The organism is Microscilla marina ATCC 23134 (assembly GCF_000169175.1).
Classification (GTDB): Bacteria; Bacteroidota; Bacteroidia; order Cytophagales; family Microscillaceae; genus Microscilla; species Microscilla marina.
This window is the reverse complement of the sequence record NZ_AAWS01000053.1, coordinates 1-57671: the sequence shown is the minus strand read 5'-3', so window position 1 is coordinate 57671 and position 57671 is coordinate 1. Positions and strand designations below refer to the sequence as shown.

Genomic DNA, 57671 nt, shown 5'->3' with positions numbered 1-57671 from the left:
ATCAATTGATCCCTTACTGGAGCCGCTTCGTCTTTCTTTTTGCAACTCACGCCTACCACAATCAAACTTATCAATACAAATATTTTAAAAATATGCTTCATTCCTTTAGTTTTTAAGTGTACCACTGCAAAATGCTGTCGGTAAGGCTGGTATACAACGCATTTGCCGACGGGTTATTCTTAAGGTATTGCAAATGGTCTTGAATGACCTTGGTGTCATTACGTACTGCGGGACCAGTTTGTGTCTCACGAGGATCATTGTTTAAGGCTTTTTGAATGGTTTCCTGAATCAAAGGCTTCAGCAGATCAAATGAAATGTCTTCGCGCTGTAAGATATGCGCCGACTGAGCAAATAAGTGGTTGGTAAAGTTGCAGGCAATCACGGCAGCTACATGCAACACCTTGCGCTCAAAACTATTGATAGAATGTATGTTGGGGCTAAGCTGGCTTGCCAGGTCAAACAAAATAGTTTCAGTATTGGCATTGATGCCTTCTATGCAAAACGGAATGGCAGTAAAGTCTACTGGAGAGTTTTTGCTAAATGTTTGTAAGGGGTAAAAAACTCCAAAATCGTTGTTACCATTGAGGTGTTCAAACACTTGTAAGGGAGTATTGCCTGACGTATGCGCAATAATTGTTTGAGGGGGCAACTGCATTTGGGCTACCAGTGGAGCTATAGCATCATCTTTGACCGCGACAATGGCCAGGTCAGCCCCTACCTCGCTAAAATTGGTATGGTTGGTAGCAAGTGCATTGTTGAGCTGCTGGGCCAGCAATTGGGCATTGTCAAGGTGACGGCTATAGACTACACTGATGTGATTTCCTTTTTGCTCAAGCGCAGTGGCCAGGTGCCAGGCAACATTTCCTGCGCCAATCATCAAAATATTCATACAATAAACTTATTATAAATGTCAAGTCAAGATAGTATTTGTTAATAGCACCCGCAGGGGCAAGCTTCAAGCGACAAGCCACAAGTCCTTAGATACCGATGAATATCGGTGCTAGACCCTGTTTAACTCCGTTGAGCTCATCACAGCAAGCTGTAGATTCGGTTCACAAGTAACTACACTTTTATATCACGTTGATTTTCAGTGATTTATGAAAAGCGTAGTTAAAAGTCGATAGCTATATGTAAATAATAGAGTACCAGCAAAATATTGAGAACTAATAGTTTACATAGCATTTCACTGTCATCTTCGTTGTTCATATTACTTACCTTATTAAAGCTTCAACATATTTTTATAGAGTAAATAATAGGCAGTTTGACTTTATGGGCATCAAAAACATTGGACAATTAGTTTGTGGCTGCAAATGTATAAAAATAAAAAAAGGGTTGCCGATAATTTACCGACAACCCAGGTAGTTTTTAAAAAAAGTTATTTTTCACCATTCCTTACTTAGATAAAATCAAAGTGCTGTACAGGGTATTGTTCAACTCCGGAATAGTAGAACCATACTTAGCATTGATCACCTTGATCATTTCATTGGTAGCTACCGCATTTCCGGCAGGAGTCAAATGAATACCATCTAAACTAAAAATACCTCCTTGAATAAAGGTTGTACGGTAAGTAATCCCATTGAGTGTGACTCCATCAGCAGTGGCAGCTTGCCCCAGTGTTACATTAATATCCAAATAGGCCAAGCCTCTGGTGTCTGCCTCTGTTTTGATAATAGCATTGTATGCGTCAACAGCAGTGTTACAAGCAGCAGCTTCTGTTTTATCCAATACCAGGTCAGTACCCAAAGGATTGCTAGGGTGTAACCCATAAGGAAAACCATTGTTTGCTCCAGCATCTGTCTTACCCAAAGAAGCATAATTGGTTTGTTTACCCAACAAGAAGAAATCTTCTATAGTAGCTTTACGCACTGTAGCCCCGGTGCCTTCAGTAATGTAAATATCAGCATTGTCTGGTCCCCCACCCGCTTTTACTGCAGCTTGTAGGCTCACTAATGTTACCGTAGTAAAATGAGCAGCAAAAGTAAGCTTAGGAATAGTAATCAATATGCCTTTGGCACTCCCAAACTTGTCTAATAAACTCTTGTAGTTTGTTTCAAACATAGCAGTAGGGGTTATAAACTCCGGAGCAGCGCCTCCATCTACTGCATACCTAAGTACATCGTTGCCTCCCATCCAGCAACTAAAAAACGTCACCCCTGAAGACTTAGCTGTCACAAAGTCTACATAATTACTGGTAGCATCGCTGGTGCCCAGCAAACGCTCAAAGTAGTTGTTGAAACCAGCTGCGTTGTTAAAGCCATAACCTGCTGTGGTAATTTCAGCGACTTTGATACCCGGTATGCCCAGGTTATTCAAGTCTCCGGTGTATTTTTCCAATAAATTGGTTTTACCATCGGCACCCACCCCTATGATTGCCAGGTTACTGGTTTCGTTCACAATGGTAGGCTTTAGATCAGTAAGTTTCAAAAAGCCTGAGCCATTTTCTTTGCCTGCACCAAAAGTAGGCTGTACAAAAGCACCGCCACTTACCTGGGCAAACTGCCCTGCCAACAAGTTTGGAAAAGCATATTGCATACCATCGTTGTATAACCCACCATTGGTCAACCCAGCGGTAAGCGAATTACCCACCGCTATGTATTTGCTAAAATCAGCGGTTCCGGCCGATGCTGCAGTAGGCAATGTAGGAGTAGGCGAAGGGGTTACCTCTTTGCACGAGGTAAAGCCTATAAACAATAGTCCGATAAGAACTAAAATGATAGGGTTTTTTCTCATAACTATCATTGTTTTAATCTTAATATATTTTGAATGTTTTTGAATCTGAATAATTGAAAAGCAGGTTGCCAATACTAAGCACAAACAACCTTTGGCAAGCTTAATGTTAGTTAAGCGCCTGATCAAACGTGATAGACAAATAATACATTTGACCAATGAAAGGGGCACCAAAACTGGTGCGATAATCATTGTTGCCAATGTTAGACGCACCTAACTTCACGATAGACTTCAAAGATTTGATTTTGTAGTTTACCTGAGCATCTAACACTCCATAAGCAGGTATATACCCGTGACCAAAGGCAGATCTCCACAAGAAACGGTCTTGCCAACGGTAGTTGATAGAAAAACCTAAGTTTTTAATCAGTCCACCACGGTTGATGAGACCCAGTTTGTAACGATCGCCTGGCGTGTTAAACGCAATCTGAAATTCGTCGTCCGGATCAATATCAGCACTGAAAAGCGCTGCGCTATAGTTACCCGTTACAATAAAGTTTTTGGGCAATTTGTAGCTTACGCCAATTCCCAGACCCTGTGAGTTTACTGGTACTTTAGAGTTGATATAAGGACGGAAAGCAGTTCCGGCTGCCCAGCTTCCGGTAGGGGCAGTACCTGCATTTTTGGCAAACACTGTCTGCTGGTCCATAAAATTGTTGTATTGGTTAAAGTATCCATTGATATCAATCAATACCTTATTGGCAATCAATCCTTTGTACCCTACTTCAAAAGCGGTCAGTTGCTCTGGTTGGATAAACTCAAGGTTTACAGTATTGCCTTTACTATCTGTGGCGCCTCCCTGAAACAAACCATACTGTTCGGCGTTGGCTTTGGTACTACCCAATAAAATACCTGAAGTACTTGGGAAGTAAATAAATTGTGCCTGAGTGTCAGGGTTACGGAAACCAGTCTGGAATGAAGCTCTGAAGTTATGCTCACGTTCTTTACCCGCCGAATATACCAAAGAAGCACGTGGCGTGATTTGCCCGTCAAAGTTTTCGTTTTTATCAAAACGAATAGAAGCAGTTATTTTTAAGCGATCTTTCAACAGTTTTTTAGAAACCTGAGTATATACACCAAATTCACCAATTTTAATCCGTTCAAAAGTGCCATTCCCTCGGTTTTCGTTAAATACAGTCCCATCAGAAAACAAGTCGTACTGACGGTAGTTACCCCCTACCTGAATCTCGGCAAAATCAATCATATCGCTAAAGTTATAATTGAACTCTGCATGGTAAAGGCGGGAATTATCTATAAACCCAGCGCCCCCTCTCTGAAAAACACCCTCTCTTACTGTTTTCAAAGTAGACTCTGCCAAACCGTTGCTTGTACCCGGTTGTACGGCAGCATAAGCAGCAGTTTGTGCTGCAGCAACCTGTTCAGCGGTAGGCGTATTGCCTGCCAATAAAGTAGGCAATAAAGCACTGGCATAAGTACCAATATAAGTAGGTGCAAGCGTAGAAGTAGTCAAAAGACCCATAGCCGTCATATTGTAAGAATCTCCGTCATCGGTTTCAGACATATACGCTCTGGCAAAAAAGTTAGCCCCTTTTACCTCTGCCTTGTAATAAGTTTGAGTAAAGTCTCTCAAAGCATAACGCTCACCTCCCTGGTATACCGAAGAACCAGAACCACGACGGAAACTGAAACTGGCTTCTATCTTAGGTGTGATACGATAATGCAAAGCTGCGCTAATTTTCATACTGCGGGCATCAAAAGACTCTAACATTTCTTCTTCTTTGTAGCCTAACCTTCGCAATGGTACCGTTCCTAAAGACTGCAGACCATTGGCTACCACCCCTTGTGCCAGTGCGGTATTGCCTCCAAACTGACTTGCCAAAGTAGCGGCAAAAGCAGGGTTGTTAATAACACCCAATGCCACTGTATTGGCAAACGAAGCTGTTCCAAAAGGAGCTACAATAGGCACTTCGTCTCCGTAGCTGTTCAAACCATCAAAGGAAGGATCACCAATGGTAGGCTGGGTTTCATTTCTTAGCGTAGTTACATCGGTACGGTGCGTTACATAATCGTTAGACCGCCAATCTTGTGCCTGAGACAAAGAGAAGTTTACCTTAAAAGCAAGCTTGTCTTTAAGGAAAGATTTGGCATAACGGATAGAAGTGTTATATAATGGCTGATTGCCATAAGCAGTAGCACCGTCTTTGGCAGTGTTTGAAGTGGCCACCCCTCCTTTTACCAATACACTAAGGCCTTGGTATTCAAAAGGGCTTTTACTATTCATCATCAAAATTCCATTAAAGGCATTGGGACCATACAATGCCGAAGCAGCACCTGGTACCAGTTCCATGCTTTCCATGTCTAGCTCCGAGATACCTACCACATTACCCGTAGGGAAGTTTAACAAAGGCGCAGCATTGTCCATTCCATCCATCAACTGTACCATACGCACATTGGATATAGTAGCAAAACCACGGGTATTAATTGAAGCGAAGTTCATACTACCCTTATTTATGTGTACTCCTTTGAGGTTGGCAAGTCCATCATAAAAATCAGGTGCCGCCGTATTTTTAATGGCAATGATGTCCATCTTTTCAATCGTTACCGGAGACTCCAGAATTTTTTCCTCCACCCTTGAGGCAGATACAACTACTTCTCCAATAAGACTGTTACTTTCTTTGAGACTTACCTGAATGTTACTATTACTTCCGGTAATATCAACAGTTTGACTAGCATAACCTATGTAAGAAATTTTGAGTTTAAAAGGTGTTGGTTGGCTTACAGACATACTAAAAGAACCATCTGCCCTGGTGGTGGTTCCTTGTACTGTTCCATCTACAACAATGTTTACCCCAACCAGACCTTCTCCGGTCTTGTTATCTTTTACTACCCCCGACAAAGTTACTTGTGCCTGGGCATAAGCAATAGATAACAGGCAAACAAAAATAGAAAACAGAAGTTTACGTAAATGTTTCATCATAAACTAAAAATTTAATTTGTTTTTGTGTATAAATTGTAAAATTTTGTACTATTCCTAATTTCAAATATAGTATAATAACATATATGGTCAAAAGATTACATAATTTATGTGAATATTTAAAATTGTGTTTTTTTCAATCTGTTTATCACTTCCATAACAATGTAATGATTTTAGCAGTTATGTAAAAGTTCATAAAGTAACAAATTGAATGTAGCATAAAAAACTGACTAACAGTTAGTTACAACTCATAGCAATGTACACTATATTTACTTGGTTGATTGGGTGAGTCACCCAAAAGGAATGAAGGGCTGCTGGTTCCGAAAAAACCCTGAAAATCAAACCAAAACCCATATAAACTTACGTCTGAGGTCGCATCGTAACCATCCACACTACAGACAAACTTATAAGTACAGGTACTTTGTGGAAACTTATATAGTTTGAGCAAAATCAATGAAAAAACTGCTGCTCCACCCCAAAGCCCTCCCTCTTGAACAAGGAAAAACAGGATGTAAGGTTTTATATCAATTAAAACCATTTACTCCAAAAGAGAAAATAAGCCCATTTTTTCAAACCATTGATCAAAAATATCGTTTAAATTGCCCTGCTACTTAGTTTACCCTACAGTTGGGCAACCATTTTTTCACTTGCCTGGCAAGTGTTTTATCCGACACATTTACATAAATGAGATTGGTAAGACGTGTCAATTCTTCGGGCAACGCAGTCAACGGATTATTGCCCAGATTCAATACACGCAACTGAGTGAGTTGCCCTATTTCGGGTGGTAGGGTGGTGAGCTGATTATCTCTTAGAATAAGTGATTCAAGCGAAGTCATTTGTCCAATAAAGCCAGGCACTTCAGTCAACTTATTATCCATCAAATCCAGCTTCTCTAACCGACCCAGTTGAGTAATACTTGGCGCAATCTGGTTGATTTGCCCATGTGACAATATCAACACACGCAACTTTGTAAACTTACTGATATGCGCTGGTATGGCTGTCAATTGGTGAAAGTTCATACTTAACTCTTCCAGTTGCCTGAACTGGGTCAATCGTTGAGGTATTTGCGGGCTGTACCAATAAGTAAAATACAGGTGGGTAAGATTAGGCAGGCGCTCTATGCCCGTTGGAATAAGCAACGAACGCGCTGCCTGATTGTTGAATGTTTCAAACTTAAGTCGCTGGATATGGGCAATGTCTTTGATTTGGTCAGCCACTTTAGCCACTTCAAAATTAACCGTAAGCCAAGGAATCGCCTGATTGTTTTTGTATTCTTTCGTTGTCAGGCACTCTATCACCCTGGCAAAAAAACGTCCTCCTTGTTCAAATATCTTCTCTTTGCCATATTCTTTACAAGCAAAAGCGTGGTCTATAAAGCGCTCAACAGAAAATGACGCATACACTTGTCCAATTTGTTGGATGCGAGCCTGATCAAAAGCAGAAGCACTGCTGGCATACCCCAACACCAACGCCTGTAGCAAAGCAGGCAAGTATTGGGCAAACAGTTTTTTGACCAACTTATGCAACGCCTTGTCGTGTTCTGTGTACAAGTAGAGGGCTGCCAGGTTGCTATACAGCGCTGGGGGTATTACAAAATTTTGCATCAACGAAAGACCCAACATTATATTTCTGGTATCGCTACTGAGCAATAAATGCGTGATTTTTTCAAGGTTCTTGTCAGACATCAGGGGCAAGCTCACCATTTGCTGCTGATACCATTGCTTCAGCAAGCCTTCGGTAAAACACTGTGTCTGTGGATACCTATTTAGATGCTGCTGCAACAAGGCTTCTTTGTCTTTAAATCCTGGTGCCAATACCACATGGGTAACTTGGGCATGCAACGTGGCACTTATTTTTACTTGTTGTGTTTTGAGCACCCTTTTCACTTCCTTGACCTCGTACTGGGTAGCTTTACCCGCCAAAAAAAGCACACTTTCGGCAGTAATTGGCACTTGGCGCTGTGTCACAATGTATTGCTCTATCAAAGTCAGGGTATATTTTACCACATGTGTAGTTTTAAGCTCCAGTAAAGGTATAAGATCATACACATTGTGGCACATTTCCTGGGCTTGCTGCCAATGGTTTTGGTAAAGGTAAAAAGCTATTTTTATTGTATCAGGCGATAATTGCTGCTTTAGGGCTTGCAACTCTTGAAGAAAGAAGGCTTGCTTTTTAGTATAAGGAGAAGTATTCTTTGTGAAAACTAACGTATCTAACTGATGAAAAATATCGGCAAGTCCAGGGGGCATGTCTTTCATCAGGTTACCGTCTAAATCGAGGCAACGCAAACGATGCAGACGGGCAATACCGGGTGTCAAATAGGTAAACCTGTTTTCGTGCAAACTCAAGTACTCCAGTTTATCCAATGCCAACATCCATTCAGGCAACGTGTCAGGGGCGTTGTCAAACCAGCCCCAACGCGCCATATCAAGTACGGTCAACTGGGTAAACTCAGGCAAAATATCGGCAATATTGGCACTTGGAAACAAATGTAGCACTTTAAGGTGTTTGAGCCGGGTAAAACGTGTGGGTAGTTTTTCGTCAGCTTCCATAGGATGACAAAAATACAAACACTCAAGATTTTTCAACTTAGTGAGCTGTTTGATCGTATGCCCCAAATCCAGGTCAAAGTTAGCTGAAATATCAAGCGAGGTTACATTTTGTAATTTGGTAAAATTAGCTGGGAGCTTTCTTAGGTTACAGTCGTTCAGACTTAAGTGCAAACCTTGGGGCAGTTGGCACAATACCTCTATTGCTTGCTCCAAATCTAAACCAAAGTTTTTTTGCAAAACCACTTCTTTGAGGCAAGGCAAAGTCCCCAATGCTTCGGGCAGTTTCTTAAGTAAGTTATCTCGTAAATCGAGCTTTTCGAGCGCCTGCCATTCGGCTATTCTGGGCGACACTACTTTGATGCGGTTATGCTTGGCAATGAGTACCTTAAGACTTTTGTTTTCAAACAATACATCGGGCAGGTCAACAAAATAGTTTTTGTTAATGTCAAGATATTCAAGTTTATCGAGCCGGGCAAAAGAGGCAGGCAAGGTTTTGAGGCGATTGTGGTTAATGCCCAGTTTAAGCAAACCAGGAAAGTCTCCCACCCTATCATCCAATGTCTTGAGCTTTTTATGCCCATAAAACAAGTCTTGCACTATGGCAGCCTCTTTCAGAGCTGCTTCAAAATCCAGGTATCTTTTCATTCTCACAAATGGTTGATTTAATAAAGGTGTTGGCTGGCAAGCAACTAAGAATGAATACATTGTCGTGATGAACGACACCTGCAATCATATTTCTTGATTAAATATAGCAAACCCACTTTGTATTTGCAACCTAATAAAAAAGCCTTGGTTCAGGTACCAAGGCTTGCTTTTAATTTTCAAAAACCAGGCGCAAAACAACTACAGTTCCTGAAATGATTTGGCTACCTGACCAAAAGTACCTTGATATTTTTTCCGCTGGCTTGCCATCGTCCAGCCCATCAACATATACAAGCTTTTTTTACCTTCTATAAAAGTGAAAAAATAAGCTACATCTGTCTCTATTTCTTTAGTACTGGCATCTATGTTTACTGTTTCTGCCTCTAAGCCATTTATTTTTATCAGCTTACCGTCATGCTTTTTGCTTATTTTCAGGTCTTGCCCCAACTGTTCCATTTTTTGTTTGCGGTAATAGCTCAATACCGATCCTCCGCTCAACTCCATTGCTTTTGACAATATCTTTTTTGCTGTAGTATCTTCGTCTATCACAATCACATACATCCCTTTGGTAGTATTTTGGTATTGCAACGATGCATATTGATTGAGTCCAATGGATCGTTTCATATACTTGGGTATTTGTATACTATATTTACCTGGTATTTTTACCAGAGTAAAATCTTCTTTGTCCAGTTTTTCGGGAGCATTGCTATTACACGACATCAGGGCACACCCTGCCCATAGGCATATCATTAAGTATGTAATCTGTTTCATATCTTTTTAGGCCATTAATTTATCTCTTTATAAACGAGGGCAAGCAGTCCAACGGTTAGGTCACCCTTAGCTAAGGTAAGGAATCCACCTCATGAAAGCATGCGTTTATTACAATAAGTTGCCTTCTCCAAATCGCTTACATCTACCGAGACAGACGCTACATTGGGGAACATTTCTACCAGGCAGGCAGTTATTTTTTTAGCCAATATACTTTTCATTTCAGTGGTTCGCCCCTCCATAATACGGGCAAATACATGGATAAAGTCTGCCTGAGTGTTGGCAGTTAGATAATACTGATAAGGGTTGAGCCTTACTTTAATATTCTGTACATCGAACAAGCCGCTGGCATTAGCAACATCAAAAACGGCTTGGACTACCTCTTCGGGCTTTTTTCTTTCTATAATGCTTTGATTGCATTCAATCACAAAATGTGGCATATTTTTTTAATTAGTTGAATACAAATGTAGGCTTTTAGTTGGTAGTTTTTAGCTTGGTTTTGTATCCAAAATTCATTTTCAATATAAACCAAAGCTTACACTCCTGGCAAGTTTCAATTCTCTTGCTTTACGCAAAAGAGTAACAAATCAGAAAATAAGGCGCATAAACTCTGGAATAAATTTTCTGTACAAGAGGAAGATTTGTTTTTGAAAAGCTTAAGGTTGCTTGATCAAACGGGCAAAAAACACGAACGCTTTAACCGTAAGAAGCTTACCGCCAAACTCTCACTGAAATAATGTAACACAAATGCAAGATTCCTCTCAAAATATAGAAGGCCAGGCACTCAAACTCTGGCAAGGTTTCACCCGTTCTCAGGCTACAGTTTTTTGGCGAAACTATCATCAGCTATTGGCCAGGTCTAAAGCCAAACAACAAGAGAATGCTACTAAACCGCCTATCGATGGTTCGGTACCAACCATACCTGTAAACACCCCTCCCCAAAAAGTAAATATTTGGACAGTATATTTGGCAATATGGGGCACAGTGATATTTTTGGGGTTTATTTTATCACTGCTTGCCGACTAATGCTTTGCCTTAAGTACTTTTTGGTATTCTTGGTACACTGACATTATATCAGGTTCGGTTTTCATCAATTGACTACGTGCTTTGCCATCTTTCATCCAGCGGTACATCCAAGACACTCCCCATTTTTTGTAGTAAACATCAGTTTGTTGGTAAACAGGGTCTTGCATTGCCTTGGTCAAACTAATAAAACTGTACTTACGTTGCCGCAACTTGCTCAATAATAAGCCTATGTAATCGGCGTTGAGGGGATTGTCATGACACAAGTAAATATGACGCACCGGACGTTTGTATTGAGCCATGGCCATTTTTTCAAAAAAAGTAAAATACTCCAGGGTCTTTTGTATATACAAATTGCCTATGCGTTGAGCTTCTTTGGGCTTGCCCTGTTTTTGGTAGTGTTCATACAAATAATTAAACATCCAGTCGGAACTTTCTACAGTAAAAGGAGTCAATATATAGTTATTGGCTTGCAGGTAATGTACAATTTGGTGGTGTTGGCTAGAGTCTTTGCCTAAGTCGTTGTAAGGAAACCGAAAATAACGCAATTTTTTGTGGTATTTTTTGGCAAGTTTCTCAGTAAACTCTTCCCCTTTTACCAAGTCTTGGGTAAACGCCTGGTACCCCACTGCCGAATACCGCAAATGACTATAGGTATGGTTGCCCAAAGTATTGTAAGGTGGATTGCCCCAGTGCATAAGCAAGCCTACATTGGCAAAAAAGCCTTGATTTTTGGAAAACTGAAGCTTACTTTCGTTGATAAAAATAGCTGTGGGTACTTTCTTCTGGTCTAATTGCCGTACCAACGTCAGCGAAGCATTGTAGGCTTTGGTATTGGGCACATCATCTATTGTAATGGCCACCTGGAGTTGAGCCAATATGCCTGGACACGCAATCAAACTAGCCATCATTAGTATCAAAAGTTTTTTCATTTTTTAAAATTTTATCCTCGTGAAGATCGTATAAATCAATCATTAAAAAAATCAAGTAGTATTCATGGAACTCACCAACGACAAACCCCACCAACTAAATTATGATCAGGCGTACCAGTTTTTTGACTACCTGCTCACAGAAAGAGATGATTTAAACCTGCAATTAAATGTCAAAAAAAATGCATTGATGGCCCTAGACAATCACTTTGACCCCATTTTTGAGTTTCGTTTTCCTTTGCCTTATCCAGCGATTAACGAAAACACGCTGGGTGAAGCAGAAACACCCCAAACTTATTTCGAGAAAGTATCTACAACCATTCCCAACTATTTGATGTTGCTCATTCAGGCAGGCAATGCCGCCCTGGGGTACTTTGAAGAAGGCGAAATGACCAATCATAAGGTCATACGTAAATACATGGTCCGCAAAAAACAAGGAAAGTTTCAGGGTAACCACCTCAAAACCAAAGGCAAATCTAAATACGGCTCAAGGGTACGTCTGCAAAATACTGTAGATTTTTTTGAAGATATTAATCAAAAAATAACCGACTGGGAAGTGACAGATGATGCCGAACGAATTATTTACGCTGCCTCCGTTACTCTCTGGAACATGTTGTTTGATTCTAAGGTAAACAGCCCCTTTGACAAAACCGACCCTCGCTTGCGTAAAGTACCCAAAGATGTACACATACCTACTTATGAGGAGTTGCTCCGCATCAATCGATTTGCTCATCAGGGATTTGTGCACATTTTCCAGGAAATTGACCTTGAAGCATTTTTTGAAGGGCTACTGCCCCAAGACAATGACGAAGATTGGTGATCTGCTTAGTAACAGTTCTTTTTAATTAAGTGCTGAGTCACAATTAAATACATCTAATTGCTATATGTAATTAATTTATTATGAGTGGCTTAAGAACACTTAATAGCTTATGGCTAACCATTTATTACTACTCAATCACTAAAATAAGTACTTTATTCAAAAAAATTCAACCAATTTTTCACTCCCCCAAGGGGTCAATTCGTATACGGTGTATTACTTGACTTGTCTTAGGAATAGTACCAAAATAAATTTACATTTTTAACGTCATCTTTCGCTGACAGAATTCGTTAAAAAAACTTGACGTAGCGCTGCTATGCCGCCGTCCCGCAGGGCTGGCTCAATATCCACTGGATGTTGCCCTGCCTCTCCTGCCAACAAAATATTTTGGCGTTACTATAGAACTTTATTTTTACACCATTCCTAAGCTTTTACCAATGAGTAGCAAATAGTTCATTTTACGTCCATCTACGAATTTTATAAAGCATTAAAAATCAACGTACTATATCATGGCTGCTTGTAGCGCAGGGTGTTGCACTGATATACATCGATATCTAAAGACTTGAAAACTATCCCTTTCGGGGCTACTCACCACTGTTTTTTTCATTGTACAAAAGTAATTATTTACAGTCACTCTCTAAGGAATGGACAAAAGTAACTTTCAAGCTTAAAGGTGGCCTTTTTCCTTGACGCTTCTTTATTTTCAAACATTTCTTTACTCTAAACATTGACAATTATGAAAACTAAAAAAACACTATTCCTACTACTATTTTTTTCGTGGGCAGTGTTTGCCGCCCAAGCACAAAAAAAGGGGGGCAAGATAATACAACAAACTACCAGTGGTAGTCTCAAAGGCAAAACCTATAAAGTAACTTTCAAAAACAAATCGGAAAAAGACATGTATGTGGCAGTTGCCTACTACGACAACGACCCCCGCACTATGGGCGGACGCTGTTTTTATAGCAAAGGCTGGTATAAGGTAAAGCAAGGCAAGTCTATATGGCTCAATGTATCTGGAAAAAAGTTTTACTACCACGCCCACCAAGTAGGCAAAAACGATGTATCATATGGCAGCGAAAAAGAATTTTATGTACACCCCATCAAAGCTTTCAATATAAGACGGGCAGCAGTAGGCAGGTATAAAAAAGAAGGCGACAAATATACTAAGTATAAATTTGATAAAATTCCCGAATCCAGAATGATCACTATTAAGTAATAATTGCAGTTGGTAAACTCATGATGGCAATTCATAAACTCACACGAGGAAATGTGGTATATTATGCTAACTTTGCCAATACCTAAATACTTGAAAAATATAACCACAACCGGGGTTTGTATAATATTTAAAACGTTTACTACTAGTTCATGAGTAAACAAAATATAGAGACTGCTGGTGGAGGTTTGAGGGCACTATATTTGAGCCTTTTTTATACGTCACATTGTTTCATATAAATGATTTTATTTCACAAATTTTTTACAATACCTTACAAATTAAAAACGACATTATGAGAAAAAGTATCTTCACATTGTGTTTACTAGGTCTGTTTGCCTTATGCACTACAAATACTTCACAGGCACAAATTCATTTTGGATTTGATGTCTCAGGAGGGTTCCCCTTAAATGAGTTTCAAGCACAAAACCCCAATACTGGAGTAGGCATAAACCTAAATGCCTTTTTTCCTTTTGCCCCTCAAGTACCAGTGTATATTGGTTTAGATTTTGGTTTTCAGGGAATGGGTACACGAAACATACAAAAAAACATCAATGTAAATATCATCAATACTAGTATTCCAATCAATTTTGATATTGCTACCAGTAACAACCTGATTAATGGTCACGCAATTTTAAGAACTAAAATCCCTTTGCCATTAGTGCAACCTTATTTTGAAGGATTGATCGGTTTTAAACACTTTTATACCCGTACTTCTATCAAAAACATTACTTCTACCAGTAATATAATCAATGTAGAAGAATTGCAAAGAAACTCTGAAATTGCAGGGGAAACTTTACAACAAAGCACTGCTTTAAGTTATGGATTTGGAGGTGGCTTTCATATTATGTTTGGGGGTGGACAGTTTGGTTTAAACCTGGGGGCTCGCTATTTACTAGGTGGACAAGCCTCTTATTATACTCGTGAAGACATTCGAGATTTTGATGTAACTATCACTACTGACAATGGTACTAGTAATAATGAGTTAGGTTCTACAGTTGGTGGAAACAACATACAACCTCGCACATCCCGTACCGATATGATTATGGCTAATATAGGTATTGTAATTAAGTTATAATCAAAAACGTTTAGTGATCTTTTATAAATAATTTGAGCCATTAAAGTGTATCTATTACCCTCATTCTTCTCAAAAAAAAAGCTTCATAGCTTCGGCTATGCACCGTTTTTTTTGAATCGTCTGAGAACAATATATTTTCTTGAATTAGCACATCTTATTTTTTCCAGATCACTTACGATAAAAAATATAACCAACTCCCTGAAAACTCAGGGAGTTTTTTTATTGCCTTTTGGTAAATAAGTGATCTTTCATAAATAATTTGAGCCATTAAAGTGTATCTATTGCCCTCATTCTTCTCAAAAAAAAAGCCTCATAGCTTTGGCTATGCACCGTTTTTTTTGAATCGTCTGAGAACAATATATTTTCTTAAATTGGCACATCTTATTTTTTCCAGATCACTAATGTGCCTGTTTATAGCCACTACATATCTTTAAAATCCAGAAATTCCTGATAGGCATTTTGCAATTCGCGCAACGCCAACGTCTCGTTTTGCGCAGTAGCTACCTCTACCCCTTTCTTATACACTGCTTCGGCTTTTGCTTCCTCTTCAAGTTCTTCATAAAGTTTGCCCGCATGATAGTAGGTAGGCACATAAGCAGGATGGTTTTGCAGTAATTTTTCAAAATAAACCAACGCCTCCAAAGGTTTGTGTTTGGTATACTCCAAAGCTATAGCATATATATTAAACGGTTCGTTGGGTTCTTCTTCCAAAAAGCCAAGTAATTGCTCTAAGCGAGATTGTGACATATAAAATTTTGTTTTTAGAATATTAAGTTAAACTAAATTTCAGCTTGTGCACTCATCATAAATAATCATCTTTGGTCTTATATAGCTACTTTTGAGTACTTGCCATTCTTTTTTAACTTACATCACCTACAATTAGGAGTAAAATAAACAAGAATGAAGAACGCCAAATAGTCCATTGAAACCTAAGAAAATCACTCAAGACAAGTCTACTCCATTGAATTGTACAACTAAAACTATCATTAGTCCTTTCGATGCAAAAAAAGGTATGCACGCATACTAAAATTACCCCATGATTACCTATATTATTCAAGGAATATTGCCTAAATTCACACCAATTTAAAACAGTTAATACAATAAAACATAATATAAATGAAACGCCTGGTAATTTTTTAGTTTTAGGTATAACATAAGGCTTGAACAAAAAATTTATCTGAATGTTTCCATTTTACCCTTACTCATCGTACTGATACTTCTTTTGTTTTTGTAACAACTTGAAGTAAGGGATAAGTGAGGTGATTTATCAACATTTTAAAATTTCTATACGAATGAAAATATTAGTTTGTATTACGCATGTTCCCGATACAACTTCTAAAATCACTTTTACTAACGACAACACTGAGCTTGATAAAGGTGGATTGCAGTTTGTGATTGGTCCTTATGATGACTATGCAATAGCTCGCGCAGTTGAAATAAAAGAACAATTGGGAGGTACAATAACGGCGTTGAATGTAGGGCAACAAGACACTGAACCAACCATCCGCAAAGCCTTGGCTATTGGTGCCGATGATGCCATTCGCATAGACGCTGAACCAACAGATGCTTATTTTGTTGCCCAACAAATAGCAGAAGTAGCCAAAGCAGAAAACTATGACTTAATCATGATGGGTAGAGAGTCTAGTGACTATAATGGAGGACAAGTGCACGGAATGGTAGGCGAAATGTTAGGCATACCTTCACTTTCACCAGTAATGAAACTGGACATTGACAAAGGAGTGGCGAAAATGGCCCGTGAAATAGAAGGTGGAAAAGAATACTTAGAAGCTTCACTACCATTGGTATTGGGTTGTCAGGAACCAATTGCTGAATGGAAGATTCCAAACATGAGAGGTATCATGGGTGCCCGTAAGAAGCCCCTTAAGGTGATTACTCCTGCCAACAACGACACCCTTACAGCTCCTGAGTCTTACGAATTGCCCGCTCCTCGTACCGACGTAAAACTAATTGATGCAGATAATACTGCTGAATTGGTAAGCTTGTTGAAAAACGAGGCTAAAGTTATATAAGGTACTAGGTTTTAGGTACTAGGAGCTGGGGATTGTCACATAGTAAAATCCCTCATTCAAGCCAAGTACCTAATCCCTAGCACCCAAACCCTAATTTTTTTTTAGAAATTACTACGTAATAAAAATATATGTCAGTACTAGTTTTTGTAGAACTCGCCGATGGTGAACTAAGAGGTTCATCACTTGAAGCTGTTGGTTACGGAGCTGAAGTAGCCAAAATGTTAGGAACAGAAGCCAACGCCTTGGTATTGGGAAATACTGTAGGTGCAGATAAATTGGCTACTATAGGAAACTACGGAATCAACAAAGTGTTAAACGTTTCGGATGAGCGTTTGAACAATGGAGTGATTCAGGCGTATGCCAGCGTAATGCATCAAGTAGCTGAGCAACAAAATGCCAACGTAATTGTACTTGCCAAATCGTCTTTAGGCGATGCTGTATCGGCACGTGTAGCCGCTCGTTTGAAAGCCGGATTGGCTTCTAATGTAGTAAGTTTGCCAGATACATCGGCTGGATTTAAGGTAAAAAGAAGTGTATATACTGGTAAAGCATTCCAGTTTACGAACATGACTTCTGACAAGAAAATCCTTGCCCTTAAAAAAGGCGCTTATGCACCTGAGCCTACTGATGCCACTGCAGAGGTGGTAGATACTACCGTAAACATTGAAGAAGCTGACTTTAATGTGAAAATCACTAAAACCGATAAAGTAACTGGACAAATCTTATTACCAGAAGCTGACCTTGTAGTATCGGGTGGACGTGGTTTGAAAGGACCAGAAAACTGGGGAATGATTGAAGAACTTGCCGACGAACTAGGCGCGGCTACTGGTTGCTCTAAGCCTGTGTCTGACATGGACTGGAGACCTCACCACGAGCACGTAGGACAAACCGGAGTAAAGGTTTCTCCTAGTTTGTATATTGCAGTGGGTATTTCAGGAGCCATCCAACACCTTGCTGGGGTAAGCTCTTCTAAAACCATTGTAGTTATCAATAAAGACCCGGAAGCACCATTTTTTAAAGCAGCAGACTATGGTATTGTAGGCGATGCTTTTGAAATAGTACCTAAGTTGATTGACGCAGTAAAATCAGCCAAATAAAGGCTGTATAACTCATTTTAAATATTTAACCTCTTGACAAAAAGCACCTTAGCTGGCTGTCAAGAGGTTTTATTTTGCAAAAAACACATACAAAATTGCTTAAATTTGATTAGGGACAAATTTCTTGTATATTTGTTTGGTATTCCACTTACCAGAAGTTAATCCTATACAGTAATGTTTAATTAACTTCCTGAAAATTCAAGGGTATTCAATAATTATTGTAGTAAGTTTTTATACCTTTACATCTGAAATTTATTCGATTAAATACTAAAGCCGTTTTCAAGCACAGTGAGTAAGATAAAACTTAAAATTCTTGGCCTATCATCTAGTCAATCACAATCTGGTTCATTTGCTTTGGTTATGGGAGAGTCTAAAGGAAACAGACGCCTTCCTATTATCATTGGAATGTTCGAAGCTCAAGCCATTGCCATCGAAATTGAGAAAATCGTTCCCAATCGTCCAATGACCCATGACTTGTTCAAATCATTTGCTGAATCGTTTAACTTTTCAGTATTAGAAATTCTCATATCCGATCTGCGTGAAGGCGTTTTTTATGCCAAGATTGTTTGTACGGATGGCACTCAAACAGTAGAAGTAGATGCCCGTCCTTCAGACGCCATCGCTATAGGCTTAAGGTTTAGTGTACCTATATACACTTATGAAACCATTATGTCAGAAGCGGGCATTGTATTGTCGGAATCTGAAGAAGGCGAAGAAGACTCGATCATACCAGAGGAAGAAGAAGTAAGCGAACTATCGTCTACCGAGCAAATCAAGGATTACACCAGCGACAAACTGCAGGAGTTACTTGATGAGGCCCTGGAAAATGAAGATTACGAAAGAGCAGCCCAAATTCGTGATGAAATGAATCGTCGTAATTAGTTGTTGCCAAAAAAATATCATCCCTCCTGCGGGGGAACAAACTCACAGCCTTGGTTGTGAGTTTTTTTATGCCCTGTATAGAGATATTAGTTTGCTTATGCAATAAAATTTTATTCCAAAAAATACAATTATTCCAAATAAAAAACATATAAATAAGTATATGCATTTTTTTATTTGGAATAACAGTTAAAAACAGGAACAATAGAGGGTAAATTCGCGTTCAATGTAGTAACACCAAAATAAGTAAGTGATGACAAACATAATATTAACCCTCGATAATAATATACTATCGATATCTTTCTATAAATTTATCGCATTGTATATACTTGCCATTCTGGCAATGCTTTCTTTGCTTATAATTGTAAGCAAAAAAATTAAAGACAATTACTATAAGAAAGCGACTCAACAACATATCAAAATTTCAAGCCCTTTACAAATAGCCTATTTAAACAATGGTTTACCTGGCTATATTCGTACAGTATTGTTCCAATTGATACAAGAAGGCTACCTCACCAAGCCCAAGAGGCACTGGTTTGGCTACAAAGTAAAAGCTACTGCTACACACCCTCCAGTCAAAGACTTGAGTAAAGTCGAACAAACTATTTTTCATTATGCTGCCTCAAACGAGTCATGGCATAAGATTATCAATCACCAGGAACTACACGAAGACTTGTGGAAAACCGAAGCAACTATGGAGACCCAATTGACCAATTTTAACTTACTTTACCCTCAGCCTGTGCTCAATCGGCTAAATAAGTTGCGAGGTATTTTTATTCTTTTTACACTGACCCTAGGTTCTTATCGTTATTTATTAGGAACCGAAAAAGCCCGGACAGGTATTTGGAGCTTGTTGTTTGTAGGTATGTTGGGTATGATGCTCATTACACACGTAGCAAAGCTTGACCGGGTAACCAAACAGGGACAAAAATATTTGAGCAGCTTGAAAAACAGCTATAAAGACTTAAGCCCTGCCAAAAGCAATAAATATAAGTTGGTGGTTACCAGTTTGCTCAAAGACGATAAGCAAGAGATGGCTTCTCTGCTGAAAATGCTCAAAAACAAAAAACCAAATCAACACAGCTGGGCACAAATGCCACAGAAGTACCTCAATAACTTGTCGGCGAACCCACAATTAGAAACCTGAATATCTACTACAGTGGTTTAATGCAAATAAAGGTACATGGCGAATCTAAAAAACGATTTAAACGTATATTTTTGTGTATCTAAATTACATATAAACCCTTTGTATTATGTTAAAGCTTAACTATACTACCCTGCTTATTTTTTGTATTGTGTTCATGACTGCCTCCTGTGTCAAGCAAGATGTTGAACCAGATAATACCACTACCAATAGTGGAAACAATGGTGGCACTGATGATAACGATAATAGTGGAGGCGGCGACGATGACAACAACAATGGAAATAGCGGCGGCTCGTCTGGCTCTACCAGCTTCAACCTAGACAAGGACAAAATATTGGCCTTGGTAAATGAAGCCCGAACCAAAGGGACTACTTGCGGAAGTAACGCAAAACCTCCAGTGACAGCAATTAAGTGGAATGATGAGCTGGCAAAAGCAGCTTTAGACCATAGCAACGATATGCAAGCGCAGGATTACTTTAGCCACACAGGAAAAAACGGTTCTAAATTCAGCGAACGCGCCAAAGATGCTGGTTATACAGGATTCCCCACGGGTGAAAACATTGCCTGGGGGTATAGTAGTGAAGAAGCAGTAATTAAAGGTTGGTTGGAAAGCACCGGACACTGTAACAACATAATGAACGGAAACTCTAACGAGATAGGCATTGCCAGGTCTGCCACTGGTAATTACTGGACAATGGTACTAGGAAAAAGCAAATAAATAAACTTATTAATATAACAATTCAAGCCCTGATGTAATGCTACATCAGGGCTTTTTGTTTTGCCATTATTGTCTGCTGTCTCCTAATATCATCTGTTCTATTTCTTGTTTGGCTTGCGCCAATGCTTGGTTTGCCTCAGCCTGTAGCTGTTTTGCCCGATCTCTCAGGTCTTGAATATGAGCTACTATTGCGCTTTGTTTGGCAAGGTTAGGCAGGGGAATGGTTTGCTCTAAATAATCAGGCATAATCAAGTTTCTAATTCCATTGGTTTGACTTTGCATAGCATCGGTTAATTTGATATGATGTACGGTTTTTAAAAAGCAAAATAAATACTCAGGCAATACTTTTTGGCTATTGACTCTTATTTTATGAATAAAATTACTGTAACATATTTGCTCTTTTACCAATAACTCTTCCCTGAGAATGGCTACTCTCCCTACCGGCTGATCCTGACTACCTCCAGATTTTTCTATTAATAAATCGTTGGGACGAATATCTATCTCTTTTATCTTTTCTTGATGTATAAGCCTATGCTTTACCCGGTTATTCTTTAATTTCAAATTGTATACATTGTCAAATTCTGTAGCCCGAACTACCAAACACCTGCAATACTCACTACCTGGGTTTGTATTTTCATCCTTCCCCCAATCTCCTGCCCTACTGGATACGATCAACGTTTTGAGCTTTGTAGAATCAAACCTATTCCCTTCAATGGCTCCTTTAAGGTCTTTTACATTTTTATCGTATCTTTTAGGATCAAACCGCCCTCCACTTACCGCTCGCATAGGCACAGTAAATATTCTGCTTTGCAAAGAGGTATCTTTTTTGGGCAATACAATCCCCAACTCTTTCAGTAAATAGTGATTAATGCCTACCAATAGCTGTTGGGCTTGCTCTAGTTTTTGTTGCTTTACGTGTACCACTTTATCATACTTCAGGCATATTTGCCGTTGCCTATCTTCTGGCGGAACTATGATGGGTATAGACGATAACTGCTGAATGTTGATATTCTTTTGTGCAGACTGTGGCGCCAGCTTTTCAAGATACGGTTTGATAAATTTAAAATAAACATTTAAATAGTTTATATTCAGGCGCTTATCCTTTGGATAAAGTGCAATTAAGCTATCAGGAAAACAAGCTGGATAGTCTAAAATAGCCGTATCTCCAATGTTTGCAGCAATCGTCATTACCAACACATTTGGTTGAAACAACCTACTTGTATTTACCCCTTTTTCATTTAAAGTCTGACTATAAACCACTTTACCATCGCTTTGGCTTGCTTTCACTATATCGCCAGTTTGAATAAAAGGGTATTTGCCCCCATAAAACGCTGGATCATTTCTGGGTCTATGCCCAAACCTTCCCCGTTGCGTTTTTATAACATCTAACAGCTTATACACAGGGTAAACAGTTTGTTTAACAAGGGGTAAATTGTCTACAGATTGATAGTAAATAGGATCGAGCCGTTCTATAACCTGTGAGTGTCGCAACAAAAACACTTTTTCTTGATTCACTTGATCGCTTAATACAAAATTGCTCATATACTTTTTGTTGATGATCTTATGTCAATAGTCCATAGCATTTAGTCCGTAGTCCATAGCTGATTCGAGTAAATGTTTACCTTATTAATCATTGTAAACCAATGGCGTATATTAAATTTGTTTACTTGTAGCTTATAGCTAATTGCTTGCTGCTACTTACTATAAAGTCGCCATAAACTTTTCCAATGCTTCGCCAATTGCTACCAACTCATTGTTGGGGGTGGTTTTGCCAGTGGCATCATAGCCAATGTCTTCGGCTATAGCCATAAAAATGCTGTAATCAGGCAATACAATTTGTTTTTGCTGTATATATTGATCGTGTAAGTTGGTTTTGAGTTGGTTGATAGCATTGGTGTACTTCTGCTGAATGCCTTTTTTCCAAGCTTTAAAGGCAGGTGTTTTTGCTATGGCTTTTCTGTCTGTTTCGGAAGTGGTATTTTCAAAGCCCCGATGTGCTTTGATGATATCCTTTTTTTCTTTTTCGATACGTTCAATAGTAGCCTCGTAATGGTGGGTAGTTTTTATATTATTCTTAAGGCGATCTTTTATACTTTGCAACGACTCAGTAGTGGCTTTGTCCCATTTTTTTAGAAACAACACTGAGCTTTTTACCCCAGCTCCGGTATGCGCAAAGGCAGTTTGCGGCATAGATACTACTGCCACTATACGGTACCACTCTTCTATACGATCACGCACATATTGCAGGCTACTATTGGTAAGTATGCCATCAGGCACTACTATAGCCAGCGTGCCGCCTTCTTTGAGAAAATACCAACATTGTTCAATAAAAAGCACCTCGGTGCTTTGGTTGGCACGCCCCTGCACTGCTGAGTTTTTGGTATCCAGCCAGCTTACGTCTTTATTGCCTAACTTGTATTGATGCAAATAGGCTTTTTCGAGCTGTTTTACTACACTTCCAAAGGGTGGGTTGGTTACAATAAAATCAAAACTATTGTATTTAAATTCACGATTATGGCTTCTTTGACGCAAGGCTTCATCTTTGAGCAAACCATCGGCAGCTATCACATTGGTTTGCCCATCGTTATGAATAATCATATTCATTTTGGCAGTGCGGGCAATTTGCTCATTGATTTCTATCCCAAATAGTTTTTTTGACACAAAGTCGTGCCAGTAACGATGATGATCTGCTCCCTCGGCAATGTCGTTTTCAGGGTCTCCTTTTTGATTTTCAAAATACTCATCTGCCTGTTTTCTTATTTTTTCAAGGGTATACAACAAAAAACCTCCACTGCCACAAGACGTATCTAACACCCGTGAGTGGTTGGTAATGGGCAATACATTAATAATAAACTGAACAATGTTGCGAGGGGTAAAGTATTGCCCAAAGTCGCCACGAAAATAAGAACCCATAAAGGTTTCAAATGCTTTTCCTTTGCTGTCCAGGTCGGTATCTTTCAGATTTATCCCTTCCAGGTACCCCACCACTGCTTTTACTTTAACAGGCTTAAGCCTGATGTCATCTTTAAATACTTCTGGGTCTTGACGTTTGCCTTCGGCATATAGCTTTTTAATCCGGGCAAATAACTCATTTGAATTTTTGTGCTCAGCGCGGGTAATTTGCTCTGAAGTAGCATTTTTGGGCAACGACGTATTAAACACTTGAAAGTCATACGCCTCTCCTTTTTTTCTTAGTTTGCGTTCATCCCATATTTTGCAAAAGATCAACTTATCGAGCTCGTCAAACGCTGTAGAAGGGTTGAGTTCCCCTCCTGCCCATAAAGCATTATGTGCCAGCTTGAAACGGCGGGTAAGGTCACTTTCACTGACTGTTTCTATATCAAAAAACTTTTGCTTGATATTGTCACCCAGCGAGTCTTCATTGCCCTTACGCCCACCTTTGGCATATTTATATGCTTCTACCCCCACATTGCCATACCGGGGAATATCGGGCTTGGTGGTCATCACGGTGTTTTCGTCTCCAATAAAAAAGGTTTGATTTTTAGTACCAGAAGTGATCCAGGCATACATCGGTTTTTTTGATATGCCACAAGCATAGCTATAGGCTTGGGCAACGCCTTCTTTGAACTCCATTTCCGAGGCATCGGCTTTTTTGCATTCTACTACTATATGGGGCACAGTACACGCCGTATCGCTGTATACCACCATGTCTGCCTCTTTTTTTCTGCCTGCTCCGATTTTTATGGGTACCAATAACCTTACTTGCTCTACTGGATAACCATAAATCAATACGAGTTTAAGAAAAGTAACCGCCTGCACTTGCTCTTCGGGATAAGTGTAATTCCGCTTTTTATTTTGGTGCAAATAGGTAATTTGTCTTTGATCGTCAGCAATTTCAATGAGATGGTTGGCTACGCCTTTTGATATCAGGTTTTTGGACATATGGCTTGGCTAATTGTTGTTTTATAAATGCAAAAGAATTAAAAAAATTAATAAATAAAACATTTTGATTAAAATTTTTAACTATTAAGATTATAAAAAACAACATATCCAACCAACTAAAACAATCAAAAAGCCCTGATGTAAATTACACCAAGGCTTTTGTTAAATTCTTAGACATTATTTTTTATTGAAAAGCCTACTTAGGTTGTTGCTGAAGATCTGTAGAAGGTGGAGGTGTGGAGGGAGAAGGCTCTTCAGTGATAAAAAATCGTCGATGTAAGATTACCACCATGACAATGCCCACAAAAGCCGATATATCAGCAATATTGAAAATAGGCGCTGATACGGTAAGTCCGCCAAACTTAGGCACCCAATGGGGCAAAGCTATAGGGCCTACATCTATAAAAAGCATGTCTATTACTTGCCCGTGTAACCAGGGAGTGGCGGCGTCAAAGGTGGCAAGCCCAAGAAACGCCCCATAAAAAATACTGTCAATCAGGTTGCCTAACCCTCCGGCAAAAATTAATACCAGGCTCCAGATTAAGCCTTTGTGGGCTTTGCGTTGAATCAATTTGTGCAGATACCACCCTATGCCTAAGATGATGGCAAGTCGAAAAATAGTAAGTAACAGTTTACCGTAAAACGACCCAAACTCAAAACCAAATGCCATACCAGGGTTAAGCGTATAATGAAGCTTGAACCAGTTGCCAATCAAGGCAACCTCCTGCTCTTGCTGCATATTGAAATGAACTAATAGTTTTAACAGTTGATCGAGCAAAACAATGCGAAGAGCATAGGCATAATATAAATGGTTTTTCTTCATAACGCAATATATAACTACACAATTAGTTAAACAACTTCTCTATCTCCAAAAGTGATCATTGAGGGCTTATTCAATATCTACAAAAACGGAATGTTGGGGGTTTAGTTCAAAAAATTAGCCAGAGCTGCGGCTACAATAGTCCATAGTATTTAGTCGATAGTCGATAGCTGATTCGAGTAAATGTTCACCTTGTTAAATACTGTAAACCAGTATTTTATATTAATATTGCGTACTCGCTTTATTTTTAAAAGTGTTTCGGCTTTACGCCTAAACATCCAATTAAATAGTTTTTAAATTCATCAATAACTGATAACCAGCAAACAACTTTGACTAAAATCACTACAGAATATTGGGCTGAATACTACAGATAAAATGCCCCACAATAGACCTTTATATATTTTTTCTCCTGTCCTATCTCTAAGCTGTTTTGTTTTTTTAACTCACCAATTCGTAAACCACTGAAAGTAAGCACACTATGAGTTTGTTAGTTGCCTATAAACCCAATCTATTTCTAAATCCCGATTTATATTTATCGGGGCAGCAGTTTGCTGTGATGAGCTCAACGGAGTTAAACAGGGGGTACCTAGAACCTTGTTGGGGCTATGGGCTAAATGCCGCAGACTATTGTAAAAGGTACAATTAATGATTAAAGGTGGTTGAAATTTTTATAAAAAGTTGCTTTAACATACATTTGTATTTACAGCTTTCAAAATTTATCGTTTGAATAGATTATTGAAACACTCAATGCAATGTTGATTGCTCGTATTACATGGAATATATCAAGGAACGTAAACCTTTACTAGAAGTAATAGCCCTCTTTTTGTTAATCATAGGATCACTATTGGCTTATTCGCTTTGGGACAAACCCTTGTCTTTGAATGTAGAGATAAAGCAAACCAGAATGAAGGCTTTTTTGAACCTTGAGCCTCAGGAAGACATACTCTGGAAACCTGTAACCGACAAAATCACTGCTTTTATTGATAAAAAATTACGTGAAGATTCATTGGCAAAAGCCGATTCAATTAACCAAACAGCCAACAAAGGAAACAAAGCCAAAGCCGATGCTACCAAGGTAAACAATGTACCTGCCGGATCGGGCAATCTGGAAACTAACCTCAAAATAGCCAAAAAACGAGGAATACCACTAAACGTAGTTATGCCCGCCGGGGTAAACACCAAGACCCAACATATATTGCTTGCTGGCGACTCAATGGCTGGGGCTGCCGGGCTGGAATATGGCTTTAGAAAATACGCTATGTATAACGGGCATCGCCTAACGGTGATATCACAACCCAGCTCTACCACTGCTCTTTGGAGTCAGCAAAAAAAACTCAAAGCGGCAATAGCTACTTACAAACCTACCTTTATCATTATTGGCCTGGGAGCCAACGAACTGTTTGTACGAGACATACCCCAAAGAAAAAAATACATCAGAGATATATTAAAACAAGCTGGAAACATTCCAGTGATATGGGTAGGACCGCCCAACTGGCGTAAAGATACTGGCATTAATGCTGCTATTCGCTCTATTGTAGGCAAAGATCGTTTTTTCTTGTCTGAACACATCAAAATGAGTCGCCAGTACGACGGCATCCACCCTGATATTAAGGGGAGTGTTACCTGGACTGATACGCTCACCACCTGGATTATGTATGCCAGCAAACACAAAATAAGGTTGATTAACCCAATTGCAGCAAGAATTAAACTACCCAAAAAAGATAAAGCTAAAACAAGCAAAGACTCTACAAACAGGAAAACAGATACTACTTCACAAAAATGAGGACAAAAAATTTGTTTATAAGAATAGGTCATCGCTGTTTTTTGGGAGGGTGGTTCATTTTATTGGCAGTGTGGAGCTGCGAAGAACCAGCGTCTCGCCATAACCACGATGAAAAAACAAAACAGGCTCGTGCAGCACTCAATAAATCAGCCGCCATGCCTGCACAAGTGACCCAACCAGCCAAAACACCCCAAAAAGCAGTGGAGCAAACCAAAGTAAACCGTCAGGCTCAACACATTTTATTGATTGGCGATTCAATGGCAGGGGCGGCCGGGTTAGAATATGGCTTTAGAAAATATGCGGCATACAATGGACATCGCCTGACGGTGGTATCGCAAGCCAGTTCGCATACGGCAGGCTGGAGCACAAGCAAACAACTCAAAACAGCCATTGCGATTCATAAACCTACTTATGTGATTGTCGTGTTGGGTGCCAATGAGTTGTTTGTACAAGATATACCTCAGAGAAAGGAGTATATTAAAGATATTATAAAACAGGCGGGAGATACTCCAGTGATATGGGCAGGACCACCCAATTGGCGCAAAGACACGGGTATTAATGAAGCCATTCTCGCTGTGGTGGGCAAAGACCGGTTCTTCCCCTCAGAAAACGTCAAAATTACCCGGCAAAGTGATGGCATTCACCCTAACCTTCGTGGCAGTGTGGCTTGGTCTGATGCTTTAAGTAAATGGATTATGACGGAAAGTAAACATAAAATCAGGTTGGAGAATCCAGCAATCGCACGCAGAAAATCAAGCAAAAAAATATTCAAAAAATAACAACGGATACTACTTTACAAAAATGACAATAAAATACTTTATCAGAAGAGGTGCCCATAGCTTATTCCTAGGCTTATTGCTTGCTATGGTGTGGGGCTGCGAAGAAAACTTACCCGAAGGTGAGGTAATATACACTCCGCTTGACCTGACGCTTCAGGCATATATAGAAGCCAACAAGGTAGATTCATCAATGTTGATTGATAGCAGTGCGCAACATGTATTACTGATTGGCGACTCGATGGCAGATGGTTTGCGACACCCTTTTTCGTTGCTGGCCAAACAGAACGGGCACAAGTTTACCGCGGTTGCCAAAACCAGTTCAAGTATTCTAGCCTGGCAAGGCAAACGTATGAAGGCACTCATAGAGGAGTTAAAACCCACTTATGTCATGGTATCGTTAGGCTCAAATGAATTGTTTACCCGCCAACTTGACGCATATAAAAAGTTTGTAAAACGCATTGTTGACCAAATAGGTGAAGTTAATTTTATTTGGATTGGACCACCCAATTGGCGCAAAGACAACGGTCTGACTGGAGTATTGGCAGAGGGGGTGGGTGAAGGCAGATTTTTCCCTTCCCAAGATTTGGTACTGAAGCGCGCCGGAGACGGCATACACCCTCGATGGAAAGAATACGAAAAATGGGCAAATGCCATATCGGGTTGGATTATGACTGAAAGCAAACAAAAGATTTTGATGAAAGTACCTGACAAGGTTCAAAGCCCAAACGACAAGCTACAGGCCCACAACTCACAATAATTAATCAATACCATTGCCAAGAATCAAGGGCTAATCACTGATAGCGCTTATAAAAAAACTACCACATGCTGGATCATCCATTGCTGGAAAATATAGCTCAAATGTTTGCTTACGACAAAAAAGCCCCTTTACTATTTAATAGTGGAGAGTTTTTGGTGTTGTTTACTGCGTTTTTAAGTATTTATTTGCTTATCTACAAACACAAGTTTGCCAGGGTGTTGTATGTATTGGCGTTTAGCTTGTTTTTTTACTACAAATCAAGCGGTATATATGTGCTTAACTTGGTAGTACTGGCAGTAGTCGATTATTATGCCGCGCTCTGGCTTAGTCCAGCCAAGGAGCATCCCCGCCGAAAGCTTTGGTTGGTGTTGCTTATTATTTTTAACCTCAGCTTTTTGCTGTATTTTAAGTATACCAACTTTATCCTGGATAATATCGCCTACCTGGCTCAAAAAGACTTTAAAAAACTAGATATTTTCCTGCCCATCGGGGTATCTTTTTATACTTTCCAAACGATTAGTTATTTGGTAGATGTATACAAAGGAGAAATTAAGCCTTGCCGCAACCTGATGGACTTTGGGTTTTACCTGAGTTTTTTCCCTCAACTGGTAGCGGGTCCTATTGTACGGGCTAAAGACTTTTTACCTCAAATCAACCAAGACATTGTATTTCGTCGCGATCAGATGGGTGACGGCTTATTTATGATTTTGAAAGGGTTGGTAAAAAAAGCACTGATTGCCAATTATGTGGCACAATACGCCGACCTTATTTACGGGGCACCGGGTACTTATTCGGGGTTCGAAAATCTTATGGCAATGTATGCATATACGTTGCAGATTTATTGCGATTTTTCGGGGTATTCTGACATGGCAATCGGGCTTGCTCTATTGATGGGCTTTCGCCTACCCGATAACTTCCGTAGCCCTTACAACTCGCTCAGCATTACTGAGTTTTGGCGCCGTTGGCACATTTCGCTGTCTACCTGGCTACGCGACTATATTTATATACCTATGGGGGGCAACCGTAAAGGGGAAGAAAAGCAGTGGTTGTTTTTGATGCTGACCATGCTCATTGGGGGGTTTTGGCACGGTGCCTCCTGGAAATTTGTCTTTTGGGGAGCTATGCATGGAGCCGGTTTGTTTGTGCACAAGATTTTTAGCAAAACAGTAAAAGATATGGGCTTCAACCGCCAAGTTTTACGACCGCTCGACTGGTTTGTTACCTTCCATTTTGTGGCATTATTGTGGGTGTTTTTCCGTGCCGAAAGTTTTGTTGTAGCCTTCAAATCTATTACCCAAATGGCTTTCCATACTGACTGGGCTTACCTGATACCTTTTATGCAAACTCGTGGGGCACTACTCGCAATGATGGTAATAGGCTTTGCTATTCATTTCATTTCTGAAAAAGACAAAGAACGCATGGCCGAATACTTTGGCACCTTGCCTGTGCTTGCCAAGGCAGCCATATTTGTGTTAGTCATCCAATTAATTTTACAGTTTCAAACTGAAAACGTACAGCCTTTCATCTATTTTCAATTTTAACTGCATCATATTTTATCGTATTCATACTCAGTTACTTCTAAAATCAAGCCCTTAAGCCTTTGGTGGCTTTTTGTTAAGGTGGTTCAATATTGCTGTGCAAACCCCTAAAAATAACCAAAAATATGACAAGACTGCCGGGGAATAAAGTACAAACTCCTCTCAATCGTTAAGGTAAGCCACTGAGTATTTTAACTCGTATTAATTACAATTTACCTCATTATATTAGCAATACTTACACTAAATGTGATTACATTTCTACAATCTGTGTCACAAAATTTGCATATTTGCTAGTCCCCTCGTAAGTTCGTACACTCAAATTATCTAAAACTACAATGCAGAGATTCAATAAAGTTGTATCATACGTTTATTGACGTACTATCAACCGTATTGACTGGTTTGGTCTTGAAACCGCCAAACTTGCTGAAACCTTTCTTTACATTCGTAGTATCAGGAAAAGTCCAAGTTCGTTGAACTTGGACCTTTTTTTACTGATGTACCCAAGCTCCCCTTTTTCAATAAAAACAATCAAATACAAAACTTTAGGTAAAAAAACATTATTTTGGGTTGCGAACTTCTACTTTAGAATAATTTACCCCCAGGTACCTATGTCACTCAAAGCCTCCAAAAGCCTTAACTCTTCAGTGCTTGTACTTATCATTGTAAATCTGGTACCTATATTTGGGGTAATTTACCTTCAATGGTCAGTGTCAAATGTAATACTGCTCTATGTTTTTGAAACATTTATTGTAGGTGTATTCAACATTTTTAAAGTAGTATTGGCAGGTACCAACAAAGAACTCCCTGGTTGCTCTAACTTTTTTCTGGCTGGATTTTTTATCATACACTACAACGGCTTCATCGCCATTCAGTTCTTTTTTATCTTTGACCTTATCTCTCACCTTGAAAAAAACAATGGAACTCAAGAAGCAATTTCTCGCGAAATAGTTCCAGGGCTTACCCTGCTAGGAATCGCCTACCTCTCTATTGTGCTCAGTCATTTATATTCTTTTGTCAAAAACTACCTGATCGCAGGCGAATACAAATATACAGATAGTGGCGCTCAAATGATTATGCCTTATATGCGGGTTGCGGTCCAACAATTGCTGGCACTTAGTGGTGGCTACTTTCTGGCATCTTCGGGCAATAAAAGTATGGCATTGCTTGTATTGCTGGTGGTGCTCAAAACATTTTTTGACTTTTTGGGTCATTTGCTGGAGAGGTCTCAGTACAAAAAAATGATGGAAAAGTATCGAGCAACTCAAGAAGAACAAGGAAACAACCTACAATAAACCATTATTTCAGATGCAGCACAAAGCCAGAGAAAATGTCAGATCTTCCGTTATCATTGTCATACTAGTAAACCTCTTGCCCATATTTGGGGTATTGGTGCTCCATTGGAAAGTATCTGATGTAGTCATGTTGTATGTCTTTGAAACCTTTGTGGTGGGAGTTTTCAATGTTTTTAAAATGATTTTTGCCGGTACAGACGATGACATGCCTGGCTGTATGAAAATATTTCTTGTGCCTTTTTTTATTGTGCATTACAATGTTTTTGTGGGTATCCAAGGATTTTTTATCATCTCTTTTGTGCTACTGCCCGAACTCAACAACGCCAATTTTATGACCACCCCATCGGGTAGCGGTTATACTGTATCGGCACAAGACTACCTATTGGGTATACTACAGTTCAATAGTTTGCTGAGCGTTGCCTACCTGTCTATTGTGCTCAGCCATTTATATTCTTTTGTGAAAAACTACCTGGTAGAAGGAGAAAATAAAAATGTAGTACTGCTTGAACTCATGTTTCAACCTTATAAGCGCATTTTCCTGCAACAGTTTTTGGTCATTGGCGGTACATTTTTGTTGCTGGCTTTAGGGGGGAATAATATGGTTTTTGTCGTATTGTTAGTAGTTTTAAAAATCTTTCTTGATTTCAGAGCACACATCCAGGAAAGATTGAAATATCAACCAAATAAAAAAAGTATTGAAAATCACCAAGAAAGCGAAAGTATTTAACCGGGAAGTACGTCTTGATGAGTTGCGCAGCGAACTTTATAAGGTAGATGTGGCTATTTTGATTCTTGCCAACCTACCTCCTCTATTTGGTTTAGTGTTTTTTGGATGGCAAACTATAGATGTGCTCTTCTTGTTTGGTTTTGAGGTAGTAGTCATCGGCTTTTTTAACCTGGTAAAGTTGTTATGGGTAAGGGGTACTCAACGCGCACCCAAATACCTTAAAATTATCATGGTTCCGTTTTTTATTATCCATTTTACCGTTTTTCTGGGGGTATGTTATATTGGTATTTTGGCGGTGCTCACTGCCTATAAACAGGTGATTCTGGACTCTAGTGGCATTCGTACTATTTGGAAGTTTACCCTCAAGCCTTACTTCAACCACCAAGTACTCAACCCTGGCAATCTCTTATTTTACAACTATATACTTATTCTGATAAGCCACGCCACGGCCTTTAGCCAGAATTTTCTGAAGGGAGAAGAAAACATTAAAATGACTATAGACAACCTTATGCGCGCTCCTTACTGGCAAATATTTATTACTCAAGTGTGGATTGTAGGAGGGGCTGCCATTATCTTAGAATACCGTTGGTCGCTTACCTGGCTGTCTTTGTCAGTCATTATCAAAATGGCTATAGACTTTTACCTGCGTTACCGCGAACATTATAAATACGGGATTTAAAGCCTGCCACTGCTTATAGATACAATAGCGGCAACTGGCTTTCGTTTTTTACAGTAAAATATACCCTCCCAATCGCTCATTCGTATATTCCTGCATCTATTATCACATCGTATAAATTAAACCTCCCTAAGAACATTCCCCAACATTTATGCGTTTCGTTTAAAAGATTGCTAATTGCCAACCGTTTGAGAACGCAAACATTTTTTTTAAAAGATCAAAGTATGATGCACAGGTTTTATCTGTTTTTAGGTTTCATAGGGCTCGGCTTGCTCGCCGGGTGTACAAACTATACAAAAAAAGAACGCCAGGAAGCACCCAAGGTCGTACCTCCAGCAAAAAAAATGAGTAAATACGACCGCATGGACCTCGCCTGGAAACAAGAGTATGCGCTTACTCGCGACCCCAGCCTGAAAGTCGTTCCTAAAGATAGGCTTGAAGCAGGTCATCGTTTTATCCAAAAACAAGAAAAACTTAGGAAAACCTCCCGTACTACATCCACGGATATTCGCTGGCGAGAGCGTGGTCCAAGCAATGTGGGAGGACGAACCCGTGCCATATTGGTAGACCCCAACGATGCCTCAGGCAAAACAGTTTTTGCTGCCGGGGTATCGGGTGGACTCTGGAAAACAACCGATATTACCTTAAACAAACCTGTATGGAACAAGGTAGATGACTTTTTTGACAACCTTGCCATTGTAACTATAGCGGCAGACCCTTCTAACCCTAAGGTAATCTATTTTGGTACTGGCGAGGGCTGGGGAAACTTTGACGCGGTAAGGGGTGGAGGAATCTGGAAAACAACCGATGGAGGGATCAGTTGGGGCAAAACTCCTTTTGACGGAGGCAGTTACATCCAAAAAATTGTCATTAGTGCCAGCGGAGAAATCTACGCAGGTACTCGTTCGGGTTTGTTCAAATCTACCAATCAAGGGGGCAACTGGACCAAACTAGCGGGCTTGCCACAAGACAAAATCTCTGATGTAGAAATTGGCAGCAATGGTACTATACACGTAGGCTTGGGCATTTTTACCGGAGGTAGTTATCGTTACTCTACCAATGGAGGGGCTAACTGGAACACTCCTGTGGGGTTTCCGGCATCGGGCGATATACAAAGGGTAGAGCTTGCCGTAGCGCCGGGCAATGCCAATGTGTTATACGCCATGATGCAAGGCAGTGGAAGGGGCTTTTACGGGGGCTACAAGTCTATCGATGGTGGTGCCAACTGGACAGCCATGGGTGCCAAACCTGTAGATGCAGATACTGATATTTCGGCGTCGGACTTTACCAGAGAGCAAGCCTGGTATGACTTAATCATTGCGGTAGACCCCAATAACGAAAACACCGTAATTACGGGGGGCATAGACTTATTTAAGTCTACCAATGGCGGTGATAGCTGGACTCAAATCTCTAAATGGTCAAATAACAATCTATTGGCAAGCCTGGATGTACCCTTGGTGCACGCTGATCACCATACCATTATTTTTATTGACTCCAATAAAATATTGTTTGGCAACGATGGAGGTATTTACTATACCGAAGATGGTAGCCAGGCAATACCTACTATTATAAGCAAAGAAAATGGTTATAACACCAGTCAGTTTTACAGTTGTGCCCTGCACCCTACTGCTGGAGAAAACTACATGCTGGGTGGCACCCAAGACAATGGCTCACATAAGCTCAACGATGTATTGGTGGGCAAATCGGTAGAAGTAACCGGGGGTGATGGAGGCTTTGCCCACATAGATCAAAATGAACCTACTTATCAATTTACTTCTTTTACTTTCAACAATTGGTATCGTTCGTCAGACGGTGGACTCACTTTTACTAAAGTAAACCATGCGTTGTCTGGCACTGGTTCTTTTATCAACCCTACCGACTATGACAATGATGCCAATATACTATATGCAGCTACTAATACTGGCGCTTACCTGCGCTGGAACGACCCGCAAACGGGTAACAGTACCTCGGAAATAAATGTGGCTGCTTTTGGAAGTGCCAGCATCACCCATATTGCGGTATCGCCCAATACCGTTCATCGCGTATTCTTTGGGCTAGACAATGGCAATATAGTAAGAGTAGACAATGCCCATACAAGTAGCCCTTCGGCTACCACTATCAATGCTGGTGCAGGTATGCCCGCTTCGGCTTCAGTATCTTGTGTAGCTATAGAAAAAGGCAACGACAATCATTTACTGGTGACCTACTCAAACTACGGGGTAACCAGTGTGTGGGAAACCACTGACGGGGGAACGACTTGGTTCAATGTAGAAGGTAACTTGCCCGATATTCCGGTAAGGTGGGCGTTGTTTAACCCCAACAACGGCAAACAAGCCATGCTTGCTACTGAATTGGGCGTGTGGTTTGCCGAAGAAATAAAGGGAATCAATACTACTTGGGTGGCGTCTAACAATGGCTTGGCAAATGTACGGGTAGATATGTTACAAATCCGTGATTCAGACAATACGATCATTGCGGGTACCCACGGACGGGGTATGTTTTCCACCGATTTTTTTGCCAGTACACCCATTGCCAATTTTTTGGTAAATAAAAGGTTAAACTATGCAGGCATTGGGGTCAAGTTTACCGATCTATCGGCGAAAGCCACCTCATGGAGCTGGGACTTTGGTGATGGTACTACCTCTACCCTGCAAAACCCTACCCACGCTTACACTGCCGCAGGTATGTACAATGTAAAACTTACCATCAACGGCACCACTACTCAAACCATTAATAACGCGGTGCATATTCTGCCCAATTATGGTACTCCTTATACTTTGGCGCAAGGTGGCAATTTTGAGAGTAACTTTAACGATTTTGGTGCAGAGGCTATAGAGGGTTCTATCAACCCCTGGGAGCGAGGTACTCCTTCCAATACGCTTTCTATGTTGAGTTCGGGCAGCAATGCCTGGAAAACCGACTTGGATGCCGACATTGTAAAGGGAGATTATAAAAGTGTTTTGCAAACACCTAATTTCAACTTTTCGGCAAGTGGCGCTTACACCATTCAGTTTAAAATGAGTATGGAAACCCAGTTTTGCAATGCCCCGCAAGGCGCCAACCTGGAGTACTCTACCGATAACGGGGTCACCTGGCAAGTATTAGGGGCAGCCACTGGCAACCCTATAAGTAGTAGCAACTGGTATCAACAAGGCCCTAGTAAAGAAGGGCAAAGCTGTGGAACAAATGCTGTTACAGATTCAAAAAAATCCTGGAGTTTTGACGGGAACAATGTTACTACAGTATATGATGCTTCGGCGCTGGCTGGTAAATCAAGTGTAGCGTTTCGTTTTGTGTTTCAGATCTCATCAAACCACGAAAATGGCTACGCAATAGACGGTATCATGATAGACGATTTTGAGGTAAATGGTCCCAATAATGAGGCCTCTCACTTTGCGTCTATCAATGCCTCTGGCGCCACCGAGTTTTGCGATGGAGGCAAGGTTACTTTTCAGGCAAATACCGGGGCGGGCTACACTCACCAATGGCAAAAAGACGGCGTTGACATTGCCAACGCCACCAGCGATAGTTACGAAACAAATACTGCCGGAGCATATAAAGTATTGGTGACCAGCAATGGAATAACTGTGGCTTCGCAAACAATACAAGTCCTTGTAAAGTCTAGTCCACTGCCTGTTATACAAGAAAGTAATGGGGCTTTATCTACCGCAGAAATCGCTGGTGCCAACTATCAATGGTTCAAAAGTGGAGCAGCCATCAGTGGCGCCACCAATAGTACTTATACACCCACCAATTGCGGTACTTATACGGTACAAACCAACTACTCTAATGGGTGTAGTCGCTCTTCTGCATCTTATGATTATAACAATACCAATCTTAGTGTAAGTATCAGCCATCAGGGCAATACTTTGATGGCTTCGGTAAACGATGCGACCACCTATACTTGGTTTTTGAACGGAGAAGCTATAGCCAATGCCACCAGCAGTACTTTGGAGGCTACTCAGCCTGGAGTATACAAGGTAAGTATTGTCAAGAGTGGTTGTCCAACGTCGTCGCCCGACTTTAGCTTTGACCCAAGTACTGATTTAAGTGCTTCATTAAGCTACCAACTGGCACTGTACCCTAACCCGGTAAGTAAGCAACTAAGGCTACGCTTTCAACAGAAGTTAGGGAACGCTCAATTTAAAATATTTAACGCGCAGGGGGCACAGGTAAAGTCATTGATAGAGCGCTCAAACACGCCGCAACACCAATTCAGCATTGATGTATCGTCGTTGCCTACGGGTGTATACCTATTGCAGCTATTGCTGGAAGATGGCAGATGGGCAACCAAGCGTTTTTATAAAAGGTAAGATTCTACACCATACTATACTCCCCTATTGAAATATAAATTTTAATAGGGGATTTTTTATGCCTGAAGTCATCCCGACTTTTAATAATGGTTCTTAGATGCCGATGAATGTCGGTGTCACAAGCCATTAACGATTTTTAACACACCGATTCCTGAAATTGTTAAATGAGACTTAAAAAAGGCAAAAGTTAAGCCCAGTAGCCAAAATTAAATTACATTTAAAGGAATTAAATAATAAGTTGCAGTCTTGGATATCATCACAAAAAAGTAGATGATGGAAGACGCTGCGCAAATGAAATTATAACCAAGGGGACTATATCAAGGCTCTCTTTGTTATCGTCAATTAAAAAACTAAGTTTATGAACAAACTACTTTGGGCTTTGATAGCTTTTTTTATGGTGATGAATTCATCTATAGCTCAAGAAAAAAAAGAAAAATTCTTAACTGAATTAAAGCAGGAAATTAAAAATGAAAAAATACCAGGTTGTGGAATAGTTGTCATTAAAAATGGCAAAACAATCATTTCAACGTCGGTAGGACTGGCTGATGTTGCATTTTCTGTACCAGTTGACAATGCCACGATTTTTTCCATTAATTCGCTTTCAAAAATGTTTGCCGGTACAGCTGTTATGAAATTGGTAGAAGATAAGAAGGTTAATCTATCAAATCCTATTTCAGATTATTTGGATGGCTTGCCCACTCAATGGCAGAAAATAACAATACGACAACTGTTGAGTCATACATCTGGGCTACCTGATATAGAGGATACAAAAAACGGTGGGCTAATTGGTGGAAAAGGAGAGAAGTTTGCCTGGGAAAAAGTAAAAAAGAAGAAGATTAAATTTAAAGCAGGTAAATACTTTGACTACATTCAAACAAACTATGTTTTAATTCAAAAACTGATTGAAAAAATCAGTGGAAAAAGTTATTTAAAGTTTTTACAAACAAGCCAGTTTGACAAAATTGGAATAACTAAAAACCTATATTTTGGAAGTTCTTTTGATGTTGTTCAAAACAAAAGCACTACTTATAGTTTTTATAAAAAAAATAAGCTGACAAACAAATACATAAAAGGAGAAAAGTTGTACGAAATATCAGAAGATTTTGCTCCTATTGTTTGGGCGGACGCTGGTGCATTCTCAACAGCAAATGCATTGAAAAAGTGGCTAATGGCTTTGGATAAAGGCACGTTTATCTCCAAAAAAAGTATTAAAGAAATGTGGACAGCTGTACCATTAAACAACAATAAATATGGAGGGTTTGGTGGTTTTCTAAATGGTTATGGATACGGATGGCCAGTGATAATGAGAGAGAAGCATCCCGGAATTGCGCCCATTGGTGGTGGACGAGCAGCTTTAATTATTTATCCAAAAGATAAATTGACAATTATTCTTTTGACAAATTTAACAGGTAGTTCTCCTCATAAGATAATCGAGAAAGTAGCTCATCATTATTGGGAATAGAACAGCGACTAACCACCGAGTAGACCACTGGCAGTCAATTGATTGCCAGTGGTCTTACTTTACTATTCTGCTTATGTAAGTAAGATTAACTGTGTAGAGTTCATCACAGCAGCATTTTACTTAGGAACATGTTCGCCCCGTAAACGGGATTTCGGGCATAGCCCTCAACAATAACCCCGATAAGAAATCGGGACTTTGAAGCTGTCCGGTTTAGAACATATTAGCTTCGCAGAGCTTGAACTTCATTCTGCGGTTCTCATTACTGCCTTTTGTTATTTTTAGCCTTTGGCAGAGCTCGGCGCAGCAGGGCTGCAGCCATCGGTTTTCGCCGTAGCTATGGCTACGACTGCAAAAAGTGCCTCAGCCAGCCTCGAGTATACGCCCTCAATCTCGACACTTATGTTGAACAGGTTCCTTAGTAATATATCTAAGAGCTTGCAGGTGGTCTATGACCATACTTCACACAACTATTTACTCTTCTCGATCTTCTAGTTTTTCTATCAAAAAATCCAGCTTTCGCTCTACCCTTTTCATACGCTCTTCAAGTTCTTCGCTTTCGTTGCTGATCATTTCTTCTACAAAAATGGCATTGACAATAGAGAACCCAAAAATGCCCCCGGTAAGCACAATCAACATAAAATAAACGCGGGTAGCCACTCCCATCCAGGCAGCTCCGCTTTTGGCTATGGCATCGGGTATGTCATACCAGCCCTCCATTGTAAATATTTTGAAGATGATATAAAATGCCTCAAAACCATTGGTAAAGTATTTGGGTGCCATTTCCCGAAAGAGATAATAGGTAAACAAAGAGACAATGACGTTGTAAAAAAAGAACCCTAACAACACAAATAACGAAGCTTTGAGGGCACGCCCTACCCCTATGAGTAAGTCTTGCAGGTGAGGAATAAATTGTAAAAAACGAAAAAACTTTGCCACCCTAAATGCCCTGAGCACCAGCAAAAAAGTAAAGTCGGGAATAGGTAAAAATAAGATGAGTAACGAGGGGGTGGTTAACATTACAATCAAAAAATCAAGCTTATTCCAATTAGAACTGATATAGCCCCGCCACGAATATTGCTTAATCTTGACAACTGCCTCTATCAAAAAGAACAGGGTACAGCTCAGGTCAATGTATTCAAAAATGACAAACTCTGCCTTGAGGCTGCTGAAAGACAACAAAAACAACACAAGTATGTTGATTTGCAGCGCAATAAAGATGACTCGATCATTGGTAAATATTCGCGACATTTTTACTTTGATGTTAGGTAAAATGGTAATTATCAACGTTTATTTGTACAAACTTATTTGCCCAAAATAAACGCTGGGCAAACAAGAAGGTGAGTCAATGACTGTCAGTAATGCCCACTACCCATGTACTGCTACTAATTCATATACTTGCCAATCGCCCCGACGGTTAGTTCTTATTTTGCCCACGTGCTCGCAGTCTACTTGATCGTGCACTAGTCGGTAGGTGTTCTGAAGCAAATGTATCGGAATGTCCAAGTTCTTTTTTAGGTGGTGGGTTGTCTGAATAATGTCGCTCCAGATGTCATAAGCAAAACGTTTGTGATGGGTGTCTCCGGCTACTACATCGGTGGTATTGATACCCAAATACATTTTTTTGATCAAGTTGTTTACCTCTTGTGAATCAGCCTCATAATTGAGTGCCATCTGGCGAATATCAAGGCTCGCCTTGAGCAAAGGCATTGGATCTCCAGTACCCAAGGTTCGGTGAGCACAGGCATACATATTATTTTTGGTGCGCACCCGTTCCAACCCATATTGCTGCACCAGGTCATTAATCGCTTTAAAAAATACTTCAAGCTCATTGATCAGGCGACTACGGTCAGTTTTGAGCACTGTGTTCATCAAATCTTCAAAGCCCAGATACAAAATACTCACACTTGGGTGATAATTTACATGCACATAATCTGCTTCTTCCAGGTCACGGGCAATTTCTTCGGGCAAGATGTACTGCATCAACGATGAAGTATGCAATCGAGCGGCTTCCTTTTCCAGTAGCTTCGAAAAACTCTCCCCTTGTATGCTCAAAGGAGCCTCGTCTGTCATTACTGCTTGCAACGATTCCTGTATTTTTTCCGGAATAGCCGAATTGGTACGTTTTGCCGCCTTTTCTTCCATTTCTATCAGCTTAAGGTGGGCTTGCTTGTGGGTAAGCTCTTCTTCTAGTTTACTTAGTTGGGCTTTTGTCGCCAATACCGATTTTTGCAAGTGCGCCAAGTCGTTGCCTTTTTCACGGGCTTTGGTATTTTCCATCAACAACTGGTCACGGTTGTTTAAAAAGTCTTCTCTTTCCTGCTCAAAACGTTCTTTTGCCTTCAACAACTGCTGCCTTGCCTGCTCTAACTGGTCTCGCTCCATTTGCAAAGCATTGGGGGTAAGGTCAGTTGTACTATTCAATGTTTCTTCTGAGTGTTTATCTACTACTTTCGTTTCCTGTTTTTCATTGATTGACCTGTGCACTATCGGAGTATTCGCTGGCGCAACAACATCTTTAGCCATCTGGGTATTCTCTTCATTCCTGGTGGTCAAAGCCTTTGTTGGTACTTGTTGCAATTCTTGCGAAGCAGTTTTGAGCAACGCTTCTTCTTGTGCTACTTTGTCTTTTGCCACCTTTAGGGCTTGTTGTTGTTGTTTCAAACGTTGCTGTTCGGCTTGTACACTTTCTTTTTCTTGCTTCAGGCGTTTTTTTTCTTGCTGCAAGGTAGCTCTTGCCTCTTCCAGCGCCTTACTTTGGGTGTCCAGTCGTTGTTGCTGCTGTTGAGTATCCTTTAATGCCCTCTCCCTCTCTTTAAAAAGCGTTTCTTTAGATTTGGCAAACATCTGTTTTTCATTCAACAGGACTTCTTTATCTTGCAACAATTCCTCTTGTGCTTTTTGTAACTCTCCGGCCTTTTGCTGCAGACTCTCCTGAGTTTCTTCAATTTTGCCCTTAGTGGCCTCTATAGAATTTTGGTTTTGATGTATTTGCTTTTTTTGGGTTTCCAGCTGAGCTTTGGTTTCTGACAAACGCGTTTTTTCCTGCTCAAGCTCCTCCTTTAGGCGCTTTTGTTCTTCCAGCACAGCATTTTTCTTACTTTCCACCTTTTGCTTCTCCTGAGCAATGCGTGCTTCCTCTTCCAGCATTTTTTGGCGGGCTGTTTCCAGGGCGTCTTCTTCAGCTAACTTTTGCTCTTTAGCCTGTTTGTGTCCAGCTATAGCCTGTATAATACATTGAATCAACAAGGTACGCTCGATGGGTTTAGGTACAAACGCCGATATATGAGTAGTAATTATTTCATTGATTGTTTGGGTACGGGCAGGGTGGCTTGAGATCACAATGGGTACCTCACGGGTAGACGCTTGTTGTTGTAAATAATGGTATACCTCCAGTTCTGACGCTATAGACGTTTCCCAGTCTAACAACACTACATCTAGAGATTTTTTACGGATAATTCGCTGCACCATTTGAGCATTGGTGGCGTTCATTACATTGTATTTACCTTCATCTTCTAAATAGTCAAAAATGGTATGCAAACTTTTAAAATCCTGATTTACAACCAGCACATTGTATTTTTCCATGGGCACGCTATAGTTGGGTCAACTTTGTGTAACTTTCTTCATCTAAATACAATATCGCCTGCTCCAAAGCCTTCTTCCACTTGGTCAAATTGCTATTTCCTTGAGGGTCAATTCTATTCAATACTGCCTTAAGAGCACTTGTTTCGTAATATTCTAACTGGGCAAATTCTTCCATAAAAGGCTGCATGATTTCCTTTTCTTCTTTGGTAAATTCCAGCGAATCAATGTCTACCTCTACTATTTCAGGTGAACTGTCTTTTACTCCCAGCAAATCGCTGTAATCTACATCTTCGAGCGACTTGGCGTCTAACAAAGTAAACGTGACATGCAAACCTTCATCAGCTGGCAACACTTCTACCTTGCCACCGTGAGCTTCAATCATTTTTTTGTTAAAAGCCCAGGACGACCCGGCAGGGCGTGCCACTTCGGGTGGAAAATTATCAAATACCCGATGTAATTTGTCTTCGGGCACTGCCACCCCATTGTCACGAAAGGTCACCTCCAGCACATCTTTATCTTCGCGGGTTACAGGTTGAGCGTTCAACGACACCTTACCTCCCTCTGGAGTGTATTTGAGGGCATTGGCAAAAAAGTTTAAAAATATACGCTCTACAATTTCATAGTCAAAGGCGGCATAAAAGAAAGGTTTAATCTGGTTGTCTACCTCAATGCCTTTAGCCGTTACCAGGTCTGAAACTTTGTCGAGCGCACTGCGCGACACTTTGTAAATAGAATGATTTTCTTTATGTAAAATAATAGTGGCATCATCGACTACCTGCACCTGGTCTACGTTGTCGAGCAAGTTCATGATCTGTACTCCCGACTGATACACCATTGCCCGGTTTAGATTTTCGCTTGCGTTAGGTTTGAGCAAATCAACCACCGTGCGGGTAGGTGGGGCAATGTCTTCTTTTAATATTTTGTTTAAGCCTTCTTTTTCTTTGCTTACTTCCTCTAGTTGTATTTTGGCGGTGTTCAATTCTTCGGTTTGTCTGAGCAAAGCAGATTTTTGCTCATTAATTTCTCTCCGTTGTGAGTTGATCTGATTCACCGATTTATTTTTATGCAACTCTATTTCTTTGGCTGCTTTTTTCTTGATCTGGCGCTTACGCAACAACAAGAACAATACTAACAACAAAGCAACGATTGCCAAGCCAATCAACCACCACAGGCGACGGTTTTTCTCTGCTTCTATTTCCTCTTTTTCCTGACTAAGGGTAGTAATCGTTTCTGCCTTGTCAGTAGTATCTTTTTTAAGCAAGCTAATAATTTTGTCTTTGCGCAATAAACGAATAGAATCCTCTTGATTGATCAACTCTGCCCGTTTTTTAGCCGCTTCGAGTATGCCAATGCGCTTGCTTTTTACCAGGTTGTCTACCAACAAACGACGCTTCTCTATTTCCAGCAAACGTACCCGCTGGCTTTCAGGCATGGGATTGTTATTATTATTGTTGCCAGCGCTTTTGGTGATGTATTTGGGTACATATACCGTTTTTATTTTAGTATTTTTAGGATTGTTTCTTACAGCTTCCAGTCTTGCCTTGTATGCCTTGTACAGTTTACGGTATTCGCGGGCTTCTTTTAGTTTACCTTGGTCTTGTTTGGTTTCGGCTAATGTGCCATAACTGTCTACAATCCCTTCAAGGGCTCCTGCCATGCGCTGTCCATCAAATTGATCGTTGTAATCTTTGGCAACCACAAAAGCCTGAAAAAAGTACTCAAGCGCCTTCTCGTCATCTTTTTTGTTTTGTTGATATACACCCCCTATATTTTGTAATGTTTCGGTCAGTGCTACCTTGTCTCCGGCTTTGTCTCTGGTTTTTAGCTCTTGCTCATAGTACTCCAGTGCCTCGTCATACTTCTGTTTCTTTTTTTGATAGTCACCCATTGTACGGTAAATATCAGCTTTTTGCTGAAGCCCTCCAGTGGAGTCCAACGGAGTGTCTACTGCTTTTTGGTACTGTTGCAAGGCTTTGTCATCTCCCTGGCTGACATAATAATCTCCTTCGTTTTGATGGGCAGTCATAATGCCTCGGCTATAATTGGCATCTTGGGCAGTCTGTAGGGCTTTTTTGAGGTAGTCAGGGGCTTTGTCAGGGGTATCTTCTATGGCCACACTTGCCAAACCATTGAGCGCGTCGGCTTCTCCTGCTTTGTTGTTTAGTTTTGTGTAGTTGCTCAATGCCTGCTGCAAAAATACAGGCGCGCGATTAAAGTTTTTAAGTCGATAATATGCATTGCCCATATTTTTTTGACTACAGGCTATAGCCAAAGTATCTTTCATTTTTTGGGCAAGCACCAAAGCTTCACGGGCATAATTCAACGCTTTTACTCCGTTGGTATACTGAATGTCTTCCGACAATTGATTCAATACTTTAACCTTCATTGTATCAGCCGTTATTGTGGGCAAAGCATTTTGGTTAGCAACAATTCTATAAGATCGGTTTTGCTGGGCAAAGCTGTTGGTAGTAGTACTACATAACAAAACTCCCAGATTTGCCCAAAAACACAAAAAACATATCCATCCTGAACGCATAATCCCTGTTATTATTTTCTAATTTTGTATTGGCAACGCAATCTAGCTTCAAAGTAAATAATGAATTTTAAAAATACTACCATCTGGACAATGTTTTTTTGTATGTGCATACCTTTTATAATGCTCAGCAACTTATATCCTTTTTGGCGTTTTGGAATGTTTGCCGAACCAGTAAAAAGTCAGGTGCAAACCGAGCAATTCAGGGTATACTGCAAAGATGTCCAAGGCAAAACTCATTATTTTTCTCCACAAAGCATTGGTTTCGATGAAAACCAGTTTCTATACATTGCTCGAAACTACTATTACAAAAGTCAGACTGTTTTTTTTCTGAAAGCAGTTTCATCTATATATTTTAGGCAAAGCCCCAGGCTAGAGTTCAAAACCTGGCAATTATACAAGATAGTAGTCACCAAAAAACTGAACAACCTACACCAGGTAAGCAAAGACAGCAGCCTGGTAGAAACTTATACACCCGATGCACCATAAAAAAACACCCTTGTACATATACTGGGGTATTGCCCTACTATTGAGCACTTTATTGCTTGCTTACTGGCTAGAGTGGCGTCATTGGGTAACCCTTGCCTACCAACAACAAGCCCCTGAATGGTTCCAAACGCTAGTACAGCGTATTTATCCTAGGTTTGGAGTAGAGAAGCAGCGTTTTCCTCTAGAGTTTTTCCTTGACAAAGCCGATCAGGTAGTGGGGCGGTTTGCCCTCATAAGCCTGGGGAGTTTAAGCTTTATATACCTATATCAATACAAGGTTGGCTTGCGCCAAAAAATTCAGCACTACTGGAACCGCCCCACCACGGTTTACAATGTACAAAGACAACTGCAGGTTTTTACGGGTATCCTGTTTTTGTTTACCTGGGACTGGTACATTTACTTGAATAAACTTGGCAATGCCACTGTTTTCTATACCCCTATCTTCCCCTATCGTTTGCTCCATTTACCCTTCCCGTCTCCTTTTTGGTTGCTTGTGTTATATAGTGTTTTTTTGTTTGCCAACTTTGCACTTTTGTGTAAATTTAGGGTAGTTTGGGCAAGCATTGTAAGCGTGACTTTGTTTGTTTTACTACAAGGGTACATGTATTGTTTTCACAAAACAGACCATACGTATGCTACACTTACCCAAGTGGCTTTGCTTGTACCTATACTTGCCTGGCACTACCAAAAAGGACAGTTAAAGTCCCAAAAACAAGTAGCGGCCTGGCCTTGGCGTTTGATGCAGTTCAGCATTGCTTTTACCTACTTTCAGGCAGGGCTAGAAAAACTCCTCATTGGTGGTATTGGCTGGGCATCTCCCCATAGTTTTCGCAGTTATTTGTACCTCCACCCTACCACACTTGGTGCTTGGATTGCTACCAGTGATTTTTGGTGTACTGTGTTGCCATTAACAGCCATGTTGTTTCAGTTGGGGTTTATCACAATTATTTTGTATCCCAGGCTTAAATTAACGTTTTTGTTGACTGGCACCCTCTTTCACTTAGGCACCTTTTTATTATTTGGTATTGGGTGGTATTACTCCCCTTGGATGTTGGTCTATTTATTTTTTATCGACTGGGAGAGTATTCGCCTCAGGCGACTGCCTAAAAGTACAAAGTTGTTGGGTCTTTGACAACAGGCAAGTTTTCAGGTTTTACAGGAAAAAAATCAGCACTGTTTACACAACAAGTTTTAGCTGTTAAGAGTAATAGCCTTTACTGGGTTTCGTCGCAGAAACCCATCCGCCTTTTTTAACTATGTATGAAAAATGACTATATTTAGCTTCTGAGTTACATCAATGACCCTGATAGAAACATCATGCCTAAAAAAATAAGTGTTGTTGCCCATTTTTGTATAGTTGCTTTACTTATGGTAAGCTGCCGTTCTGCCTACTTTGCCCGCTACCAACAAAAAACACTGGATAAGTATGTCTGGAAAACCAAACAACATTTATCTAAAACTGCTCAGCTCAAACTACTGGTAGACCGCAGGATTAAACTCAACCCACATAGTGTAGCCAAAAACTTTTACCCAGTATTGGATAACGTAAGTAAAAAACTGAGCAAAATCCATCACAAGTTGCGGTGTCAGATTGCCAGTAACCAGGCAATGCCCCTCTATGAAATAAGGAAAATAAAACGTGCACTACACAGCACCCATCAGCTACTTAACAAAACCAACCAACATATTCTCAATGGTACCGAACATGTACTAAAGTCTGATGTGTTGTTTGAGGTAGGCAGTGCCCAACTCAGGGCAGCTGGGGTGGTATCGCTTAACCAGTTTGCCCAGTATTTTAAGCACAAAGTATTGACTGTTTATCGTGCACAAATGCAAGTAAAACTCAATATTACGGGTTATGCCGACGAACAAGGATTTGTAAAAGGGGAAAGTGACCAACAACGTAAAGAAAAAAACCGTTTGCTATCGCTCAATCGCGCCACAGCCATCAAACAATACCTGTCAATAGTTTTAAATCAAAAGTTTGCCAACGCTGACAAGGAAGTAATGCTTGACATAAACGCAGAAGGCAAAGGAGAACAACTGCCCCCTAAACTACGTAACCCTCAACAAAACGACCACCGCCGCCGGGTATGTACAGTGTCGAGTTATACCATTCTGGAGACAGGTGCTCAATTACCCATTATTCAAAAGAATACCCCAAAACGAATACTCACCAATCCTTCTCCTATCAAAGATTAGTACTTAGCCCCCACAGGGGGCAAGTCCTTAGATGCCGATGAATATCGGTGCTTCAAGCGACAAGTCGCAAGTTACACCCTGTTTAACTGTGTTGAGCTCATCACAGCAAACTGTACTTTCATATCACATTGACCTTCAGTGACTTACAAAAATCATAGTTAAAAGCCCCGACAGGGGGCAAGCTTTAAGCGACAAGTCGCAAGCTAGACCCTGTTCCACAAGTAACTACACTTTTATATCACGTTGATTTTCAGTGATTTATGAAAAGCGTAGTTAAAAGCCCCGACAGGTTTGCCTGTTCCCCAGGCAACTACCTAAGGATTCGTATAGCCAAGACAAGTAGCTTATTAAGTTGCAGTATTATTTGATTACTTCAAATAGTATAGATATTTGTAAAGAAGAGGGTTTGTCAGACACCGTTAGTGCAGTGATGCTTTAAAGCTCGCTTAAAAGCTTGGTGCAAATAGGTTCAATGATTCCCCTAATGGTGGAAAGTCTTGACAGAGACTTTACCCCGCTTAAAAGAATATTACATGTATATAACCTATTGTCAAACCCTCTTTTTACTCAATAAAGGTTCAATTTAGTGCATTAATCTGTGATGAAAAAATCGGAGACTAAAATAAAAAGTAGCAAAGCCTCTAAAAAGGTGAATTTGTCTGATGAGCTAACCAAGGTTAGGTTAAAAGTGGCCGGGGTAGATATTGCAAACAATATACATTATACAGCTGTTTCACCACACCTGACAAAAGATAACATCAGAAACTTTGGTGCTTTTACCGCAGACTTGCATCGCATGGCAGATTGGTTTAGTGAACTGGGGATAGAAAGTGTGGCAATGGAAGCCACAGGTATATATTGGCAAAGTTTATATGAAATTCTTGAGGACAGAGGTTTTGATGTGGTCTTAGTAAACGCTCGTTATCCTAAAAATGTAAGTGGACGCAAAAGTGATGTTTCTGATTGTAGTTGGATACATACATTACATAGTTATGGATTATTGCCTGCTTCTTTTATTCCTACACAGGATGTCAGAGAGTTTCGCACCTATGTACGCCAGCGGCAACAATTGACCAAGCAAAAAGTGCAACACATGCAACATGTAGGTAAAGCCTTGCAGCTGATGAATGTCAAAATACAGAATGTGATTTCAGATATTGAAGGTAAACTAGGAATGAAGGTTATTCGTGCTATTGCAGCAGGAGAGCACTCCAGTGTAGAACTGGCAAAACTTCATAATAAAACACTCAAAGCCACCAAAGAAGAGTTTACTTTATCACTTGAAGGGAACTTTCGTAAAGCGCACTTATTTTCTCTCCAACAAGCGCTTAGTGCCTATGATTTTGTCCTGAAACAAATCAATGAATGTGAGACAGAAATAGAGCAAATACTCCATAAATGGGATACAGGAGAAATTGTGGCAAAGGAAGATTGGCAAAGCCGAGTAAAAAAAAAAACAAAGAGGAAGAATGAATATTCATTTGATTCTGCTTCTTATCTCAAAGATATTACTGGGGTCGATTTAACAGAAGTAGATGGTTTTTCAGAAAATACGATTATCAACATTTTAGCAGAAACAGGAATTGATATGAGTCATTGGAAAAATGCTAAACATTTCACGAGTTGGGCAGGGCTTGCACCCAGAAGAAAAATATCAGGAGATAAACTCTTGGGGCATTTTAAAAATATGAATAACAGTCGGATACATCAAGCATTTAAATTAGCTGCTTGGGGGCTCAATAATAGCAAATGTCACTTGGGAGCCTTATATCGGAACCTAAGTCTTAGAAAAGGTTCAGGGATTGCTGTTCAGGCAGTTGCCCGAAAACTAGCTACTATTTTTTACAATATGATGAAATACAAAACACCATATCGGGGAAAAACAGCAGAGGAATATCAAGAGCAAAACAGAAAACGAAAACTCAAAGCCTTAGAAAGACAAGCCCGAAAAATGGGCTTGAAACTAGAAAAAATATAAAATTAAAGTGCTGATAAACAGGGTACTTATGAAATCGGTAGTTAAAAGTAAGTATTGACTAAGTACTATTAGAAAAGAACCCAAGTCATAAGCAAGGTATAAAATACTGCCTTGCTTACGACCTGAAGTCACCTATCTTATCAAAATCTCTTCGCTCTTAATTTCTTTAGCCTAAAGAATTATTATCTTTCGCCTTTTCAAATCATAGTATACATTGAGCCCGAACAGGAATGAGATTGTTAGAAGTAAAAAACGATAAAAGACTGGCAAAGGAGTTTATACAGCTTCCTGTAAGATTGTATAAAAATGACAAAAACTGGATTCGCCCTATAGACAAAGAAGTAGCGGCGGTATTTGATCCTAATGAAAACCCTTATTTTAACCATGGAAAATGCATACGCTGGATTTTGCAAGATGATGCAGGTAAAACCATAGGAAGGGTAGCGGCTTTTGTAAATACACAAACCTCTGATAAGGGAAACAAACAAGCTACTGGTGGAATGGGTTTTTTTGAGTGCATAGACAATCAGGGGGTGGCTTTTAAGTTATTTGATGCTTGCAAAGAATGGAATCAAGCCCAAGGAATGGAAGCCATGGATGGCCCAATTAATTTTGGAAACCGCGAAAAATTTTGGGGCTTGCTTACCGAAGGTTATATTCCTCAAAATTATGGAATGAACTACCACTTCCCTTATTACAAACCTTTTTTCGAAGCGTATGGGTTTAAAGATTATTTTCAGCAATACACTTTTGGTAGGATTATAGGTACTCAGGCTGACTTTCCAGCACGATTGGTTAAATTAGCCGACAGGATTATCCCACAAAAAGAGTACACATTTAAGCCATTGGTTAAAAAACACCTGGATAAATACACTGACGACTTAAGAGAGATTTACAATCAAGCCTGGGCAAACCACAGTGGAGTAGACAAAATGGACAAAGAACGCGCCAGGGCTACAGTGGCACAAATGAAACCCATTCTCGAAGAAGAATTGGTATGGTTTGGCTATCACAACGATCGCCCCATTGGTATGTTTGTCATGGTGCCTGAGGTCAATCACATTTTTAAGTATGTCAATGGAAAGCTCAACCTTTTGGGCAAACTTAAGTTTTTGTATTACAAAAACCGTGGGGTTTGTGATACAGCATTGGGTTTGGTATTTGGGGTGGTGCCCGACTTTCAGGGAAAAGGTGTAGAAACTGCGCTGGCAGTATCTTGGGGAAGGTGTACAGGTTGGTTGCCTCACTATAAGTACAAAAACCTTGAGCTAAACTGGATCGGGGATTTTAATACCACTATGGTAAAAATGTGTCGCCTGTTTGGTTTTAAAATTATAAAAACACACACGACTTACAGGTTGCTGTTTGACAAAAATGCAGTCTTTGAGAAAGCGCCTGTTATGAAATAGTTCTCTTGCCTAACAAAAGCTTTTTGGTAGCATTTATTTGCCTCAATAGATGCTACCTATTCCCCCTGCTAAGAATAATGGCGTATTGAGATAAAATTGATAATTCCTTAATGTAATGAATCAACTAATTTCTTAACTAAACGTTAGTTTTGTATATGGTTAACCACAAAACCATTTGCTGACACCATGTATAACTTCCAAAAAATATATTCAAGTAGCTTCAATACCGTTTATTTCGATGCCAGACATTCACTCTTAAAAATGGTAGCATTGCCCGAAACCACTCTCCAACAAGAGGCAGTTTATAAAAAAGAGTTGACCCATGTGATCAAAACTGTAGAAAAGTATTCGCCCGATTATTGGCTCTTCAATAACGCCCAAAATAAATTCAAGATTTCGTCTGACCTCCAAACCTGGCAACAAGAACAATTGCTCAATCTTTTTAAAAAAATAAATGTAAATAAAAGTGCCACGGTCATCAGTGCCGAGCTTATCTTTCAGTCAGCCCAGCAAACCCCACTTATTCCATCTCAGTATTTTACCAACGAAGAAGATGCCTTGCAATGGTTGGTGGGCTCGGTAAAAGAAACGATCAGTTAATACACGGCTCCTTATTGCGTGCCCACACTGCTTCCTAAAAAACATGCCGCAAAAGTCTTATTCAACTGTAATAAATTGTCTGCTTTGGCTACCAATGTTACATAACTGTTTGGGCAAGCAAACCGTATAATCTTTGTACATTGCTATAAGTCAACACAATTGTATTCAGATAAATTTTAATTTCAGGTAGATGATCAAACTACTAAAATACATAGGATACCTGCTCACTGCAGCCCTGCTTACCTTATTTACTCAAATAGGAGGGCTTATCTATTTATTACTCCTGCCCATAGTTCCCCTACTCACACGCTCTTTTAGCACCCGTTGGAAAAAACACCTCTTAAACATAGGTATACACTTTGTTAGTTATTTAGCCATCATCTTATTGGTTTTGCCTCCAATTGCCCGCTACTTTGGCAGAGTTCCCCTGCCCATCAACAGCCACGCAGGTATCAAGCCTTTAAACACTTTTACCTGGCTATGCAACCGACACTACGTGCGCCCACAACTAATACATATATTGCAGACTGTAAGCAAACAACTAAGAAAACAATATCCTGCTACCATCATTGCGTATATGGATGCTAACTTTCCATTCAAAAAAGGATACCCACTTTGGCCACACTTGAGTCATAATGACGGAAAAAAAATAGACCTTGCTTTTTTGTATAAAGATGCCACTACCCAAAAATATCTACCGCAAACTGCCAAAAGCCTGATAGGGTATGGAGGTTGCGAAACACCCCGAAAAGGAGAGTATAATGTGGCAAAAATATGCGCTCAACAAGGTTTTTGGCAGTACAATATTCTACGAAGAATATACCCCAAATGGCTTCAAAAGAATATTGACATTGACGTACCACGAACACGTAAAATGATGCAATTATTCGCGTTTCAACCACAGGTACAAGTAATGTATATGGAGCCCTACCTAAAAACCCGTTGGGGGGTAAATTATGCCAAAATTGGTTTTCATGGATGTCAAGCAGTACGACACGACGACCATTTGCACGTAAGTGTCTATTAAAAAGATATCATTTATGCTTAAAATTGATTAATATTATCAATAGTCCATAGTATTTAGTCGATAGTCGGTAGCTGATACGAGTAAATGTTTACCTTGTTAAATGCTGTAAACCAGTATTTTATATTAAGATTGCTTACTCAATTTATTTTTAAAAGTGTGTCGGTTTTACGCCCAAACACCCAATTAAATAGTTTTTAAATTCGTAAATAACTGAGAACCAGCAAACAACTTTGACTAAAATCACTGCGGAGTATTGATTATATAAAACTGTAAATAACCCTAAACCTATACAACATGAGTAAATCTGGTAAAACAAACGCCGCAGCTTCAGCACTGAGAAGTAATGGATTAAAAGTAGCCGTAGGAGTACTGGTATTATTTCTAATATTCAGCCTTTTTTCGGTGGTTAAAACGGTGCCTTCGGGCTATGTGGGAGTAGTTACTCACTTTGGTGCAGTACAAAAACACATTTTGGGTGAGGGCATTCATACTGTCATGCCGTTTCGGACGAAAGTAGTAAAACTAAATGTACGAATCCAAAAAATGGAAGCAAACGCAACCGCTTCATCTAAAGACTTACAAACGGTGACTTCTAAAGTTGCCCTCAATTTTTATTTGTCTAAAGAAAAAGCCAACGTGATTTACCAAGACCTGGGCATGGACTACCAACACACCATTATTCAACCTACTGTGCAAGAGTCTATCAAATCTGCTACAGCACGCTACAACGCCGAACAACTCATCACGTCACGCCCTAAGGTAAAGCAGGATGTGTTTACTTATATCAAAAAACGTTTGGCAAAAAGCAATATCATTGTCACTGATTTTTCTATTGTAGATTTTAAGTTTTCGCCCAACTTTAACGATGCCATTGAGAAAAAACAAATTGCCGAACAACGCGCTTTGACAGCTAAAAATGACCTGAACCGGATTAAAACCGAAGCAGAGCAAGCCAAGGCTAAAGCCAAAGGGGAAGCCGATGCACAAATAGAAATTGCCAAGGCTCAGGCAAGGTCTCAAGAACTATTGCGTGAATCGGTAAGCGATCAATTGATTCAGCTAAAAGCTATAGAAAAATGGAATGGAGTAATGCCCGTATCGATGGGAGAAAAAGGCAGTGGAGGCTTTTTTGACATTACCGCTGTGGGTAAAAGAAGATAAAATTTGAATCGGTATTGAAAGATCATCACATTGATTAAATTAAAGCAGCAAGAGAAACTCTTTTGCTGTTTTTTTATTTTATCAAAAATCAAACAATCTTATGAACTATCTTAACATACTGACATTGTGCATTTTACTTGCTGTTTGTACAAGTTGTGGAGGCGCTAAAGAAGGTGGAAACACTGAAAATACAGATACCACCTCTAGCAACACTACCCCAAACAATGAAGGTAACCAACAAAATAGTGATACTACAGGCACCAAGGCAAACCCTTCCTCTACAGGATATACAGGAGGCGATGAGCCCAATGGCTTTACTGCCGATGAGGTATTACTCGCGCCTGAGCTTTACAAATACATGCAAGCCAATATGAAAGGCTGGGCGCTAATAACTCGTGAGAAATGGTTGAGTAATGATGCCAAGAAAGTAGTAGATCCAGGTGATACCGCCATTATATATGAAAAGGATATTGTAGTAAAGGGAGATTTTAATGGCGACGGTAAAGAAGATTGTGCTGGTTTTTTTATAAACAAAGCCAACGAAGCACGTTTGATGATATTTCATAAAACTGATGATGGCTATGAGGCAATTAAAGTGTCGGACGAAGGTAAAATTGAGGGCAAAGCAAGTTTAGGACTGGGGCTTAGACTACAACCTCCAGGTAAAATAGAGATGTATGACCCCAGTGAATCTTTTGTTCTCAAAAATGAGTCATTTGTCTATATGACTTATGGTAAATCAGATAATATCATCTCTTATAAAGATGGTAAATATGTAAAAGCATTTACCAGAGATTAGTCCATAACATTTCGCTTAAAAGTAAAGAATGACCTGAATCGGATTAAAACTGAAGCAGAACAAGCCAGTGCACCAATAGAAATTGCCAAGGCTCAGGCAAGGTCTCAAGAACTATTGTGTGAATCGGTAAGTGACCAATTGATTCAGTTAAAAGCCCAGACAGGGAGCAAGCTTTAAGCGACAAGTCGCAAGTCCTTAGATACCGATGAATATCGGTGCTAGACCCTGTTTAACTGCGTTGAGCTCATCACAGCAAACTGCTGTAGATTCGGTTCACAGGTAACTACACTTTCGTATCACATTGATTTCCAACAACTTATAAAAATCACAGTTAAAAGCTATAGAAAAATGGAATGGAGTAATGCCGATATCAATGGGTGAAAAAGGCAGTGGAGGCTTTTTTGACATTATCGCTGTGGGTAAAAGAAGATAAAATTTAAATCGGCATTGAAAGACCGTCACATTTATTAAATTAAAGCAGCAAGAGAAACTCTTTTGCTGCTTTTTTATTTTATCAAAAATCGAACAATCTTATGAACTATCTTAACACATTGACATTGTGTATTTTACTTGCTGTTTGTGCAAGTTGTGGAGGCACTAGAGAAGGCGGAAACACTGAAAACACAGATACTACCTCTAGCGACACCACAAGCAACACTACCTCAAACAATGAAGGTAACCAACAAAGTAGTGATACTACAAGCACTCAGGTAGACCCTTCCTCTACTGGGTATACAGGGGGTGATGAGCACAATGGCTTTACTGCCGATGAAGAATACCTTGCTCCTGAACTTTACAAATACATGCAAGCTAATATGAAAGGTTGGGCATTGGTCACTCCTCAACAATGGTTAAGCAACGATTTTAAAAAGGTAATTGACCCAAGTGATACCCTGATCAAATACGAAAAAAGTATTGTGGTAAAAGGGGATTTTAATGGTGATGGTAAAGAAGATTGCGCTGGTTTTTTTATAAACAAAGCCAACGAAGCACGTTTGATGGTATTTCATAAAACTGATGATGGCTACGAAGCAATTAAGGTGTCGGACGAAGGCAAAATTGAGGGCAAAGCAAGTTTGGGGGCAGGGATTAGCCTACAACCTGCAGGCAAAGTAAAGACGTATGACCCTAGTAAACCATTGATACTAAAAAATGAAGCCTTTAACTATATGCTTTATGGTAAATCGAGTAAGATAATGTATTATAAAGATGGTAAATACCTTGAAGTATTTACTAGTGATTAATCCATCACATTTAGTTTAAAGGTAAGTGATCATTCTTTATGATTGGGCTTTGGCAATGTGCCCACATACAATTATTTTTGTAAACAGACTGTACACTCAAAATATGCCCTAAAATGCAACAAAACCTTTTTCCTGAATCTTCGCCTAACACTCCTAGCCAAAACCCACAAAAAAAACCAACATAGGACAAGCAAGTGTGGCTTATACCGATGCTTCCTCTATATTGACTCCTACCAAAGGTTTTTTGTCTAGCTACGACTACAGCCTCAACCCTTATTCGGGTTGCTCGTTTGGCTGCAACTATTGCTATGCGGCCTTTTTTGCCACTACCCAACAAAACCGTGACAACTGGGGCTATTGGATCAAGGTAAAAGACAATGCTTTACAATTACTTACCAAGTGGCGTAAAAAACCCTTGATTGACAAGGTAATCTACCTAAGCAGTGTTACTGACCCCTACCAACCAGTAGAGCGTTCGCTAAAACTGACCCGCCAATTGCTACAAGAGTTACTCGATTACCATCAGGTTACGCTGCTTATCCAAACCCGGAGCCCACTGGTAACCCGTGATATAGATTTGTTACAGAAGTTCGACAAGGTGCAGGTAAATATGACCGTTACCACAGATGATGAGACGGTAAGAAAAGCATTTGAGCCTTTGTGTCCTTCTAACAAAACTCGCTTAAAAGCAATTGCTGAAGTACACCAGGCAGGGGTTGAGAGTTGTATTAGCCTGACTCCCCTATTGCCAGTAGCCAGTGCCCATACTTTTGCTCAACAAATGGCAAATACAGGAATCACCAAATACATTGCACAAAATTTTCACATGGGCAAAGGCAAGTTTGTGGCAAATACTCGCGAAGATGCACTTAAAATGATGGAAAAGATGGGTTGGAACGATCAGAAGTATCGGGAGACCATTAAAATACTTAGGGAGTATCTACCTGAACTCAGTGAGGGTAAAGATGGTTTTTCGGCAAAAAAGGTGGGAATAAATTAATGAAATACCGTACTCATTACGAAATAACGTATAAAATCTACTATTTTGCACCTTTCCTACTTGCATGAAAATAAAAAAATAAAATTTTATTGCACTGATTATCAATTACTTAAAAAATATTTTTCACGCCAAAATGCTTTTGGTCTTTGGTTTGAATATATACTAATCAAAGATATTTAATAAGCTTTGTGGTTAGGAAAGAAAAACGAGATTCTGTTAGGGTCTCGTTTTTTACTTTAGTGCCCATTCCAAATGATCATTTCTCTATTACACTTGTTGGTTGAACTGCTCTCTTGCCTTATTTTACCTTAACCTCGTCATAGGCAGTTCAACCAAAAAATACCGTCTCAGGTGTGGGTCTTTGGGCGTTAGCCTGACCTACTTGCCAACCCAGAAGTCCTTACACAAGTCGTGTATGGTGTTTCGAATGGCACTGCTCAGGTCACCCTGCGGTAAGACCTTCACGGAGGGTAGTATTGGAGTTGGTTGCTATGCGATTGAACAAGCACGACAAACTGTTAGAAGCTCTTACACAAGTCGTACACAACGTTTCGAATGGAATTGCTCAGGTCACCCTGCGGTAAGACCTTCACGAAGGAGAGCAACCACAAGGGATTGTTCCCATTAACGAAATACCAAAACCATTACGAAATAACGTATAAAAATCACTATTTTTGCAGTTCACCTACTTCCGTGAAAATAAAAAAATAAAATTTTATTTTACTGATTATCAATCACTTAAAAAATATTCTTCAAGCTAAAAATGCTTTTTGGTCTTTGGTTTTGAATATATACTAAACCAAAAGATATTTTAATAAAGCTTTTGTGGGTTAGGAAAGAAAAACGAGATTCTGTTAGGGGTCTCGTTTTTTACTTTAGTGCCCATTCCAAATGATCATTTCTCTATTACACTTGTTGGGTGAACTGCTCTCTTGCCTTATTTTACCTTAACCTCGTCATAAGCAGTTCACCAAAAATACCGTCTCAGTGTGGGTCTTTGGGCGTTAGCCTGACCTACTTGCCAACCCAGAAGTCCTTACACAGTCGTGTA

Annotated in this window: 45 protein-coding genes (1 of these 45 running past the window's edge); 30 read left to right on the top strand and 15 right to left on the bottom strand. The window is 39.9% G+C overall.

From position 1 onward, the window contains the following. From M23134_RS30940 to M23134_RS30925, 4 genes are all read right to left on the bottom strand, one after another. Nucleotides 1-101 carry the beginning of a lipocalin-like domain-containing protein gene (locus M23134_RS30940; protein WP_045114681.1) on the bottom strand. The gene continues 397 nt to the left of window position 1, outside the view, so only the first 101 of its 498 coding nucleotides appear in the window; the start codon lies at nt 99-101; its stop codon lies off the left edge, out of view. An 11-nt stretch (nt 102-112) separates the two neighbouring features. After that, on the bottom strand, nt 113-889 hold the full coding sequence (locus M23134_RS30935; RefSeq protein WP_002703343.1) for a Rossmann-like and DUF2520 domain-containing protein: 777 nt from the start codon (nt 887-889) through the stop codon (nt 113-115). A gap of 503 nt (nt 890-1392) precedes the next feature. Then, the gene (locus M23134_RS30930) at nt 1393-2730 is read right to left on the bottom strand and encodes an SGNH/GDSL hydrolase family protein (protein ID WP_045114680.1); all 1338 of its coding nucleotides are present in this window, start codon (nt 2728-2730) and stop codon (nt 1393-1395) included. Between the two features lie 106 nt (nt 2731-2836). Further along, nucleotides 2837-5662: a TonB-dependent receptor gene (locus M23134_RS30925; RefSeq protein ID WP_002703340.1), complete on the bottom strand. Its 2826-nt coding sequence runs from the start codon at nt 5660-5662 to the stop codon at nt 2837-2839. A gap of 450 nt (nt 5663-6112) precedes the next feature. Here M23134_RS30925 and M23134_RS41495 point away from each other — a divergent pair, with 450 nt between their 5' ends. Next, nucleotides 6113-6274 (top strand): hypothetical protein, encoded by a 162-nt coding sequence (locus tag M23134_RS41495; RefSeq protein ID WP_002703337.1) that lies wholly within the window; start codon nt 6113-6115, stop codon nt 6272-6274. Here the strand turns inward: M23134_RS41495 and M23134_RS30915 are convergent. The 3 genes from M23134_RS30915 to M23134_RS30905 all read right to left on the bottom strand — a co-directional run bounded on the left by M23134_RS30915 (nt 6271) and on the right by M23134_RS30905 (nt 10061). Then, complete coding sequence (locus M23134_RS30915; protein ID WP_002703334.1) at nt 6271-8856, bottom strand: leucine-rich repeat domain-containing protein; 2586 nt, start codon at nt 8854-8856, stop codon at nt 6271-6273. The genes M23134_RS41495 and M23134_RS30915 overlap by 4 nt on opposite strands. A gap of 198 nt (nt 8857-9054) precedes the next feature. Next, entirely contained in the window at nt 9055-9624 is a 570-nt protein-coding gene (locus tag M23134_RS30910) for a hypothetical protein (protein WP_157558735.1), read from the bottom strand. Between the two features lie 89 nt (nt 9625-9713). Then, entirely contained in the window at nt 9714-10061 is a 348-nt protein-coding gene (locus M23134_RS30905; protein WP_002703328.1) for a 5-carboxymethyl-2-hydroxymuconate Delta-isomerase, read from the bottom strand. A 307-nt stretch (nt 10062-10368) separates the two neighbouring features. Here M23134_RS30905 and M23134_RS30900 point away from each other — a divergent pair, with 307 nt between their 5' ends. Beyond that, nucleotides 10369-10647 (top strand): hypothetical protein, encoded by a 279-nt coding sequence (locus M23134_RS30900; RefSeq protein WP_002703326.1) that lies wholly within the window; start codon nt 10369-10371, stop codon nt 10645-10647. Here the strand turns inward: M23134_RS30900 and M23134_RS30895 are convergent. After that, the gene (locus M23134_RS30895; protein WP_002703324.1) at nt 10644-11576 is read right to left on the bottom strand and encodes a polysaccharide deacetylase family protein; all 933 of its coding nucleotides are present in this window, start codon (nt 11574-11576) and stop codon (nt 10644-10646) included. The genes M23134_RS30900 and M23134_RS30895 overlap by 4 nt on opposite strands. A gap of 64 nt (nt 11577-11640) precedes the next feature. On the opposite strand from M23134_RS30895, the gene M23134_RS30890 reads away from it, so the two are divergent. The 3 genes from M23134_RS30890 to M23134_RS30880 all read left to right on the top strand — a co-directional run bounded on the left by M23134_RS30890 (nt 11641) and on the right by M23134_RS30880 (nt 14678). Next, nucleotides 11641-12393, top strand: a complete 753-nt coding sequence (locus M23134_RS30890) for a hypothetical protein (protein WP_002703322.1) — start codon at nt 11641-11643, stop codon at nt 12391-12393. Between the two features lie 733 nt (nt 12394-13126). After that, the gene (locus tag M23134_RS30885) at nt 13127-13606 is read left to right on the top strand and encodes a DUF1036 domain-containing protein (protein WP_002703319.1); all 480 of its coding nucleotides are present in this window, start codon (nt 13127-13129) and stop codon (nt 13604-13606) included. A gap of 289 nt (nt 13607-13895) precedes the next feature. Further along, nucleotides 13896-14678 (top strand): outer membrane beta-barrel protein, encoded by a 783-nt coding sequence (locus tag M23134_RS30880; protein ID WP_045114678.1) that lies wholly within the window; start codon nt 13896-13898, stop codon nt 14676-14678. 420 nt (nt 14679-15098) lie between these two features. On the opposite strand, the gene M23134_RS30875 is transcribed toward M23134_RS30880, so the two are convergent. Beyond that, complete coding sequence (locus tag M23134_RS30875) at nt 15099-15425, bottom strand: hypothetical protein (protein ID WP_002703315.1); 327 nt, start codon at nt 15423-15425, stop codon at nt 15099-15101. 545 nt (nt 15426-15970) lie between these two features. Between M23134_RS30875 and M23134_RS30870 the strand changes: the two genes are divergently transcribed. The 5 genes from M23134_RS30870 to M23134_RS41915 all read left to right on the top strand — a co-directional run bounded on the left by M23134_RS30870 (nt 15971) and on the right by M23134_RS41915 (nt 20546). After that, nucleotides 15971-16708 carry an electron transfer flavoprotein subunit beta/FixA family protein gene (locus M23134_RS30870; protein ID WP_002703313.1) on the top strand — a complete coding sequence of 246 codons (738 nt, stop codon included), beginning with the start codon at nt 15971-15973 and terminating at the stop codon, nt 16706-16708. Nucleotides 16709-16836: 128 nt separating this feature from the next. After that, nucleotides 16837-17805 carry an electron transfer flavoprotein subunit alpha/FixB family protein gene (locus tag M23134_RS30865; protein ID WP_002703311.1) on the top strand — a complete coding sequence of 323 codons (969 nt, stop codon included), beginning with the start codon at nt 16837-16839 and terminating at the stop codon, nt 17803-17805. A 288-nt stretch (nt 17806-18093) separates the two neighbouring features. Then, entirely contained in the window at nt 18094-18687 is a 594-nt protein-coding gene (locus tag M23134_RS30860; protein WP_002703309.1) for a bifunctional nuclease family protein, read from the top strand. A 250-nt stretch (nt 18688-18937) separates the two neighbouring features. After that, a complete protein-coding gene (locus M23134_RS30855) occupies nt 18938-19831 on the top strand; it encodes a TIGR04222 domain-containing membrane protein (RefSeq protein ID WP_045114677.1) in 894 nt (297 codons plus the stop codon). Nucleotides 19832-19937: 106 nt separating this feature from the next. Continuing rightward, entirely contained in the window at nt 19938-20546 is a 609-nt protein-coding gene (locus M23134_RS41915) for a CAP domain-containing protein (RefSeq protein WP_002703305.1), read from the top strand. Between the two features lie 66 nt (nt 20547-20612). Here the strand turns inward: M23134_RS41915 and M23134_RS30845 are convergent, their stop codons facing one another. The 3 genes from M23134_RS30845 to M23134_RS30835 form a co-directional block, all read right to left on the bottom strand. Continuing rightward, a complete protein-coding gene (locus M23134_RS30845; RefSeq protein WP_002703304.1) occupies nt 20613-22088 on the bottom strand; it encodes a restriction endonuclease subunit S in 1476 nt (491 codons plus the stop codon). A 159-nt stretch (nt 22089-22247) separates the two neighbouring features. Next, nucleotides 22248-24449, bottom strand: a complete 2202-nt coding sequence (locus M23134_RS30840) for a restriction endonuclease subunit M (protein WP_002703302.1) — start codon at nt 24447-24449, stop codon at nt 22248-22250. A 196-nt stretch (nt 24450-24645) separates the two neighbouring features. After that, a complete protein-coding gene (locus M23134_RS30835) occupies nt 24646-25272 on the bottom strand; it encodes a lipoprotein signal peptidase (protein WP_002703300.1) in 627 nt (208 codons plus the stop codon). A 769-nt stretch (nt 25273-26041) separates the two neighbouring features. Here M23134_RS30835 and M23134_RS39185 point away from each other — a divergent pair. The 9 genes from M23134_RS39185 to M23134_RS30790 all read left to right on the top strand — a co-directional run bounded on the left by M23134_RS39185 (nt 26042) and on the right by M23134_RS30790 (nt 38596). Beyond that, nucleotides 26042-27052 carry an SGNH/GDSL hydrolase family protein gene (locus M23134_RS39185; RefSeq protein WP_002703299.1) on the top strand — a complete coding sequence of 337 codons (1011 nt, stop codon included), beginning with the start codon at nt 26042-26044 and terminating at the stop codon, nt 27050-27052. Beyond that, the gene (locus tag M23134_RS30825) at nt 27049-27831 is read left to right on the top strand and encodes an SGNH/GDSL hydrolase family protein (protein ID WP_053337422.1); all 783 of its coding nucleotides are present in this window, start codon (nt 27049-27051) and stop codon (nt 27829-27831) included. The genes M23134_RS39185 and M23134_RS30825 overlap by 4 nt, the downstream gene beginning before the upstream one ends. A gap of 22 nt (nt 27832-27853) precedes the next feature. Beyond that, nucleotides 27854-28588, top strand: a complete 735-nt coding sequence (locus M23134_RS39180; RefSeq protein ID WP_002703295.1) for an SGNH/GDSL hydrolase family protein — start codon at nt 27854-27856, stop codon at nt 28586-28588. A gap of 65 nt (nt 28589-28653) precedes the next feature. After that, nucleotides 28654-30129 carry an MBOAT family O-acyltransferase gene (locus M23134_RS30815; protein ID WP_002703294.1) on the top strand — a complete coding sequence of 492 codons (1476 nt, stop codon included), beginning with the start codon at nt 28654-28656 and terminating at the stop codon, nt 30127-30129. Nucleotides 30130-30734: 605 nt separating this feature from the next. After that, entirely contained in the window at nt 30735-31418 is a 684-nt protein-coding gene (locus M23134_RS30810; RefSeq protein ID WP_045114676.1) for a DUF6498-containing protein, read from the top strand. Nucleotides 31419-31431: 13 nt separating this feature from the next. Further along, complete coding sequence (locus M23134_RS30805) at nt 31432-32145, top strand: DUF6498-containing protein (RefSeq protein WP_045114675.1); 714 nt, start codon at nt 31432-31434, stop codon at nt 32143-32145. Continuing rightward, complete coding sequence (locus M23134_RS30800) at nt 32114-32824, top strand: DUF6498-containing protein (RefSeq protein ID WP_002703287.1); 711 nt, start codon at nt 32114-32116, stop codon at nt 32822-32824. Before M23134_RS30805 ends, M23134_RS30800 begins: the two co-directional genes overlap by 32 nt. A 221-nt stretch (nt 32825-33045) precedes the next feature. Next, complete coding sequence (locus tag M23134_RS42660; RefSeq protein ID WP_157558734.1) at nt 33046-37134, top strand: PKD domain-containing protein; 4089 nt, start codon at nt 33046-33048, stop codon at nt 37132-37134. Nucleotides 37135-37492: 358 nt separating this feature from the next. Beyond that, complete coding sequence (locus M23134_RS30790; protein WP_002703285.1) at nt 37493-38596, top strand: serine hydrolase domain-containing protein; 1104 nt, start codon at nt 37493-37495, stop codon at nt 38594-38596. Nucleotides 38597-39067: 471 nt separating this feature from the next. On the opposite strand, the gene M23134_RS30785 is transcribed toward M23134_RS30790, so the two are convergent. From M23134_RS30785 to M23134_RS30775, 3 genes are all read right to left on the bottom strand, one after another. After that, nucleotides 39068-39844 carry an ion transporter gene (locus M23134_RS30785; RefSeq protein ID WP_045114684.1) on the bottom strand — a complete coding sequence of 259 codons (777 nt, stop codon included), beginning with the start codon at nt 39842-39844 and terminating at the stop codon, nt 39068-39070. Between the two features lie 117 nt (nt 39845-39961). After that, nucleotides 39962-42178 (bottom strand): adenylate/guanylate cyclase domain-containing protein, encoded by a 2217-nt coding sequence (locus M23134_RS30780; RefSeq protein WP_002703283.1) that lies wholly within the window; start codon nt 42176-42178, stop codon nt 39962-39964. A gap of 7 nt (nt 42179-42185) precedes the next feature. Next, entirely contained in the window at nt 42186-44714 is a 2529-nt protein-coding gene (locus M23134_RS30775) for a tetratricopeptide repeat-containing sensor histidine kinase (RefSeq protein WP_002703282.1), read from the bottom strand. Nucleotides 44715-44774: 60 nt separating this feature from the next. Between M23134_RS30775 and M23134_RS30770 the strand changes: the two genes are divergently transcribed. From M23134_RS30770 to M23134_RS30720, 11 genes are all read left to right on the top strand, one after another. Beyond that, nucleotides 44775-45200 (top strand): hypothetical protein, encoded by a 426-nt coding sequence (locus tag M23134_RS30770; RefSeq protein ID WP_157558733.1) that lies wholly within the window; start codon nt 44775-44777, stop codon nt 45198-45200. Nucleotides 45201-45210: 10 nt separating this feature from the next. Beyond that, nucleotides 45211-46332: a hypothetical protein gene (locus M23134_RS30765; protein ID WP_157558732.1), complete on the top strand. Its 1122-nt coding sequence runs from the start codon at nt 45211-45213 to the stop codon at nt 46330-46332. 185 nt (nt 46333-46517) lie between these two features. Then, the gene (locus M23134_RS30760; protein ID WP_002703279.1) at nt 46518-47402 is read left to right on the top strand and encodes an OmpA family protein; all 885 of its coding nucleotides are present in this window, start codon (nt 46518-46520) and stop codon (nt 47400-47402) included. A 601-nt stretch (nt 47403-48003) separates the two neighbouring features. Then, complete coding sequence (locus M23134_RS40665; protein ID WP_002703278.1) at nt 48004-49380, top strand: IS110 family RNA-guided transposase; 1377 nt, start codon at nt 48004-48006, stop codon at nt 49378-49380. 230 nt (nt 49381-49610) lie between these two features. After that, nucleotides 49611-50789 carry a GNAT family N-acetyltransferase gene (locus tag M23134_RS30750; RefSeq protein ID WP_002703277.1) on the top strand — a complete coding sequence of 393 codons (1179 nt, stop codon included), beginning with the start codon at nt 49611-49613 and terminating at the stop codon, nt 50787-50789. A gap of 186 nt (nt 50790-50975) precedes the next feature. Then, entirely contained in the window at nt 50976-51389 is a 414-nt protein-coding gene (locus tag M23134_RS30745) for a hypothetical protein (RefSeq protein WP_157558731.1), read from the top strand. Between the two features lie 190 nt (nt 51390-51579). Beyond that, entirely contained in the window at nt 51580-52416 is an 837-nt protein-coding gene (locus tag M23134_RS30740) for a hypothetical protein (protein WP_002703274.1), read from the top strand. Between the two features lie 294 nt (nt 52417-52710). Next, nucleotides 52711-53577, top strand: coding sequence for a prohibitin family protein (locus M23134_RS30735; RefSeq protein WP_002703271.1), 867 nt, complete (start codon nt 52711-52713; stop codon nt 53575-53577). A gap of 100 nt (nt 53578-53677) precedes the next feature. Next, nucleotides 53678-54376 (top strand): hypothetical protein, encoded by a 699-nt coding sequence (locus M23134_RS30730; RefSeq protein ID WP_045114673.1) that lies wholly within the window; start codon nt 53678-53680, stop codon nt 54374-54376. A gap of 533 nt (nt 54377-54909) precedes the next feature. Further along, nucleotides 54910-55620 carry a hypothetical protein gene (locus M23134_RS30725; RefSeq protein WP_045114672.1) on the top strand — a complete coding sequence of 237 codons (711 nt, stop codon included), beginning with the start codon at nt 54910-54912 and terminating at the stop codon, nt 55618-55620. Nucleotides 55621-55816: 196 nt separating this feature from the next. Next, nucleotides 55817-56620, top strand: coding sequence for an SPL family radical SAM protein (locus M23134_RS30720; RefSeq protein WP_002703265.1), 804 nt, complete (start codon nt 55817-55819; stop codon nt 56618-56620). The last annotated feature ends 1051 nt before the right edge of the window (nt 56621-57671 follow it).

Coding starts and splice junctions, on each gene's coding strand:
- M23134_RS30935 (WP_002703343.1), bottom strand. CDS start 889: ATGAATATTTTGATGATTGGCGCAGGAAATGTTGCCTGGCACCTGGCC.
- M23134_RS30930 (WP_045114680.1), bottom strand. CDS start 2,730: ATGAGAAAAAACCCTATCATTTTAGTTCTTATCGGACTATTGTTTATA.
- M23134_RS30925 (WP_002703340.1), bottom strand. CDS start 5,662: ATGATGAAACATTTACGTAAACTTCTGTTTTCTATTTTTGTTTGCCTG.
- M23134_RS41495 (WP_002703337.1), top strand. CDS start 6,113: ATGAAAAAACTGCTGCTCCACCCCAAAGCCCTCCCTCTTGAACAAGGA.
- M23134_RS30915 (WP_002703334.1), bottom strand. CDS start 8,856: ATGAAAAGATACCTGGATTTTGAAGCAGCTCTGAAAGAGGCTGCCATA.
- M23134_RS30910 (WP_157558735.1), bottom strand. CDS start 9,624: ATGAAACAGATTACATACTTAATGATATGCCTATGGGCAGGGTGTGCC.
- M23134_RS30905 (WP_002703328.1), bottom strand. CDS start 10,061: ATGCCACATTTTGTGATTGAATGCAATCAAAGCATTATAGAAAGAAAA.
- M23134_RS30900 (WP_002703326.1), top strand. CDS start 10,369: ATGCAAGATTCCTCTCAAAATATAGAAGGCCAGGCACTCAAACTCTGG.
- M23134_RS30895 (WP_002703324.1), bottom strand. CDS start 11,576: ATGAAAAAACTTTTGATACTAATGATGGCTAGTTTGATTGCGTGTCCA.
- M23134_RS30890 (WP_002703322.1), top strand. CDS start 11,641: ATGGAACTCACCAACGACAAACCCCACCAACTAAATTATGATCAGGCG.
- M23134_RS30885 (WP_002703319.1), top strand. CDS start 13,127: ATGAAAACTAAAAAAACACTATTCCTACTACTATTTTTTTCGTGGGCA.
- M23134_RS30880 (WP_045114678.1), top strand. CDS start 13,896: ATGAGAAAAAGTATCTTCACATTGTGTTTACTAGGTCTGTTTGCCTTA.
- M23134_RS30875 (WP_002703315.1), bottom strand. CDS start 15,425: ATGTCACAATCTCGCTTAGAGCAATTACTTGGCTTTTTGGAAGAAGAA.
- M23134_RS30870 (WP_002703313.1), top strand. CDS start 15,971: ATGAAAATATTAGTTTGTATTACGCATGTTCCCGATACAACTTCTAAA.
- M23134_RS30865 (WP_002703311.1), top strand. CDS start 16,837: ATGTCAGTACTAGTTTTTGTAGAACTCGCCGATGGTGAACTAAGAGGT.
- M23134_RS30855 (WP_045114677.1), top strand. CDS start 18,938: ATGACAAACATAATATTAACCCTCGATAATAATATACTATCGATATCT.
- M23134_RS41915 (WP_002703305.1), top strand. CDS start 19,938: ATGTTAAAGCTTAACTATACTACCCTGCTTATTTTTTGTATTGTGTTC.
- M23134_RS30845 (WP_002703304.1), bottom strand. CDS start 22,088: ATGAGCAATTTTGTATTAAGCGATCAAGTGAATCAAGAAAAAGTGTTT.
- M23134_RS30840 (WP_002703302.1), bottom strand. CDS start 24,449: ATGTCCAAAAACCTGATATCAAAAGGCGTAGCCAACCATCTCATTGAA.
- M23134_RS30835 (WP_002703300.1), bottom strand. CDS start 25,272: ATGAAGAAAAACCATTTATATTATGCCTATGCTCTTCGCATTGTTTTG.
- M23134_RS39185 (WP_002703299.1), top strand. CDS start 26,042: ATGGAATATATCAAGGAACGTAAACCTTTACTAGAAGTAATAGCCCTC.
- M23134_RS30825 (WP_053337422.1), top strand. CDS start 27,049: ATGAGGACAAAAAATTTGTTTATAAGAATAGGTCATCGCTGTTTTTTG.
- M23134_RS39180 (WP_002703295.1), top strand. CDS start 27,854: ATGACAATAAAATACTTTATCAGAAGAGGTGCCCATAGCTTATTCCTA.
- M23134_RS30815 (WP_002703294.1), top strand. CDS start 28,654: ATGCTGGATCATCCATTGCTGGAAAATATAGCTCAAATGTTTGCTTAC.
- M23134_RS30810 (WP_045114676.1), top strand. CDS start 30,735: ATGTCACTCAAAGCCTCCAAAAGCCTTAACTCTTCAGTGCTTGTACTT.
- M23134_RS30805 (WP_045114675.1), top strand. CDS start 31,432: ATGCAGCACAAAGCCAGAGAAAATGTCAGATCTTCCGTTATCATTGTC.
- M23134_RS42660 (WP_157558734.1), top strand. CDS start 33,046: ATGATGCACAGGTTTTATCTGTTTTTAGGTTTCATAGGGCTCGGCTTG.
- M23134_RS30790 (WP_002703285.1), top strand. CDS start 37,493: ATGAACAAACTACTTTGGGCTTTGATAGCTTTTTTTATGGTGATGAAT.
- M23134_RS30785 (WP_045114684.1), bottom strand. CDS start 39,844: ATGTCGCGAATATTTACCAATGATCGAGTCATCTTTATTGCGCTGCAA.
- M23134_RS30780 (WP_002703283.1), bottom strand. CDS start 42,178: ATGGAAAAATACAATGTGCTGGTTGTAAATCAGGATTTTAAAAGTTTG.
- M23134_RS30775 (WP_002703282.1), bottom strand. CDS start 44,714: ATGCGTTCAGGATGGATATGTTTTTTGTGTTTTTGGGCAAATCTGGGA.
- M23134_RS30770 (WP_157558733.1), top strand. CDS start 44,775: ATGAATTTTAAAAATACTACCATCTGGACAATGTTTTTTTGTATGTGC.
- M23134_RS30760 (WP_002703279.1), top strand. CDS start 46,518: ATGCCTAAAAAAATAAGTGTTGTTGCCCATTTTTGTATAGTTGCTTTA.
- M23134_RS40665 (WP_002703278.1), top strand. CDS start 48,004: ATGAAAAAATCGGAGACTAAAATAAAAAGTAGCAAAGCCTCTAAAAAG.
- M23134_RS30750 (WP_002703277.1), top strand. CDS start 49,611: ATGAGATTGTTAGAAGTAAAAAACGATAAAAGACTGGCAAAGGAGTTT.
- M23134_RS30745 (WP_157558731.1), top strand. CDS start 50,976: ATGTATAACTTCCAAAAAATATATTCAAGTAGCTTCAATACCGTTTAT.
- M23134_RS30740 (WP_002703274.1), top strand. CDS start 51,580: ATGATCAAACTACTAAAATACATAGGATACCTGCTCACTGCAGCCCTG.
- M23134_RS30735 (WP_002703271.1), top strand. CDS start 52,711: ATGAGTAAATCTGGTAAAACAAACGCCGCAGCTTCAGCACTGAGAAGT.
- M23134_RS30730 (WP_045114673.1), top strand. CDS start 53,678: ATGAACTATCTTAACATACTGACATTGTGCATTTTACTTGCTGTTTGT.
- M23134_RS30725 (WP_045114672.1), top strand. CDS start 54,910: ATGAACTATCTTAACACATTGACATTGTGTATTTTACTTGCTGTTTGT.